Genomic DNA, 57,671 nt, shown 5'->3' on the forward strand with positions numbered 1-57,671 from the left:
CCTTGCGTGCATTGCGGTTACTGTCCCCCGGCTCTCAAAAATAACTAAAACAAAAAACCGGAAGCGAGCAACTTCCGGTTTAGATTTGATAGATAAACGAATGAATTAGTTTTGTAAATAACGTTCAGCAGGTTTTCCCGTTTGTGAACCTGTGAATAATTTAATGCGGGCCTCTTCGTACGCCTCAATTAATTCCTGATTATGCACCGATGGGAAAGTCGCTAATTCACCGGCCTCTAATCCGGCAAGTGCAGCATCCACACAATCTTCTGTGGTCATAATCGCAGCCTGATCCAATGCAGATAAAGGTACTCCGCCAACTTCCCAGATTTCAGTGGCTGTAATAGAAGGATTCACCAGTTGCACTTTGATATTGGTCCCTTTTACTTCTTCCTGTAGTCCTCTGGTGTATTGTACCACAAAACCTTTTGTTCCGCTATACACGCTGCTGATTGGTAAAGTAAAAGCACCCAATACCGAACCAATATTGATGATCGTTCCTTCGTTACGTTCGATAAAGGAGGGCAGGATGGCATTGGTTAATACCATAAGTGAAGTAATGTTGACGTCTACCATTTCTTTTTGTTTTTCAATAGAAGTCTGCGCTATCGGTGCAAGGGTAGAAGTTCCGGCATTATTGATCAGTAAAGTGACAGCTGTATCCTTTTGAATGTCGTTTGCTACTTTTTCCAGATCTGAAGAGGCACTTAAATCGGCCACTAAATTGGTAACGGTCACGCCGTAAGCAGCACGAAGTTTTTCGGCAAGTTCTATTAATTTTTCTTCACGTCTGGCTACCAGTTTCAGGTTGTAACCGCGTGCTGCCAGTTTTTCTGCAAATACTTTTCCCAATCCGGATGATGCTCCTGTTACTACTGCAGTACCTAATTCATTGTTTGTTTTCATGATTTTTTACTTTAAATGTTTTTTATTTTGATCTTTTTAAATTCAAATTAGATGTAAACTAATCTGTTTACATTTGCAAATGTATACAGAACTGTTTACATTTGCAAAAGAAAAAGAAGAAAAAAATGAAAAATAATTCAGAAAGCGCTGCGAAGTCCCTGAAACGGGAAGAAATGGTGAAGTTTGCTTTTGATACTTTTTACAAAAACGGCTTTCATGCGACTGGCGTGGACACTGTTATGGAAGGGACAGGTATTTCTAAACGGACTTTATACAAACATTTTGGCTCAAAAGAAGGCCTGATTCTCGCCACCATCGATTATTACCGAACCAACATGCGCGAAATCATTTTAGGATATATTCATAGTGATCCGAACGCTAAGCCTGTGGATAAGATGCTGCGTATTTTTGATTTTTTGATCGAAAGGGCAGAAGAGGGGCCTTTTAATGGTTGTTTTGTCATGAATGCCAAAACAGAATATACCAACAAGGGCAATGAGATCGAGGCCAGCTGTGATGCTTATACTTCTGGAATACAAACGCTTATTGATGTTGCGCTGAAAGAAGCGAATTTGCCCAACCACAATGAACTGGTTGTTCAGATCATGATGCTTTTTGAAGGGGCCATCATTCGCAGTAAAGTAACGCGAAGTGCCGATACCATGAAAATGGCTAAAAATGCAGCCAGAATGCTTTGTGCATACAAATAAAAAACTCCGACAGATTGCCGGAGTTTGATTCACCTTTATAATAAGAGCATTATTTTTTAGCCACTTCTTTTGAGGCTGTAATGATCACTTCTGCTACTGCTTTAGGCTGAGAAATAAACACTACGTGACTTCCTTTTATTTCTGTTATTTTTGTTTTAGAACGTTTGTACATCGCACGTTCTATTTCAGGGCTGATACTTTTATCTTCCGTTGCCACGATTCCGTAAGCTGGTTTAGTTCTCCAGGCTGCCTGTGTAATCGGAGTTCCAAAACCTTTTGCATAAAAGGCACCTTGTGAGGCAAACATAAAATCGGACTGGTCTTTTGGAAGATCTCCTGCAAATCCTGCGTGGAATTTTGCCTGATCGTAATACGCGATTCCTTTGTCATCCGGAGCCAAAACACCATTTTCAGGAGCCGGAGGGGCAGTTTGAAGCCATTGTACAGAGTTTTCTCCATTATCAGGCTGTAAGGCTGCCACATATACCAAAGCGACTACTTTTGGATGATTTCCGGCTTCTGTAATTACCGTTCCACCCCAGGAATGTCCGACTAAGATCGTTGGACCGTCTTGTTTGTCAAGGGCTAAATTGGTTGCTCTTACATCATCTTCAAGGGAAGAAAGCGGATTTTGAACGATCGTTACATGATAACCTTTTTTAGATAAGATATCATATAAACCTCTCCAGCCTGAACCATCTGCGAAAGCGCCATGCACTAAAACTACATTTTTGACAGCCGGTGTATTTTGTGCAGTTGCAATCGTAGCTGAAAAGAAGAAAGAGAAAAATAATACGGCGAACATGAAATAGTGATTCAATTGTTCTTTTATAGTTGTTGTTTTCATAGTGTTTGAATTTAATTTTTAATTAATAGTTGATAATTGATAGTTGATAATGATAATTAAGCTGTTAATACGACTGATAATGTGATTTCGGTGTTCAGTAATTTAGAAATCGGACAGATTGCTTTTGCTTTTTGAGCCAGTTCCTGAAATTGTCCTTCTGAGATTCCGGGAACTTTTCCTTCCAGTTCCAACTGGATTAAAGTGATGGTACCGTCTTCAAAACTTACTTTTGCTTTTGTATTTAAATCTTCCGGCACAAAACCTGCTTCCGATAATAAAAAGCTTAACTGCATCGTAAAACATCCTGAATGTGCCGCTGCGATTAATTCTTCCGGATTGGTTCCCACGCCTTCTGCAAAACGGGTTTTAAAAGATAATTGTGCATTGTTTAATGTGGTGCTTTGTGTACTGATGGTTCCGTTTCCTTCCATTCCTGTACCTTTCCAATTTGCGTTTGCTGTTCTTGTAAATTTCATGATCCTGATTTTTTATTTGTTATTTAAAAATTTTTTTAGTTTTCCAAATCGTTGTTCTGATTTGATGAGACAAATTTAGGACGAAGGTGTTTATAAATCAAATTAATAATTTTGTACCTTTATAAATTAAAATTATAATCATGACGATTCAACAACTAAAATACATCGTGGCTCTTGATGAAGAACGCCATTTTGCTAAGGCTGCCGAGGTTTGTATGGTTTCTCAGCCGGGACTGACCATTCAGCTAAAAAATCTTGAAGAAGAAATCGGAATTAAAATTTTTGACCGGACGAAGGTTCCTTTAACGCCAACGGTACTCGGAAAAGAGATTATCAACCGTGCCAGAAAGATTTTGCGCGAGACCAATGAAATCCGTGATTTTGTGGTCAATGAGAAAAATGCACTGGAAGGGGAATTGAAAATTGGCGTGATTTCGACTTTATCTCCGTATTTGATTCCGCTTTTTATTAAGGCGATGAAAGAGATTACACCCAAGGTTCATTTTATCATTAAGGAAGCCAACACCGGACAACTTATGCACGACGTAGAAACCGGGGCGCTCGATGTGGCGATTATGGCTACGCCAACGGGAAATAAAAACCTCATCGAACATCCGGTTTTTCAGGAACCTTTCGTAGCCTACCTGAATAAGGAACATCCGATGGCAAAGGAAAATTTTTATGAAATTCAGCCCGGAGATAAACCCATGTTATTGCTGCTTCAGAATGAATATTGTTATAATGCGCAGTTACTGGATATCTGCGGACTGAAAGCACCGGGACCTATAAAAGACCAGTTCAGTTACGATATCAGTTCTATTGAAACTTTGAAGAATCTTGTCCGCGCCGAATTGGGCTTTGCGATTATTCCGCAGCTTTCTACTTTGAATGAAAAAGAAAAGGAACTCTTTAAGCCTTTCAAAGATCCGAAGCCTGTGCGTGAAATCAGTTTTGTGGTTTCAGATACTTTTTCGAAAAAACTATTACTCGAAAAAATGAATGAAGCGATCTGGAGCTGTCTTCCGGAGGCTATTAAAACCAATGTCAGCTACCGAAAAATCAGATGGAATGATTCTCCCTATTTTGTGGATGCGATCAGTAAGGTGTAATAAAAAAGTGCTGAGGTATTATTTAAAACATAGCCCATAAAAAAAGGCATACCGTTACGTATGCCTTTGTCTGTAATTTAATAAAGTATTTAGTGAATTGCAAATCTTAACCGGATTCCGTAAGAGACTAATCTCACGTTATTTACGGATGGAGAATTCAGCACCGTGTTATGTCCTAACTGAACCGGTAAGGCAGCATTGTACTGCACCACGTTTTTAGTATCTTCTTTGTTGTAAATATTGTTCAGTCCATAATCCAGGTAAGCACCAATATAGAAGGAACTTTTGTCACCCAATTTTTGTTTTAAACCTGTTTCAAAAGTAGCAGAATAAGAAACTTCGGTGTCAAGATCCTCTTTGCCGACTTTGATATTATTTGTACTTGCAAATCCTGCAAAAGCCGGAGCAAACAATTCTACGTTGTACTGCGGATAATAGCCGCTGGTAGTCAGGTTGTCTATCGTTGATTCATAAGAACCGTTGATGGCAAAGCCCACTTTGGCACCTGCAGAAAGATACAATTGAGTGGTTCCCGGAGTTTCAAACTGAATATTAACAGGGATATTGATGTAGCCTAATTTTTGGTTTTCCCTTAAATTTGTAGCCCTGTATCTGAATTGAAAAGATTCATTTTCAGCATCAACCGTGTTGTATTGCCCTGACAGAGACTGAAATTTGGCATCCGTTTTATAAGATTGGTATTCAGCGCCAATTCCAATACTTAATCCTTCATTTAAATAATATGAATAACGAAGTCCTGCACTAAATCCGTTTCCTTCCACTAAGTCAAGGCCTGGCGAATCAAATTTAATAAAAGATGACGGACCGGCAACAGCAATGGAAATTTCATACTTTTTATCCTGACCGTAACTACTTAAGCAAGTGCCTAAAAGAGCAGTAACCATCGATAAAGAAGCTATATGGTTTGTGATATATTTTTTCATATTGAAATTATATTATGCCAGTGCAGTTAAAAAACCGCACTGGCAGATTTTATTTATTTTACAAGTACTTTTAGTGTTTTCTTGAAACTTGCCGCTTCAATTACCACAACAAACATATTACCATCTGTATTTCCAGGTAGTTGTACTTCAGTTTTTACTGTTGATGATTTCAATGTTTTGATCAGTTGTCCTGAAACAGAGTATAAGCTGATTTGCATATCTTTTATTTCGTCTTCAGGGAAATCTGCTTCAACAGTAACCACTTTTCCTTTTTCAGCAGGATTAGGATAAAGTTTTGCCTGAAATGAATTTTGTAATGCAATCTTGCTTGAACATGTTTGCAGTACTTTTCCATCTTTGGTAGTCACTTTTACTTTATAATCCGCAGTTGGGTCTAAGGTGTTATTCTGGCTGTTACCGGCTGAATAATATTGTCCGGTTCCTATCAGGACTCCATTTTTGTACCATTCGTAGGCAACGAACTCATAACCACCATTGGTTAAAGGATTGTTGTTTACTAAAAGCGTATTGTTGAATTTCATTTTAACAATATCAAAGAAACCAAAAGGTTTTTCGATCACCAGATTGTAATTTTTAACCACACTTCCGTCTTCTGAAGTTACCGTAATGAGCTGATTGTAAATTCCGGCCTTAGGTAACGGGATTGTAAAATTAGCCGCTGGCGAGATAGTTGCATTGGATTCATTTACAATAGCTACCGTAAGATTTTGTTCACCACACTCCAACAGGTAATTAATAAGTACCGGTGGATTATTATAAACGACATCTCCAAGAGTGATTTGTGTAATATCAGCATTACTGTTCAGGATGGTAAGCGTTTGTGCCACACCTGCTGCTGGCAGATAATTGGCATCACCAACCTGGTTTGCAGTAATAATTCCCTGACCTGTTCTAAGCATGGTTACCAAACCTGCAGGAGTAACAGTAGCCGGTGGTAAAGCAGAAGTATAGGTGAAAGAATACGTCACCGGTAAACCTGAACTGGCCGTAGCTCCCAGGTTGAAAGTGTTATTCGCTCCAAGCGTTTTCACCGGTATAGCAGCAAAAGTAATGGTTTGTGCCGCTTTATCGATCGTCAGTTCTGCTGTTAAAGTAACAGAAGAGCAATTTGGCATTCCGGATGCCGGAGATACCACCGCAGTGATAGTGTAAACACCTGCATCAATTGCGCCGTTTGCATTTCCTGTTGCCGGTGTTGTTGAATACGCAACAGTAGCTCCGGTCGGAAGACCTGCAACGGAAAGCGTTTGAAGGCTTCCATTATAAGTAACTTCCGCATCTGTAAAAGTAACCTGATCTAAAGGTGAAGCAGTTACAGTAACGGTTTGATTCTGTGTTGAAATATTCCCGTTTCCATCATCATAACTCCAGATAATTACATAAGTACCGGCTGAAGTATAATTTAATGGTGAGGATGTTGTAGCAGTAATCGTTCCTGCACAGCTATCAGTTGCTGTTGGCACCGCTATTTCAGCTGCTAAAACAGCACAAGAATTAGTAATCGCCGGAAGATTTGCTACGTTAGGTACCGGAGCAGTGGTGTCCGGAGTTGTTATGATAGTGATTGGTTGTGTTACTGTACATCCGTTTCCATCGGTAACGGTTACGGTATAAGTTCCCGCAGCCAACCCTGAAGCCGTAGCTGCAGTTCCGCCTGATGGTGACCATACATATGTATATGGAGTAGCTCCACCTGCAGGAATAACAGTTGCAGAAGCATCCGATCCTCCGGCACAACTTACATTAGTTTGTGTAAATGTAGCTGTAAGTGGCTGAGGTTCTGTAATGGTAAAACTTTGCGTTGCAGTACATCCATTGGCATCCGTTACTGTTATAGTATACGTTCCGGCAATCAGACCTGTTGCTGTTGCAGCAGTTCCTCCGTAAGGTGCCCATGAATAGGTATATGCACCAGTTCCTCTGGAAGCAACTATTGAAGCAGATCCATTTGTTCCTCCATTGCAGCTCACATTAGTTTGTATTAAAGGAGTAGCAAGAAGAGCCTGAGGCTGTGTAATTGTAAAGCTTTGTATTGCAGTACATCCGTTTGCATCTGTTACGGTTACAGTATACGTTCCCTCACTTAATCCTGTTGCAGTAGCAGCAGTTCCGCCTGAAGGTGACCATGCGTACGTATAAGTACCAGTTCCACCGGCTGCGATCACTGTCGCAGAACCATTCGATCCTGAATTACAAGTTACATTGGTTTGTCCACCGTCAGCAGCCGTTAGGGCAGTTGGTTCTGTAATGGTAAAAGTTTGAATTGCAGTACATCCGTTGGCATCCGTAACAGTCGCTGTATAAGTTCCTGCACTTAGTCCTGTTGCCGTGTCTGCAGTTCCACCTGAAGGAGACCATGAATAGGTATATCCCGGAGTTCCACCTGTTCCACTTACTGTAGCTGAACCGTTAGTACCTCCATTGCAGGATACATTGATTTGTGCTACTGGCGAAGCTGTAAGAGCAGTAGCCGGTTCTGTAATGGTAAAGCTTTGTGTTGCGGTACATCCGTTGGCATCCGTAACAGTCACTGTATAAGTTCCTGCACTTAGTCCTGTTGCCGTGTCGGCAGTTCCGCCTGAAGGTGACCATGAATAGGTATATCCACTAGTTCCACCCGCTGCGATTACCGTTGCAGATCCATTAGCTCCTGAATTACAGGATACATTGGTTTGAGCTCCCGCAGCAGCCGTAAGAACACCTGGTTCTGTAATGGTAAAGCTTTGTGTAGCAGTACATCCGTTGGCGTCTGTAACAGTCGCCGTATAAGTTCCTGCAGTTAATCCTGAAGCTGTTGCTGCAGTTCCGCCGACAGGTGCCCATAAATAAGTATATCCGCTAGTTCCGCCAGCTGCGATTACCGTTGCAGATCCATTAGATCCAGAATTACAGGATACATTGGTTTGAGCTCCCGCAGAAGCCGTAAGAACACCTGGTTCTGTAATGGTAAAACTTTGTGTTGCAGTACATCCGTTGGCATCTGTAACCGTTGCGGTGTATGTTCCGGCAGTTAATCCTGTTGCCGTAGCAGCAGTTCCTCCTGATGGTGCCCATGAATACGTATAGGAAGGAGTTCCACCAGTTGCACTTACCGTAGCAGAACCGTTAGTACCTCCATTGCAGGATACATTGGTTTGTGCTACTGGCGAAGCCGTAAGAGCAGTTGCTGGTTCTGTAATGGTAAAAGTTTGTGTTGCAGTACATCCGTTAGCATCTGTAACGGTTGCTGTGTACGTTCCTGCTGTTAAACCGGTTGCCGTGTCTGCAGTTCCCCCTGAAGGTGACCATGAATAGGTATATCCGGCAGTTCCACCAGTTGCACTTACTGTTGCAGATCCATTCGATCCTGAATTACAGGAAACATTGGTCTGTGCTACAGGTGAAGCAATTAGAATAGTTGGTTCTGTAATCGTAAAACTTTGCGTTGCAGTACATCCGTTGGCATCTGTAACCGTTGCGGTGTACGTTCCAGCAGTTAGTCCTGTTGCCGTGTCGGCAGTTCCGCCTGAAGGTGACCATAAATAGGTGTATCCACTAGTTCCGCCCCCTGCGATTACCGTAGCAGATCCGTTAGATCCTGAATTACAGGATACATTGGTTTGAGCTCCGGCAGAAGCTGTAAGAACACCTGGTTCTGTAATCGTAAAACTTTGCGTTGCAGTACATCCGTTGGCATCTGTAACAGTCGCCGTATACGTTCCTGCGGTTAGTCCTGAAGCTGTTGCAGCAGTTCCACCGGCAGGTGACCATGAATAGGTATATCCCGGAGTTCCACCTGTTCCACTTACTGTAGCTGAACCGTTAGTGCCTCCATTGCAGGATACATTGGTTTGTGCTACTGGCGAAGCTGTAAGAGCAGTAGCCGGTTCTGTAATGATAAAGCTTTGTGTTGCAGTACATCCGTTGGCATCCGTAATAGTTGCCGTGTACGTTCCTGCTGTTAAACCAGTTGCCGTGTCGGCAGTTCCTCCTGAAGGTGACCATGAATAGGTATATCCCGGAGTTCCGCCAGTTGCGCTTACTGTCGCAGATCCTGTCGATCCTGAATTACAAGCTATATTCGTTTGAGCTACCGGTAAAGCTGTAAGAGCAGTAGCCGGTTCTGTGATCGTAAAAGTTTGTGTTGCAATACATGAGTTTGCATCTGTAACCGTTACGGTATACGTTCCTGCAGTTAAACCAGTTGCCGTGCCGGCAGTTCCACCTGAAGGTGACCATGAATAGGTATAAGTTCCAGTTCCACCGGTTGCATTTACCGTAGCTGAACCATTAGACCCTGAATTACAGGAAACATTGGTTTGAGCTGCGGGTGAAGCTACTAAAATAGTTGGTTCTGTGATCGTAAAACTTTGAGTCGTAGTACATGCGTTGGCATCTGTAACCGTTACAGTATACGTTCCTGCAGTTAAACCTGTTGCCGTGTCGGCAGTTCCTCCTGAAGGTGACCATGAATAGGTATATCCCGGAGTTCCGCCAGTCACACTTACTGTCGCAGATCCGTTAGATCCTGAATTACAGGAAACATTGGTTTGAGCTGCGGCTGAAGCTGTTAGAATAGTTGGTTCTGTAATGGTAAAAGTTTGTGTTGCAGTACATCCGTTAGCATCTGTAACCGTTACGGTATACGTTCCTGCAATTAAACCAGTTGCCGTGTCGGCAGTTCCACCTGAAGGTGACCATGAATAGGAATAGGAAGGAGTTCCTCCTGTTGCACTTACTGTAGCTGAACCGTTAGATCCTGAGTTACAGGATACATTGGTTTGTGCTGCTGACGAAGCTGTAAGAGCTGTAGCCGGTTCTGTAATGGTAAAACTTTGAGTAGCAGTACATCCGTTGGCATCTGTAATAGTAACGGTGTACGTTCCGGCAGTCAGTCCTGAAGCTGTAGCAGCAGTTCCTCCTGATGGTGCCCATGAATAGGTATAGGAAGGAGTTCCACCGGTTGCACTTACCGTAGCAGACCCTGTTGATCCTGAATTACAAGCGATATTCGTTTGAGCTACAGGCACAGCTGTAAGGGCTGTTGCTGGTTCTGTGATCGTAAAAGTTTGTGTTGCAATACATGAGTTTGCATCGGTAACCGTTACGGTATACGTTCCGGCAGTTAATCCTGATGCTGTAGCAGCAGTTCCTCCTGAAGGTGACCAGGAATAGGTATAGGTACCAGTTCCACCTGTTGCACTTACCGTAGCAGATCCATTCGATCCTGAATTACAGGAAACATTAATTTGAGCTGCGGGTGAAGCTACCAAAATAGTTGGTTCTGTAAGGGTAAAACTTTGAGTTGCAGTACATCCGTTGCCATCTGTAACTGTTGCCGTATACGTTCCTGCTGTCAGTCCTGAAGCTGTTGCAGCCGTTCCTCCTGAAGGTGACCATGAATAGGTATATCCAGCAGTTCCACCAGTTGCACTTACCGTAGCAGATCCATTTGATCCTGAATTACAGGAAACATTGGTTTGAGCCGAGGCAGAAGCGACAAGAACAGTTGGTTCTGTAATAGTAAAACTTTGTGTTGCAGTACATCCGTTGCCATCTGTAACCGTTGCGGTGTAAGTACCTGCAGTTAGCCCCGAAGCTGTTGCAGCCGTTCCTCCTGAAGGTGACCATGAATAAGTATATCCGGCTGTTCCACCTGTTGCACTTACCGTTGCTGAACCATTAGTACCTCCATTGCAGGATATATTGGTTTGGGCAGCTGGTGAGGCTGTAAGAACACTCGGCTCAGTAATGGTAAAGCTTTGTGTTGCAGTACATCCGTTCGCATCCGTGATTGTTACGGTATACGTTCCCGCAGTCAGTCCCGTTGCCGTAGCAGCAGTTCCTCCGGCAGGTGCCCATGAATAGGTATACGTTCCGGTTCCACCAGTTCCACTTACTGTAGCTGAACCGTTAGTACCTCCATTGCAGGATACATTGGTTTGTGCTGCTGGCGAAGCTGTAAGAGCTGTAGCCGGTTCTGTAATGGTAAACGTTTGAGTTGCAGTACATCCTTTAGCATCTGTAACAGTTGCTGTATAGGTACCGGCAGTTAGGCCTGAAGCTGTCGCAGCAGTTCCTCCGGCAGGTGACCAGGAATAGGTATATCCGGCAGTTCCACCAGTTGCACTTACTGTAGCTGAACCGTTAGAACCTGAATTACAGGAAATATTGGTTTGAGCTGCGGCTGAAGCAACCAGATCAGCTGGTTCTGTTATGGTAAAAGATTGTGTAGCAGTACATCCTTTAGCATCTGTAACAGTTGCTGTGTAGGTTCCTGCACTTAAGCCTGAAGCCGTAGCAGCAGTTCCACCTGAAGGTGACCAGGAATAGGTATATCCGGCTGTTCCACCTGTTGCACTTACCGTTGCTGAACCATTAGTACCTCCATTGCAGGATACATTGGTTTGGGCTGCGGCTGAAGCAACCAGATCAGCTGGTTCTGTTATGGTAAAAGATTGTGTTGCAGTACATCCTTTACTATCTGTAACAGTCGCGGTATAAGTACCAGCGGATAATCCTGAAGCTGTTGCAGCCGTTCCGCCGGATGGGGACCAGGAATACGTATATCCGGCAGTTCCACCAGTGGCACTTACTGTTGCTGAACCGTTAGTACCTCCATTGCAGGATACATTGGTTTGGGCTGAAGCCGAAGCTACCAAAGCTGCTAAAGGTTGTGTAATGGTAAAAGATTGTGTTGCAGTACATCCTTTGCTATCTGTAACAGTCGCGGTATAAGTACCGGCGGCTAGTCCTGAAGCCGTTGCAGCCGTTCCGCCAGATGGGGACCAGGAATACGTATATCCGGCAGTTCCACCAGTGGCACTTACGGTTGCTGAACCGTTAGTTCCTGAATTACAAGATACATTGGTTTGGGCTGAAGCCGAAGCAACAAGAGCTGTTAAAGGTTGTGTAATGGTAAACGTTTTAGTGGCCTGACAGCTGTTCGCATCTGTAACAGTTACCGTATAGGTTCCTGCCGCTAATCCTGAAGCTGTTGCAGCCGTTCCACCCGATGGTGACCAGGAATAGGTATAGGTAGGAGTTCCTCCTGTTGGAGCGACAGTAGCTGTACCGTTGGTTCCATTAAAACAGGAAACATTGGTTTGACTCCCTGCAGTAGCATCAAGCGCTGCAGTAGGCTGTGTAATTGTAAAGGTTCTGGTTGCCTGACAGCTGTTCGCATCAGTTACTGTTACGGTATAAGTACCCATAGCCAATCCTGAAGCAGTTGCTCCTGTACCGCCAGATGGTGACCAGGAATAGGTATAGGTACCGGTTCCTGTTCCTCCCGAGGGGATAACAGTAGCCGTACCATTTGATCCTCCAAAACAGGAAACATTTGTACTTGCTCCTGTGGCCAGACTAATAGCCGGGGGTTGTGATATATTAAAAGATCTCGTTATCTGAGTTGCTTCAGCATCTGTGATGGTGACAGTATAATTACCCATAACCAGTCCTGTAGCGGTGGCTCCCGTTCCTCCTGATGGTGACCAGGAATACGTGTAAGCCGTTTTCCCCCCAGTTACATTTACTGTTGCGGTTCCATTAGCTCCTCCATTACACGAAACATTCGTTTGTGGTGTCGAAGAAGTACTTAGAGCGGCTCCCGTTGTAAAGGTTAGCTCAGCGCCATAACTCGTTCCTCCGGAATTTTTGGCATATGCTTTATAGTAAATAAGAGTAGAGGCAGGAAATAATCCCACGTTATTGGTAAAGACACCTGTACCTGTACCGATTTGTATTTTATTACTTGATGTAGTCGGGTTTGTTGTGGTTGCCCAAACAATTCCTCTTTCTATAGTAGGATCACCACCATCGGCAGTTACATTGCCACCCAGTGTTGCTTTTACGGCTCCTACATTTGTAGCTGCAGCGGTTGTTACCGTTGGAGCTACTGCACCATTTGCAAATCTGAAATCATCAACGGCAAAATAGTCATAATTACCGCTTAATTGAATTTCAAGCTGATCTATAATTACCGCTGTATTGTCTGAACCTCCCTCGGTAGCGAAGTTGATCTGTATAAAACCATTACCCGGAAGAGCAGTACCTACAGAAGCACCACTCGTACTTTTCACAACCGTAAATTGTGTCGTACCGGCCAGTTTACCTTTAAAAGTAATAGAACCAGGCAGGCCATTGTTGGTGACACCCGGAGTAAAAGCGGCATTACCGGTTACATAAATCCATAAACTACTCAGCTTAAAGCTGCCGGTAGCATCAGTAATAGTACCCGACTGACCTAAACCTTCGGGGCCTGCTGAGTCTTCTACCTGGATAAATTTGCCTGAGCCATTATAACCCCCACTTGCAAGAGGGTAGACCTTAAAGCTAAGATAACTGCTGGTTAAATTAAAGGTTTTCGCGCCATTTGTAAAACTGCTGGCATTATTAGTAGCAGTTTCAAATGTCTCTGTAGTTTGTGCCCCAATATGAGGGATCGCAAAAAACAGAAAGATGATTAATAAGTAAAGTTTTTTCATAATTCATTGAGATTAAATTGATCTGATAGTATTGCTGCATTATATTTTAACTTATATTTCTAACTTTAAAAAAAAGGATTCTTAAAGTCTTAAAGTATGTATAAACAGGAACTTATATTTATTGTTAAATCTATCATTGCCTCAGAGACTGTTAATGAGCATGCAAAATGGGCGGAACAGCTTTCTGTTTTTTATAAAAAAACGACGACACTCCTGAATCCGGAAACTAATGAAACCCTTATAAAAGGCGGTGTTGCTTTATCCAGTTCAGGCGCTGCCGACTGTGTGGATGATTATTTGCGTACCGTTTTCTTTATAAAAGGGATTTACAAGGCTTTAACGAAATTAAGTCTGGACTTCCCCGAAAGAAGCATTAATATCCTTTATGCAGGATGTGGCCCTTACGCAACATTAATTCTGCCTTTACTTCCATTATTCGATAAAGAGAGAATTAAAGCTGTTTTAATAGACATCAATGCTGAATCCATACAATCTGTACACAACCTCTTATCGGTTATCGGTCTTCAGGAATATGATTTGCAACTGATAGAAGCAAACGCCATTACGTATACCAAACCAACAGATTTTGTGATCGATCTTGCCATTACCGAAACCATGCATTATGCACTTACCCGTGAGCCTCAGGTAGCCATTACAAAAAATATTGTCAGTCAATTGACTTCTGATGCCATATTGATTCCTGAAGAAATAAGAATTGATCTTGCCTATACCTTTTTCGTTTATGAGCCATATCTCAAAAACACGAATGAAGTAAAGGGCCGCAACGATATGCAGCCCTATACTGACCATGTATTTGTTGATAGATTATTTACAATAAACAAAGAACATTTTGGCAGAGAAAATAGCACTTCAAAATTTGAAAGCTACTTTTATAAGCTGCCGGCCGATTTTAGCAATCACCCCGATGTATGCATTTTTACAGCACTTAAAATATTTGAGGATATTGAGTTGAAAACTGCTGAATCCTATATAACAAATCCTTTTTGTCTTGTATCCATGTATAATCTTAGTGCTTACGCTGAAATTCAGTTAGTATATGATTATAGTGAAATTCCACAATGGTCATATACTTTAAAAGAACTTAAGGTTTAGTTTCTGGAAGGGAAAATACCTTCAAGACAAATAATGTACGTTAAGGCCAAATAAGGCTGCATTATAGAGATTGGAATATTATTACCAGTTGCACCAGTAACAATGCTGGTTGTCAGGTTGACATTCGGAGTTGATGTAGCAAAACCTAATGTAGGGGCAAATGCTCTTGCTACTACTGATCCTGGTGTAGCTATAGAAGCTCCTGCTATCGGTACTGCATCAGTTGAATTCGCACTACTTACTGCTAAAGTTCCAGGACCCGCGTGAACGTGAGCTGGTAAGTTGCTTGTTAAAATACTCACATTTGGAGTACCTGCAACCTCACCTAATACATAATTTGAACCACCACCATTTCCGGCACCAATAGCTACTGATCCCTGTAAATTCGGTAAGGCAAACGTCGTTTGTCCATTTCCTCCGTACGTAGTACCTAAAATTGAAAATAAAGCAGTATTCTGCGCGATAGACATGATTTGTCCGTTGCAAAGCGCCCAGCCTCTTGGTGCGAAATTTCCTGCAAAAAGTTTTACAACTCCGATGAATTCTTCCATAATAAAATTGATTAAATTGATTAGTAATAGTTTTTGTTTAGTATATGTAACAAATCTACCTTATTGGCTACTTGTGGGAGCACGTAGAAATACCTGTTTTTGACGTGTAATTGGCCTTTTAATTAATTTAGTTTAAAGCTAAGTGATTCTAAATGAATTGAATCCGTTTCGCTTATTTTTTTTTATTAATTTTTTTCTTATATTTTTACGCGAGGCTTATTGTAAGAGTAAAACACTTTTCCGGGAGAAGAAAGACAGCGTTAGTGCATTAAAATATGTTTTCAACAGGCTAAAACAGCCGCACGAAGAAGATTTTTTTGAAATTGTTAGAGAGTGAAAACCAATAGTCCCCTTCTGCAGCTTATTTTACTATTAAATAGCAAAACAATGAAGTAATAAGTAAAATGGGGCACGAATATTGAGAAAGTAATTTTTAAAGAGATACTTTTTATAACTTTATAGAATAATTTTAATGTTAAAAAAAAAAATTTATTAATTTAAACATAAAATTTATGAGAAATTATATAATTGCATTCGTTTCCTTTTCCATCTTATTACTTAATTCGTGTATGGCATCAAAAGACGCTAAAAATACCTCCGGACTTTATGACACTACCTGGGAACTGGAATATATTTCAGGGCCAAGAATTGCCTTTGAAGGATTATATCCAAATAAAAAACCACAAATTACTTTTGATCAGAAAGAAACTAAAGTATTTGGAAATAGCGGATGCAACGGTTACAGCGCCCCTTATACCTTAAACGGAACAGCACTAACTTTTGGAGAACCTGGCCCGTCAACAATGATGTTTTGTGATGGAGGAGGAGAGCAGCAATTTTTACAGCAAATGAAAAAAAATACTAGCTACGCTATAGATAAGGACGGGAAGCTAAATTTAATTCAGGGAGATGTTCCCATGATGAGATTTAAAAAAGTGGCTAAATAATTTTAAAGATTAGTTTACATAGAAAAGGGGAAGTGATTTGTTTCACTTCCCCTTTTTACTTATCCCTAAATAATTTCATGTTTTATTCTTTAAGCAGCAGGATAGTTGCTTTATAGCCTGTACCCACATTCCACTGACTCGAATAAATAACCGCGCCTTTATCGTCATACACTTCAAATTGGGCCGTATTAGGCGAAGCAAATCCTTCGTTTAAAGCTTCAAAATCTATTTTATTCATTCCTTCGGCTAACGTTATTTTGAATCCTTTAAATTCTCCGTCCAGACCAACTTCCGGTTCAATTACCTTATCATTTAAATATACCTTGATCTTATCACCGTCTACAAAAGCAGCATCGCGGTAACGAATGGTTGAGGTAAATGATTTCGTTCTGAATCCTCCAAGATACTGATTACGTCGGTAAGCTGTCTCATTGGTATTGGAATCCGGTTTATAAAGATTTGTATCCTTAAAGAGTTCTTTAGGATCAATCTTTAAAGGATCCGGTTTTTCCACAACAGCCGGCGGATTAACCTTGGGAGAAATTTCTTTGGGAGGAATTACTTCTTTAACCGGTGATTCCTTAGCGGGGATCGATTTGAATTTATTATTCAGTTCATCCTGCGCATGGCCCTGAAGTGAAACCACAATTAGTATAATTAAAAACAATATTCTTTTCATAACGCTTTAAATAATTAGTAAATAAAAACAATCAGGCATTTGGCAAAACAGCACAATACCTAATTTATATAACATTTAATTATAGTATTTATTGCATCAGCGAACGGTGTATTTTAATTACAAACGGCATTAAAAAGGTTCGTTTTTGATTTTTTTGGGCTGTAGAATCCGCGTGATATTATTTAAAATTTACGTCTAAAAAGCGAAAATTGGAAGGTAAAATTAACGAATATCAATTAAAACCCTACAGTTATAAATCGGTTTTGGAATTTAACTTTATGTCATTGTATTTTCGCATCAACAGAAATGAAGAGCGAATGATCCTCAGAAAAGCAGCTGACGAATGAGCTGGAAAAAAAATAAAATTCTGATAAGCAAAACGATTTTGTTTAAAGCAAAAAAGTGACAGGATGAAATGTTGAAATTATGCCGGATAACTATAAAAATACTAATGAAAAGTTTATGTTTTTGGAGAAATTAAAATTGTTTAGTATAAATCTAATGATGTTTTTTGTTTTATTGGCGACGGCATAATTTTCTTTTTTATTGTCTCAGGTTTTCTGCTTGTTTTCTGATATTGGGGGGTATCAGTAACAGGCAGATTCCTGGTCAATATTTTGAAAGGATTAGTTTTAAAAATGCAGTGCGGTATCAGATTTTTTTTTTGCTCTTCTAAAAAATGATTTTTACAGGAATATAAAATGAAATTGCACGGATATTAATTAGCCCGCAGTTTTTGAAAATTCATTTTTTTACTAACTTAAAATAGTCCCGAAACTGTTTTTTTACAGTTTTATAAAATAGAAAATAATTTAAAAACTTTAATAATATGAAAAATAACAAAGTATTGATTTATGACAATCAGCATGGTTTTTCAAGATTTTTAACTAAAGTGTTTGGAGAAGTTTATGACTTTGAAATATTTAAGAAATTTGATACAACTTTCGATTTTGACAATTTAAAAAACGAATATTTGCTGGCTTTTTTCGTGATTTATTCTGAGAAAAACATATTTGATTTAATGAAAATTTACAGGAAAGAAGTACCTCTGGTTGTTTGTACTTTTAATGAACAACTGCTGCATCAATTTGAAAGTATTACAGATATCAGTGTAATAAACACTTCCAAATGTAAACAGGAACTTATAAACGATTTCCAAATTTTCCTTTACACCTATGTTGAGGTCTGAGAATTAGAAAATCTTTTAGGAATAGTAATAAAATATTCCGGAGAAAAAAATGTTTTAATTATGATGATTAACCGGCCCTGCTTTTGAAATAGCAGAAGGTCTCTTTAAGGAGGATTCTCTTTATGTAATGATGTAAGTAAGTTGTGGTATTCTTACGAAGACAGCATTGCATAAGAGACATCCTCTTTATTATTTTATAACAATTTTATGCCGTTTCCGTAACGATCATTCCCGGAATTTGAAATCTTCATAACGCTGCATTCTGGAATCCAATTCAATAAAGAATAGCGAGGGGCAGAAATGCGTTTAAAATAGCACATCCAAAATTTTCCAGTTATAAAAAAAAAATGTTCAGTTATAAACTGAAACCCTACAGTTATTACTTATTTGAGATTAGATATTTATTTGGTGGTTTCTTTGCAAAAAAATATACTAAGAAAAGATTTTTCTGTGCATTCCTGCTTTTTGTATCTCCGCAATGTTCTGATGGATAATTCTTTTTGCAGAGGACAAATAACAGAAAAACAGAATCTTAGTATGCTGACGCTGTAAATTGTGAGCAGTTTTTTTTTTATGCTGCTAAGATAAAATATTTAAGAGTTTTTAATAAAAACGAACACCTCCGAATGATAAGAAGCAACTATATTCTCTTTCTGTCTTTTATTTTACTCTTTTTACTCCCTCAACAGGGATATGGCAAGTCTGACTTAAATTTCGAATCAATTGACTGTGTAATTGAAGGACATCAGAAAGATCGGCATTTATGGTGTAAAGCGCGGCTTTTGATGCACAATACCAGTGATCTGAATACTTTTACGATCTTGTCAAGGCCGGATTTTGAAGGAACTAAAATTGAATTTAAATACACGGTAAAAAATGTATAATGTAGCCATAATAGAAGATGAAGTAGCAGCAGCGGCAGCTTTGGAAAAGATGATTTCTATTGTAGAGCCCGAGTTTAAAATCTGCGCCAAAATCCCAAGTATTTTCGAAAGTCTTACTTTTTTTAAGGATGCCAATGTAGATATTGTTTTTATGGATGTGCAGCTGGCGGATGGAAATTGTTTTGAATTACTATCAAAAATACGCTGTATTAATTTTGCTGTTATTTTCACTACTGCTTACGACAATCACGCCATAAAAGCCTTTAAATTTAATGCAGTTGATTATATTTTAAAACCGATTGATCCTAAAGAACTTGCGAAAGCAATAGACAAGGCAAAAGAAAAATTAAGCAACCGTGTGCTCATTGATTTTTTTTTAAGTAACAAAAATCTCGATAAACCGCGCCTGGCTCTCATGGTTTTGAATGAGAAGCTTTATGTCAATATTGAAGATATTATCAGGCTCGAGGCAGACAGTGCCTATACGAAGTTTGTTTTAAAAGACAGGTCTTTTACAGTGTCTAAAAACATGAAATATTATGAAGATTTATTACAAGGTTATAATTTTATAAGAGTTCATAATTCGCATCTGGTGTCTAAAAATGAAATAGCCTCAAGGAAATTAGGTGCTCTGAAAATGAGCAACGGAGATGTGATTCCCGTATCGGTAAGGAGAAGATTTTTGCTGAAGTAAAATAGCCGATTTTATGTCAAAACAAATACAGAGCGAGTGTATGTTGTTGTATAATTTCATTATATTTTTGTAAAAATTTATTATACAGTATGAAACGTTTTAATAGTTATCATTCTTTAAATGTGTTTCGACTGGAGCTTGACCAGTGGGAATTTCCGGTTCATAAGCATAATTGCTATGAATTTATTTTTGTTGAAAAGGGAAGCGGGAACCATTTTTTGAATGAGGGATCTTTTCCCTATAAAGAAGGGGATGCTTTTTTATTAAGACCTGAAGATTCCCATTATTTCAGTCTGGAAGAGAAAACCCACTTTATATTTATCAAGTTTACGGAACAACTTTTTATTGAAAAATTAGAAGGAGGAAAAACGGCAAAATGGATGGAGGTTATCAAAACCCTGCTACAAAACGCATCTTCGGTAAGCGGTAGTTTAATAGAGGATGTCGAGGATAAAAAACATCTTAATTATTTATTACAGATTTTAGTAATTGAATTTAAGAAAACCTGCACCTACAGCCGCGAGTTGGTGATTGAACTTTTTGGTGCAGTAATGATGATGCTCGCCAGAAGTCATTCAACTACGGCATATGGCGAAAAATGTCCGGGCAATACAGAACTGGATAAACTCAATCAGATACTGGGCTATCTGCGGCTGTATGCCCTGGATGCTGAAAAAATGCGCGTCGAAAACATTGCAAAACATTTTGTAATGTCGCCCAATTATATCAGTATTTATGTGAAAAAACACAGTGGGGTTTCGATTCAGCAGCACATTATCCAAACTAAGCTGCGATCGGCAGATCAATTACTAAAAAACAGCCGCCTGAACATTAATGAAATAGCAATGAAATTAGGTTTTACAGATGCAAGTCATTTCAATAAACTGTATAAAAAATACAGAGGTATAAGCCCCGGTATGGCCTATCCGTCCAGTTAGGAGTCTGGAAGAAAAGGGGGTTTCATGAATTTATTTTGAAGCTTTTTATTTTAAGACTTATTGCAATTCAGAAAATTGATTTTTACAAAATAACAATTGATTTATACCTTAATGGCTGACTGCGCAGTTTTAACTTTGTCTTACAAATAAAAAAATAGAAAAATGAAAAAATACGTATCTGTAAGAGGGATGTTAGCAATGGTTCTGTTGTTAGCTTCCGGTAAAGGAATCGCCCAGACAGCACAAAAGTCTAAAAGTTACTGGCCTAATGGCGCTCAGTTAGTAATTTCAGTATCGATGCAATTTGAAACAGGAGGACAGCCGGAAGGTGCCGAAAGTCCTTTTTCAGGAAATCCATTACCCAAAGGACAGCCTGATTTAGCTGCTGACAGCTGGTTCCGTTATGGAGGAAAAGAGGGCGTCTACCGTATGCTTGATCTATGGAAAAAATACGATATCAAAGTAACTTCTCATGTTGTTGGGCAGGCAGCGGTAAAATATCCGGAAGTAGCAAAAGCAATTGCCGATCAGGGGCATGAGATTGCAGCACACGGTATGACATGGGACAACCAATGGAATAAAAGTTATGCTGATGAACTGGCCTTTGTAAAAAAAGGTATTGATACTGTCGAAGCCATTACAGGAAAAAGAGGGCTGGGGTACAATAGTAATTGGTTGAGAAGAGGTCCAAATACCTTAAAAGTGCTTGAGGAACTTGGTTTTTTATACCATATAGATGATCTGAGCCATGATGAACCCTTTATCACGATGGTAAACGGAAAAAGATTTGTTGTTATTCCATACACACTTCGAAACAATGATATCGTAAATATTGAAGGCAAACACTGGAGCCCGGATCAATTTTTAAATCAGTTAAAATTAGAATTTGACCAGCTGTACAAAGAAGGTGCCACGAAAAGAAGAATGATGTCCGTTAGTTTTCATGACCGTATCGGAGGATCTCCGGCTGTGGTAAACGTAATGGAACAGTTTATAAAGTATACCAAAACGAAATCGGGTGTAGTTTACATGCGAAAAGATGATATTGCCAGGCTGGTACAGAATGACCCAAATACCCCAATCGATAATTCAGAGGCGCAATACAATAAATAATTGGATCACTTTTAAATTTTAAAAACAGAATCCATGTTTAAAATCTTTAAGTTAACAAGTATACTAGCTGTTACCAGCTCAGTAATTATCGGTATTGTTTTTATCGTTGATTTAGTAATGGCGGGTTACGAAACTAAATTTCTACTAATAAATTTATTTTTCATAGCAATAGCATCGCTTTTAGTCTGGTTTTGGATTACGCTTAACCAAAAGATTTCTACTGTTTATGGACTAAATCAGGAGCAGCACATTGGCTTAAAATACTGGCCTTCTATTTTCAGCTGCCTGATTTTACTGGCAATTGTTTACACCATAGTCAGTATCATTTGCTGTTATGCTTTGATAGACAGGCTGATAGGCGGAACAGCACTTTTAGGATAAAAAATAAAATAAATAATCATGACAAATACATTTAGGGCCATTGCCCATTTAAAAGCAAAAACCGATAAGAAACAGGCATTAAAAGAGGCCCTGCTGGCTTTAATAGCACCTACCAGAAATGAACCGGGATGTCTGGAGTACATACTTTATGAGGATCATGTCACCGCCGGAATTTTTTACATGATTGAAGAATTTGAAAATGAAGCAGCATTTGCTGCACATATCCAATCGGATCATTTTCAGAATTTCGCAAAAATGACAGATGAACTGTTAGTCGATCCGGTAAATGTGGTTCGTATGAATCGGGTTTCTAATTGATATATCACAGTTGGTAATTGAACTCAAGCGAATAGCTTAGCTAAAACCTATTTCTTTTTAGTTGATTAAGCCATAAAAATAAGACTTAATCAACTTTTTTTGATACATTTGCGGGTTATTACTCTCACGTAACTCTGCAAAATGCTTTTGGCTTTTTTTATTACTATTAAGTTTTAGTACTAAAAAAATAGCTTTTAATATTTTAAAGTAAGAATGAAAAGGTTCTTAATACAACCACAATAGTATATAAATTCTGAAATCACAGAAAAACGGCATGGGCAATTTTACATTTGCAGACTTCTGCAATAAAAAAACAACATTCGTTAGCAATGACAAAAAATAATTTAGCGGCCATTACTGCCGTAGGTGGCTATGTTCCGGGTACTGTACTTGATAATTACCAAATTGAAAAAATGGTCGATACATCCAATGAATGGATTGTATCGCGAACCGGAATAAAAGAAAGACGTATTTTGACGGATCCTGAAAAAGCAACTTCAGACATGGCCATAGAAGCTATAAATGACCTTTTGAAGAACTCCGGTACCGATCCTTCGGAAATTGACTGTTTAATACTGGCAACCGCAACACCTGATAAATTACTCGCCCCAACTGCTCCCGTAGTATGCCATAAAGCAGGACTTACAAATGCCTGGGGTTTCGATCTTAACGGAGCCTGTAGTGGTTTTTTATATTCTTTATCAACGGCTGCGTCTTTAATAGAATCAGGAAGACATAAAAAAATAATTGTGGTTGGTGTAGATACCATGAGCAGGATTATAGATTATACAGACCGAAATACCTGTATTTTGTTTGGAGATGGTGCCGGCGCCATATTGCTGGAACCGTCTGAAAATAACGGCTTAAAAGATTTTGTATTAAAAACAAACGGAATGGGAAGTGAGTTCCTGTCTGTTTCAGGAGGAGGTTCTCTTAAACCTTTTCATAAAGACACCATAGAAAACCGTGAGCAATTTGTAAAACAGGATGGAAAGACCGTTTTCAAACATGCTATAGAAAGCATGACGAGCACCTGCACTGAAATTCTGGACCGTAATGATTTGGCGGTAGAAGATATTGACTGGGTGATACCCCATCAGGCCAATATCCGAATCATAAATGCAGTAGCCAATAACTTAAACGTACCCATGGAAAAAGTAAAGGTAAATATAGAGCGCTATGGCAATACAACCGCTGCGACGATACCTTTATGCTTGTGGGATTTTCAAAATGATTTCAAATCAGGAGACCGATTATTGCTTACCGCATTCGGTGCCGGGTTTACATTTGGAAGCTGCTACCTGACCTGGGGCAAATAAAATAATAATAGTTACCAAAATGGGCATTCATAATTTTTTATGAGTGCCCATTTTTTTTATCGATACTTTTCACAGCGCAGATTTTAAGGAACTGGCCAAATTTTATTTTTTAGCGTAAGTTTATTCTTTCTCCGCCGCCACATTGGGATAACATCGGGTGCCAAATGTTAATAATATGTTTAGTAACAGTGCTGTTTTATTAATGTAAACGTAACCTTTTTGACCTACCCTCAGCGCTAATTTTGGAGACATATTATAAGAACCCAATACTTGTATATATGTCGTTTTTTAGAGTAAGAATACATCGCGGAAAAACAACTGAATTCCGTTTTTCAGAAAACACCGTCTATTTGGCAACTGCTGCAAAAGTGATGTATTATGTATAAAAAATACAGTGACGAAGAACTTGTTTCACTTTTGAAACAAGGGAAAGACAGAGCTTTTGATGAGTTGTATTTCCGATACAGGGATGTACTGGTCCGCTTTGTTTACCAGCGAATGAAATCGATTCCAATTTCAGAAGAGATTGTTCAGGAAGTTTTTACAACTATCTGGGAGCGACGTAAGACGCTAGTCATTCAGAAAAAGTTTTCGGCCTATATGTATACTTCCGTGCGTTATGTAACGCTGGATTACATCAGGTCCAATATGGTGAATGACCAATATATTAAAGAAGTTTCCGATCGTAATTCTTCTATAGAAGAAAGTAATAATACTACCGAAGAATCTATCTATCATGATGAACTTCAGGAAGCTTTAGACAAAGCGACTTCCTTACTGCCTAAAAAAGCCAAAGAGGTTTTTATCCTGAGCCGTTTCAAACAATATTCCAACAAAGAAATAGCAGAAGAACTCAATGTCTCGCATGAGACCGTGAAATATCATATCAGCTATGCTTTGAAATTCATGCGACTTTATTTGGGTGATTTTAACTAAAATAAGATTTCAACTCCCAGCCCTCTTTATTTTCTTAACAAAAGCGTAACCTGGAGCACCTACCTGAAACCGGAATTCCCGAGACTTATTATTAAAGCTATAAAAAATTATAATGCCTGAGCAATTACATCAAAATATAAAATCTTTTTTAGAAGGTAAGCCTTCCTTAAAAGGAAAAGAAATGTGGAACAAGTGGTATGACAATCCGGAAGAAATATCCGCAGACGAGATTGTTATTGCATCCGATATTTCAAAACTTAAAAAAGAAATCAGAGCGATCAAAAAATCAGATAAGGTATTTTTCCTGAACAACAGAAACTGGATGATGGCGGCTTCTCTTTTGTTTGCAGCCGGATTAACGGGATTCTTCTTTTTGAATTCAGAAACCATCACAACGAGACAATATGCCGCAAAACCGGGAGAACATACCAAAATAACGCTAAGTGACGGAACCCAGATCTGGCTTAATGCAGGAAGTCTGCTAAAATACCCGAGTAAATTTAACGGAGACACCCGCGAAGTGTATCTGACAGGCGAAGCTTTTTTTGATGTTGCCAAAGATAAAAAGCATCCCTTCATCATTCACACTGACAAGATGGATACCAAAGTACTGGGCACCAGTTTTAATGTGCAGGCCTATCCGGGCCAGGCCACTCAGGAGGTTTCGGTTCTGACGGGGAGAGTAAATGTGAAATCTACGGTAACGGACGAGAATGTTTATGTAACGCCGGGCCAGAAAGTTGTTTTTAAATCGAAAAACAGCAGTTTACACGCCTTTAGTAATATCCCGATGAACTCCATTTCACTATGGAGAAAAAACATTATTGTTTTTGAGGATACTCCTTTGCCTGAAGTGATAGCGACGATTAACCGAAATTATAATGTTGCCATTTCCATTGAAAACAAGAATCTGAATAATCTCAAAATAAGTGCCTATTTCAAGGAACTTCCGGCGGATCAGGTCATCGGACTGGTGTGTAATATCATCAATGCCAATTACAAAATCGAATCGGGAGTGTACAGAATTCAATAAACACAGAACGCATACCTGACAATAAACAAAAACAATCACAAAAAAAAATCAAAACAACACCATTATGAATGAAAAACAAATGCGGTACGTCGCAAAGTGTCAAAGTATTAAAAAAGGCGTTATGCCCCAATTAATCCTGTTCATTGCTTTATTTTTTATCGGATTAACGGCCAAAGCCGGAAATGTTGATATGGATAAAAGAATAACATTAAAAGTAGAAAATGAAAATATAAAAAACATTCTGCAAAAGATTGAAAAACAGGTTGATGTACATTTTATGTACGAAGCCAATCAGATCAATACCAATCAGAAAGCAAGTTTAAAACTGAGCGATGTAACGCTGGAATATGCTCTGGATAAGATCTGCAGCAGTTTTTTTCTGAAATATGAAATTATCAGCAACAACATCGTCATTAAGCGAAATCAGAAAATCAGCGATGCCGGACAAAATAAAATTACGGTATCCGGAACTGTTTTTGGCGGTGATGACGGGATGCCTTTACCGGGAGTAGGTATTAAAGACAAAGGATCAAGCGCAACGGCAACGACCGATTTTGACGGAACGTTTACCATGGAAATCAATTCCTCTGAAGCTTTGCTGATTTTTTCCTATGTGGGTTATGTTACTCAGGAAATCAAAGTTACAGAGACACAAAAGAATCTGAATGTCAAATTAGCCGCCGATGTAAAACAATTACAGGAAGTGGTGGTAATGGGATACGGAAGTGTCAAAAAGAATGAAGTTTTAGGGGCTGTAGGATCTGTTTCGATGAAAGAAACGTCCAGCAGAACCTATAATTCTGCTGCCGATTTGCTTCAGGGTACAGTAGCAGGTGTTACGGTTATCAATAATGGAGGTGATCCTACAGGAGAACCAACCATCAATATTCGTGGTATTGGTTCGCTAAATGCAGAAACGCCTTTAATTGTTCTGGACGGAATTATCTACAGTGGCTCACTAAATACCATTAACCCGAATGATATTGCTTCGATCAGTGTTTTGAAAGATGCGGCTTCGGCAGCCATTTACGGAGCAAGAGCTTCCGGGGGGGTAATTTTAATTACGTCTAAAAAAGGAACTTCGGAGCGTCTGAATGTAAATGTGAACTATCAGGGAGGATTTCAGAGTGTAGCCAAAAAACTGAAAGTACTTAACGCCGCAGAATATGCAGATGCTATGAACACGGCCAGGGATAACGCGGGATTACCAAGAATTCCTGCTTTTGATCCGGCATTTGAACCGACAGCCAGAATTACTAAAACCGACTGGATGGATGAAATTTTCCAGACGGGTGAGATTCAGGATTTGTCTATTTCGGTGAATGGAAAAACAGAAAAATCGAATTTCTTCCTGTCGGGGAGTTACCGTAAAAACGAAGGAATTCTGTTAAATACAGATGCAAGCCGCTATACCGCAAGAGCCAATTCTTCTTTCAAACTGGCACCCAACTTTACCATAGGAGAAAACCTGACGTATTCCTTAACGAATGGTCAGAGCGCCAATACGTCCAGTGCTTATACAGGAGCCATTTTAGGAGCGATTTTATATCCGCCAAATGCAACGGTGTACCGAGAAGACGGTTCCGGACTTTTTGGAGGGGTTCCGGAGAAATATATCGGTTCTTACGGAGACGTGATCAATCCGGTGGCGTATCTGAAAAGACTGGATAACAGCAATCCAATTTCAACGATACTGATCAATCCTTATGCGGAGTGGGAAATTATCAAAGGCCTGAAAATCAAATCCAACTGGGGATATACCAGGATCCAGAACGATTACAAGGATTTTACGGTGAAAATTACAGAGCCGGGTAAAGTATTTGACTTTAACAGGTTAACACAAACGACTTCTACGACGACTGATTTATTGGGGGAGCAGACACTTTCCTACGATAGATCATTTGGGAAACATAATTTTAAAGCTTTGGCGGGATATACCTACCAGGATACGAAAAGGGATTTTTACAGTGTATCGGGTACAGGCTTTGATAATGAAGATCCTTCACAGCGTTATTTGCTGAATGCAAAATTAATTCAGCAGTTGGGCGCAGGAATGTCAGAAGAGATTATTTCCTCTTATGTGGGAAGGTTAAATTATGATTTTAATCAAAAGTATTTGTTCTCCGGAATTGTGCGTCGTGACGGTACTTCAAAACTTACTTCAGCCAACCGTTGGAGAGTCTATCCTTCTGTTTCTGCAGGATGGCTGATCTCTGAGGAAGGATTTATGAAAAACATCAGTTCAACGGTAAACAATTTAAAATTGCGCGCGAGCTGGGGTGAAATCGGAAATTTAGGAAACCTTGGACCGTACCAGTTTAGTGTGCCGTTAAACCAGACTTCCGCTTTGATCGGATCGACTCCGGTGATTAATTATGGGTATTCCGAAAGTGAATTATCAAATCCGGCTTTAAAATGGGAAAGCTCCGAACAAACCAACTTAGGTTTGGATTTCAGCCTTTTCAACAATACGCTTACAGGATCTGTAGATGTTTATAAAAAGACCAACAAAGACATGCTGGTTCGCGATCAGCTGCCGGGAGTGGCAGGAACACCATTAGGCCGAATCGTAAATTCGGGTGATGTAGAGAATAAAGGTCTTGAAGCAAGTCTTACGTATCAGAAAACAAAAGGCGAATTTAAATTTGATGTGACAGCAAATGCCGCTTTTTTACATAACAAAATTGTTTCCATCAAAGATGATTTAACTTCCCTGGAGCCGCTTAATCTGAGCAGGGTTCGTAGTTTGCCTTTAGCGAATATTTATCAGGTGGGAAGCCCGGTAGGAGCTTTTTACGGCTATGCCACAGACGGATTGTTTCAAAGCACGGCAGAAGCAAAAGCGTATGTAAATAAGTCAGGTGTAGTCTATCAGCCGAATGCTGTTGCCGGAGATATGAAGTTTAAAGATGTAAACGGAGACGGTGTAATCAATAACAATGACAGGGTAGTATTAGGAAATCCTTTTCCAAAAACAACTTTCAGCTTAAATACCAATTTCAGGTATAAAGGCTTTGATATGAATATCTTTTTAAGCGGAGCAGCCGGTAACAGTGTTTTTAATGCTGTAAAATATACGGGTCTGAATGGTTCTTTCCCGGGGTACAATTTGCTGGCAGAATCTAAAGATGCCTGGTCACCGCAGAACACAGACACTAAAATACCGGTACTTTCGGCAACGGACAACAACAATAACTTCGGAAGAATCTCTGATTTTTATATTGAAAAGGCAGATTACCTGAGATTGAAAAATGTGGCCATTGGTTATACCGTTAAAGACAGCTGGTTAAACGGAAAAGCAAATCTGAGATTCTTTATCTCCGCCCAAAACCTTTTCACGATTACCAAATATTCCGGAATGGATCCTGAAGTAGGACTGAACAATTTCGGTCTGGATTTAGGGAAATATCCGCTTTCCAGAATTTACATGACAGGTATAAACGCAACTTTTTAAAAAATATTAAAACAGACAAAATGAAAAAATTAAGTATTTTATTATTGAGTTTTACAATGCTGCTAGGTACGACAGCCTGCGAAAGCGAACTTGATCTGGTACCTCAGGGAGCTCCTTCGAGTGGGAATTTCTGGAAAACACCCGCAGATGCAAAAGCAGGCGTAAATGCTATTTATGCCTTGTATTCGGATGATAATATGTATGGACGCGGTTTTTTCTGGCTGAACAATGCCAGTGATGATATCGGAACCAAACCCAGACAAAATGCAGAACGTATCAAAAATTTTATTGTAGACGGATCAGAATCGGATACGAAGGATATCTGGAGGCTGCATTACGAAATTATGAAGCGTTGTAATGATGTGATCCGTAATGTTCCCAATATTGCATTAGATGAAAAAACGAGAAACATGATGCTGGGTGAAGCGTATTTCAACCATGCTGTGATGCATTTGGAATTGGCCTATCGCTATGGTGATGATCGCGCCGGAATTCCGATTCAGGATCGAAATGACCCAACGAATGTATATGTGCCCCGTGCCAAAAATGTAGCTGAAAATTACGCCTATATTGCTGCCGATTTACAAAAAGCGGCCGATTTACTGCCTTATTTTAATGAACTGACCACAGATAATTACGGACGTGCACATAAAACTGCGGCCTGGGCCTATTTAGTTCGTACCTATCTGTATGCAAAAGACTGGGACAACGCGATCAAATATGCCAATATGATCGTTAACAGTGGCAAACATGCGTTGCTTCCTAATTTTGAAGATGTCTTTAAAATAAAGAATAACTGGTCTTCCGAATACATCTGGTCGGTTACTTCAAGCGCTGAGAATACTTCCCTTGGCTCTATCTTCCCGGGAGTTTGCCTGGAAGACAAAGGCTGGGGTGTTTACAACGGCTGGGGAAATTTCTACCCAACCAAAGAATTATTTGATACTTATGATCCTGCCGATAAAAGACGCAGTGCCACGATTTTACAAAAAGGCGATCAGTTTATGTATTTCGGCGAATTAGCCACTTTTAACGTAGGGAAATATGTAGTGAGTTCCAGTAACAGAACAGGCTATCAGTTTAAAAAATACATGGAGCCTTTCGGTTATGCCAAAACGAATTCGGGAGGAATCGACATTCGTTATGTAAATGCCAACGGGGATAAACCTTCCACAGCACTGAATGTACCGCTTTTGCGTTATGCCGATGTGATCCTGATGCTGGCGGAATCTAAATTAATGAAAGGACAGGATGCCGATAAAGAAATAAATATGATTCGCAACCGTGCGGGTCTTGCCAGTATTTCGGGCGCTACAATGACCGATCTGAAAAGAGAGAGACGTTGCGAATTAGCGGGAGAATGGACCGACCGTCATTACGATTTAGTGCGCTGGGGTGATGCGCAGGCCACTTACGCAAAACCATTGCACCATTATGACGGAACAGTGATTTATCCTGCCCGTAATTTTAATCCTGCCATTCACCATGTATGGCCGATACCACCAGATGAGATTGCAGTAAGCAAAGGTGCTTTATTTCAAAATAAGGGCTGGTAAAAAGTAGTTTCATTTAGTTTGTGTTTTTTTTTTTACGCTGCAGGCTTTACAGGAGTCTGCGGTCGTAAATAAAAAACAAATGATTTATAAATAACTTAGAAACCAGTCTTTTCGTTAAAGGACTGGTTTCTATTTTCGGATTACAAAATACGATACATTTTTTAGTGTAAGAATTAAAATGTATTTAAATCAATACCAATAACTTATGTTCTTTTTGTTGAAGTTTACCCAGAGCTTTCAGAAAGAACAAATACTAGTACAGATGAAAAAAATAATCGCGCTTTTGTGCCTCCATTTTTGCCTTTTCGCACAGGCACAGGAATACAGTTCTGTTAATATTCATTCCCATAATGATTACGCTAGTCCGCTTCCTTTTTATGAAGCTTACGCCAATGAAGCAGGCGTTATCGAAGCCGATGTTTTTCTGGTTAAAAACGATTTGGTTGTGGCGCATACCTCAAAGGAAATTAATCCCGCCAATTCCCTTCAAAACCTTTACCTGGAGCCGCTTTTATTGAAATTTAAAGCGTTAGGGGGGAAAGCTTATAAAAGTGACAAACCGTTAATTTTGATGATCGATATCAAGTCGGAAGCAGAACCAACTTTAAAAGTAATTGCGGAACAGTTAAATGCTTTTCCAGAACTCATTTCAAATAAAAACTTTAAAGTTATTATTTCCGGCAACAGACCGGCTCCCTCCAAATGGAACGAATATCCGGCCTTTATTTATTTTGACGGAAGACTTAACGAAACCTATACGGAGCAGGAACTTTCAAAAGTACACATGATCAGTGAAGATCTTAAAGAACTGACGGTTTGGAATGGTAAAGGTGTATTGACGCAGGCTGATTCCGAGAAAATACAGGCCATCATTAAAAAAGTACACGATCAAAATAAAAAAATCCGATTCTGGTCTACTCAGGATAATGTGAATACGTGGATGACTTTGATGAATCTGCATGTGGATTACATCGCAACGGATAATACGTCGGCATTGACGCAATTCATTAAAAATATTAAAGCTACTTTTTACCAGAACACGGAGTTTTACGAAACCTATGTTCCTAAAAACGGCTCGGTATTTCCCAAAAATAAACGTCCGAAGAATGTGATTCTTCTTATCGGTGACGGAATGGGACTGACCCAGATTTATGCAGGTTACACGGCAAATAAAGGAAGGTTAAACATGTTCAATATTCCGACAGAGGGATTTTCGATTACCAAAGCTTCGGACAGTTATATTACCGATTCGGCGGCAGGAGCAACCGCTATGGCTTCCGGTCATAAGACCAATAACCGTTTTATTGGTGTCGATGAAAAAGGAAAATCAGTGGAGTCCATAACACAATTGCTCGCTAAGAAAAAATACAAAACCGCTATTATTTCGTGCGGTGATATTACAGACGCTACACCGGCTGCTTTTTATGCCCATCAGTCCGACAGAAGCTACAACGAAGCCATTGCCGCAGATTTTTTATCCAATCCGTCTGATATTTTAATCGGAGGAGGAAATAACCAGTTCAGGTCCCGAAAAGACGGTAAAAATCTGGCGGAAGCCTTACAGCAAAAAGGCTACACTTTTTCGGATCACTTCAGCGCTTTGGATACGATCAGCAATTCCCGTTTTGTCGTATTGGAAAATGCTGCTGTAGTTTCGAGAAAAGACGGAAGAGGCGATTTTTTAGCGAAATCATTATTAAAAGCTACGAATACATTTTCCAAAACACCGAATCCGTTTTTTATCATGGCCGAAGGCGCTCAGATTGATTACGGCGGTCACAGCAACAATGTAGAATATGTAGTACGTGAATTGCTTGATTTTGACCGTTTGGTGGGTCAGGCCATGGAATTTGTAGATAAAAACCCGGAAACTTTATTGATTGTAACAGCCGACCACGAGACTGGCGGACTTTCCTTAATAGACGGCAGTACCGAAAAAGGCTATGTACACGGAAGCTTCAGCACCAACGACCACACCTCGGTAACGGTGCCTGTTTTTGCCTACGGTCCCGGAGCTCAGAATTTTATGGGCGTGTATCAGAACACCGAAATTTACAGCAAAATAATGCAGTTGTTAGGGACAAAATAACAGCTTTGCCAAAAAAGGAACCGCAGTTTTACAATGAAAATTATAAAACTGCGGTTTTTTATTAACTTCTAATTTCCGTTAAAAAATAGTTATGAATAAAATTATTTTAACAGTAGTATTATCCTGCAGCTGTATGTTTATTTTTGGACAGCAGCACGATAAAATATCCGGAGTTGTCTTTGCAGATACAAACAAAAATGAGGTTCCTGATAAAGATGAGGTAATGTTGTCTAATGTTTTGGTATCCAATGGTAAAGATATTGTTCGGACCAATTCGAAAGGAAAATATACGATTTCAAAAATAGAAGGAAATACCGTTTTTGTAATTAAACCGGAAAATTATATTTCGAAGAAAAACAAACAAAATAGTGTTGTCTTTTATGTCCCTTTCGATGAAATAAAAGCGGTTAAAAAGTATAATTTCCCGTTGATTTCCCATGCAGAAAAGAAAGATTTAAAAGTGGTTCTGCTGGGAGATACGCAGGTAGATGTTATGGACGATATTCACCATGTCGGAAAATTGGTCACGGAAGAATTAATGGATCAGGAAATTGATTTTATAGTGCCGCTCGGGGATCTTTCTTTCGATAATCTGAATATTTTTAAGCCTTTGTCCGAGACTTTGGGACTTATTGGAGCTCCTGTTTTTTATACGATTGGAAATCACGATCTCAATTTTAAGGAAACCGCTTTTCAGGACAGGGATAAAAGTTTTGAAAGCGTTTTTGGTCCTTCCTATTATGCTTTTGAGTACGGAACACAATTGTTTTTGGTATTGAATAATATTTATCCCGTTAATGAAAAAGGATATGTAGGCCGCGTTGATGAAATGCAAAAGGAGTTCATCACTAATCTGATTGCAGCAAAAAAAGACAATTATAATTCGATACATTTATTGATGCATATTCCGCTCGAGGAAATGGAAGATAAAGAATGGATTATCAAATCGTTGGAACCTTTTAAAAAGGTGTCAGTCAGCGCCGGACATACCCATACTCAATACCATAAATATTTTGCGAGGGAAACGGGACAGCCTATTCATGAATTAGTGGCCGGGGCCGTTTGCGGGTCGTGGTGGGAAGGGCCGCATGATCTCGATCAGATTCCGTTTGCCTTAATGTATGATGGCACCCCGAAAGGATATTGGACTGTAGGAATAACTCCTGACGACTACACATACCACTACAAAGTTTCCGGAGCTCCTGACGGAAAACAAATAGACATTACCGTTCCGAAAGTAAATGAATGGGACACGACACTCAATATTCTGAACGATACTTTTATTTATGCCAATGTATTTGCAGCTGATGAATTTACAAAAGTGTACATCAGTTTTGATAAGGGAAAATGGACCGAAATGACGAAGTATGAAGGGATTTCCCCTAATGTGCTAAAACAGTATCGCCTGCAAAGCGAGGGAAGATATGACAGTATGAAAATATCCAAATTTCCAAAGCCGGAAACAATCAGCACCCATTTGTGGCGGATAGAAACCCCCGTAGATGCAGCACCGGGTGCACATAGCGTAAGAATAAAAGCTTTAAGCGAAGGAACTAATCTGGAGGTTTTTGGCAATGCTGTTTGGTGGACAAAATAAAAACAGGCCCATGCAATGGTAAAGGCCTTGTCTCAAACGGTTTACCAAAAGGCTTGCGGATTTTTTCCTGAATCTTCTTTTTCGGCTGTAACATATTTGGAGAAATTACTACTAATCAAAAGCGCTTCAATAGCTGCAAATGCTCAAATTTTATCGCGGCGGACATAAATTTATAATTAAATTACTGTTCTTTGCATTTTACGGCAGTATTGAAGAAAGCAAAGTGATTCAATAGATTCCTTATTTTAAATTTAAAGTTTAAAACACAATATTATTGAAGTCATTAAGTTTAAGAGTAGTGATCCTATTTAATTTATGGACAATAGAAAGTTTATCTTACGTTTAAAAAAAGGTAATGAAGCAGCCTTCAAAGAGGTCTATCTGAATTACTATGATAAACTCATCCATATTGCCAGACGATTTGATTTTTCCGTCCTTACCCCGCAGGATTTTGTTCAGGAAACCTTTTTAAGGCTTTATGATAAAAGGGAATTACTTCATGAAGACGTTTTATTGGACAAACAATTGTTTACCATCTGCCGGAATATTATCATCAATCACGTTAACAGGGAAAATAAAATAATTCAGCTTGATCCTTTAAAAGTGGAGATGGCAGACGAAGTGACTGATAGCGGAAATTTTGAGGAGAGAAAAGAAAAGTTGTATACCTTCATCAATCAGCTTCCCGAACAGCAGCAAAAAATATTTACATTACACAAACTGGAAAACCTTAGCTATAGGGAGATTGCAGCGATTACGGATCTTTCCGAGAAGACGATCGCCAATCATATTTATCTTGCCAGTAAATTTATTCGAAAAAAAATCGAAAACCATTAGGAACTTTTCCATTCTCGTTTGTTATCTATAAAAACAAACCATAAAGATGGATATAGAGGTTTACAAAACAGATGTTAAAACAAAAGAGGAAGCAGGTTATCTTGTGAAGCTGCTTCAGTTTGTTATTTCTGACTGTATCATGAATTTTGATACAGAAGGGTATCATATTCTTAAAATTGAGACCAACAGGGAGATCAAGGAAATGGTCTATGGTGTTTTTAATAAGCAGGGATTTCATTGTCAAAAACTATAACGCCCCAAAGATATGGACGAGCATAAAATGGATGAGGAATTAAGAAAGATCTGGGAAGAGAAACCCATGGCACATTCTGATCGTACAAAAGAAGATTCCTGGGAAGCATTCCGCTCCGGGACCTTTCCTTCACAGAAAAAAAATGTAGCATGGCGCAGGTATGCGGCCGCCGCTGCAGTGATTGTAATGCTGGCGGGTACCGGAATTTATTTATGGAAAGATCCACTGCAGACAGGTAATTCAATTGCCGGAAATGTTGTTGAAAATACCACCTCTGCAGTAAAAACCATATTCTTACCCGATAGTTCAAGGGTTGAATTAAGTCCGGCTTCTAAAATTGAATATACCGCTGATTTTTCAATCAACAGAAAAGTTGAAGTGGAAGGGGAAGCGTACTTTAAAGTAAAAAAAGACAAAAAACATCCTTTTCAGGTTTTTTGCGACGAAACGACAACTACCGTTTTAGGTACTTCTTTTACCGTAAAAGGCGATACGAAAAACGGGGTAGTAGTAGCACTTTATGAAGGAAGTGTTCAGATGAGTGTAAAAGATCAGGATAAAAAATGGATCCTGGTGCCCGGTGAGACCTTTACGTACGGAAAAGACAATAGAGCTTCAGTAACCGAATTTAACAGGTTTACTGATTTTGAAAACGAAAAGCTTACCGCTGTTAGTGCTTACATCACGCAGCATTACGGATATAAAGTGATTTTTCCGGAGGAATATAACAACCAGCGAATTACAGTCCGTATCAACAAAAAAGAAGACCTGAAAACAATTGTTCAATTAATATCAGAAATGTATAACCTAAACTTTGAAGTAAATGAAGCATTAAAACAGATTGCTTTTCAGTAGAAAAGAAAAGGATGCACTAGCCGCGAAACTAAACATCCTCCTCATAGTCAGGATAGTATAAAAACTATTCCATTTAATAATATTCAAAAATACAAAATTTCATGAAGCATATAATTTCAGCATGCTTTTTTTTATTCAGTTGGAGTATGTTTTCTCAAAACGTAACCGTAACTGTCGATAAAACAGTAACATTAAAAGAATTTTTTAAGCAAATTGAGCAGCAGACCGATTTTAAATTTGCCTTTACCGATCAGATTAATGTGAGCCAGAAGTACTTTACCCAGGAACACACTTATAAAAATATCGAAATAAAGGAACTGATCAATGAACTTAACAAGAGTGCGTTACTACAGTTTTCGGTAGTGGGTAATAATATTTTCGTCAAACAAAAAGTAACGAAGGCACCGAAAAAAAAAAATAAGCTGACCGGTCAGGTTTTTGACGAAAGCAAACAGCCTGTTATCGGGGCTAATATTTTTATCAAAGAACTTTCAACAGGAACCACAACCGATGCAGACGGAAAGTTTTCCCTGGAAGTGGATAAAGGCAGTTATACCGTCCTGATCAGCTATCTGGGATTAAAAAACAAAGAAAAACAGCTTACCGTTGCTGATGATACAAGGATGAATTTTTTCATGGATGCTGCAGACAGCCAGGAACTGGAACAGGTAATTATCACCAACAGTAAAGCTGTCGACGTCAGAAATACCCAAATGAGTGTCAATAAACTTTCTATGGAAGAAATCAAAAGGATTCCGGCAGCGATGGGCGAGCCGGATCCTTTAAAATCAATACTGACATTGCCCGGAGTTACAAATGCTGGAGAAGCCTCATCGGGCTTTAATGTTCGTGGGGGAGCAGCCGACCAGAATCTGATTCTTCTGGACGGTGCCCCGGTTTACGGAGACTCGCATATGTTTGGATTCTTCTCCATTTTTAATGCCGATGTTGTAAATGGTCTGGATTTATACAAAGGGGGTATTCCGTCAAAATTTGGAGGACGCGTTTCCTCTGTCCTTGATGTCAGCCAGCAAACCGGGGATTTTGAAAACTACAAAGTAAACGGTGGTATTGGTTTAATCTCAAGCCGTTTATTGGTGCAGGGTCCGATCGAGAAAGAAAAAGGGTCTTTTATTATTGCAGGACGTGCTTCTTACGCGCACCTGTTTTTAAAGCTGGCAGACAATAAGAATTCTGCTATGTTTTACGATTTGAATGCAAAGCTGAATTACCGTTTGGGAGCCAACAACACCATTGCATTTTCCGGATACTTTGGGAATGATGTTTTCGATATTAATGATCGTTTTTCCAGCACGTACGGGAATACAATGGGAATCCTAAGCTGGAAACATAAGTTTTCGGATAATATAAATACCAATCTGTCTGTTTTCTACAGTGATTATAAATTCAATCTGGGCTTGCAGTCCGAGAATTTCGAATGGGACAACAAAATATCCAGTTATGGTCTTAAATATGCGTGGAATCATACCGTTTCAGAAAAGTTAAAACTAAACTACGGAATTGATGGTCAGTATTATGATTTTAACCCCGGTACCGTACAGCCTACCAGTGCTGATTCGCAGTTCAATTACAAGCAACTGGACAAAAAATACGCCCTGGAATCTTCGGCCTATCTGGATTTCGAACATCAGATTACGAAGAAACTGAACCTTCGTTACGGACTTCGTTACAGTATGTTTTATCGTTTAGGGGATGAAAATATCAATACGTACGAAAATGGTAATGCCGTAGTGTATAATCCGCTATACCATATTTACCAGGAAGGAACCCCAACCGGAAGCATATCGTACGGAAAGGGAAAAACGATTAGCAAATTTAATAATCTGGAACCGCGGGTTGCCTTATCCTACGCTTTTAATGATGATAATTCCGTAAAGGCAAGTTATAACAGAATGGCGCAATACATTCATATGTTGTCCAATACCCAGTCTCCGTTACCCATGACCATCTGGACACCAAGCGGACCTTTTACAAAACCACAACTGCTCGATCAATATGCAGCGGGTTATTTTAGAAATTTTAAGGACGGCGATTATTCTTTTGAAGGAGAATTATTTTATAAGAAAATCCAGAACCGTATCGATTATATTGACGGGGCAGATATTCTGGCAAACAATGATATAGAACAGGTGATTTTAAATGGTAAAGCCAGATCGTACGGTATGGAATTATTGTTTAGAAAAAATACCGGGGATTTTACCGGATGGGTTTCCTATACCTTATCGAGGGCAGAACAAAAAACTCCCGGAAGAACAGCAGAAGAACCGGGAATCGCCAATGGTGACTGGTATTTGTCCGGATATGACAAGCTGCACAATCTGAGCATTGTAGGGAGTTATGAATACAATCCAAAGTGGTCTTTTAATGCTAACTTTTCCCTGCAGTCCGGTCAGCCGGTAACGTATGCGAATGAATATTATGAATTTGGAGGGATCAATATTCCGAATTATTCGCTTCGAAATGAAAACAGGCTGCCGGTCTTTCACCACTTAGACCTTGCAGCGACCTATACGCCTAAACCCGATAAAAAGAAAGGATGGCAAAGCTATTGGGTGTTTAGTATTTATAATGTTTACAACAGAAAAAATGCAGCTTCCATGACTTTTACCACCAATGAGGATACGGGAGCCAATGAAACCAGAAGACTGTCTATTTTCGGAATAGTACCGGGTATTTCCTATAATTTTAAATTTTAATGAATATGCAAAGGATTGAAAACTATAATTTTAAAAGTAAAGCACTTACTTTATTCAGCCTTCTCTTTATACTAATTTTTTCATCTTGTGAAGATGTCGTAAACCTTGATCTCGAAAGCGGTGCACCTAAAATAGTCATAGATGGCGAGATCATCTGGAAAAAAGGAACTACGGGTAATGAACAGGTTATAAAAATCAGCAAAACGGCTCCCTATTATAACAATACAACACCAAAAGTTTCCGGAGCGCAGGTGCGAGTGGAGAACAGCGCAGGTACTGTTTTTACGTTTAATGAAACAGAACCCGGTTCTTATGTATGTACCAATTTTGTTCCGGTTCTCAATACGGAATACACGCTGTACGTAACCGCAGAAGGGCAAAGTTTTACAGCGGTCGAAAAACTGACATCGGTCACGCCAATCGATAAAATCGAACAAAAAATAGTTCCCGATTTTGGCGGGGAAGATGTAATCGAACTGACTTTTTATTATAAGGATCCTGCCGATCAGGTTAATTTTTATCTTACCGATTATCAAAGCCAGTTCCTGCTGTATCCTGAATATGAACTGACCGATGATGAATTGTTTAACGGGAATGAAATAAGCACCCGATTTTCAGACGAAGATATGAAGCCGGGCAATACTGTTGAAATTACACACCGCGGCATTTCTAAAAACTTTTATGATTATATGAATTTAATTTTGGAAGGGTATGGCGGAAATCCGTTTTCTATTCCTCCCGGTAATATCAGAGGTAATATTGTGAATACCACGGATGCCAGTAATTTTGCTTTCGGCTATTTCCGGCTTTGTGAAGCAGATACGGTTTCGTATATCGTAAAATAAGATTTTAATTGAAGGTTGATTTGTGATTACATCTGGCATATAGTTATATGTCAGATGTTTTTTTTAGGGCTATTTCAATGCCTCTTTTAAATCATGATAGCCTTTTTCCAGATAATGTTCACAGTCCGGCCACAAAGTTTGTCCTTTCGTAATCCAGGATAATCCGAAAGCTTCAATGGCTACCGTTTCAAGAATAAATACAACCGGAACATTTTGTAAAAACGGCGGTTTCAAAATAAAATACACTCCAAGAAGTACGATGCAGCCAAGAATAACCCAGCCACAAATAATGTAGATGATGTTTCGTTTCTTCTTTTGAGGGCTGACTACGATTTCGTTGTCCTTTAGTTTTGGAAAATAGACTAATGATATAATTGCCAAAGCAATAAAAAATAAACCGGCGAAAATAAAATGCCGCTCAATGCCCAATACCATCGGAACAGTTTCATGGGCAATATGAATGCTGGAAGAACGCGCAGTACTTGTAGCTGTCGGGCTAAAGGCGACACCAATACCACAAAAGGCAGCCAGTGTCGTTAATCCTTTCTCGATAATATTGTATCCATTATACGTAAATAAAAATACGCCCAGCACACTCAAAAGCACCACCAGTACATCTCCATTGCTGGTGTAATAATAATCACTGATGGAGGGTTCGATGAGTTTTTCGCCGATTTCTCCTCTGGTGGTCAGAACTAAAATGAGGGGAAGTAATATTCCCGAAAACCCAATTAAATTTCTCATCGTCAGATAAGAAAGCACCAGTTCATTTTCTTCTTCTTTTTGTTTGTCTGATTTTTTATTTGGCATGGTTTTAAAAATTATATTTTTTGAGTTTATCTTGCTATAAACATTGTATTTAGTGTAAGGCAGCTTACAATAAGTACAGACGAATAATAGTCATTTAATCTTAACTCGTTGGGTGTATTCAAAACTGGTGTCAGGCAGAGCGGAGTCGAAGCCCTTTCCTGTAAAAAAAGGCCTTCGACTTCGCTTAGGATGTCCTTCGACTTCGCTCAGGATGACCATGATTTTTAAAAGAATAAAGATGTTTTATTCAATTTTATACTTTTATCTTTTTGTTTTTAGATCAAATCAGCGTTTCTGTAAATTATACCCAACAGGTTAATCTTACCTAAAATAAAAACTTTTATGCTTACTGTGCAAGAGGTATGGTCATTTAAATTACAAAATAGTTAAGTACCGAAATTTTCAAAAAATAATACTGATCCCGGACGCTGAAGCATAAAAAAACGAGCTAAACGTCCTGATCAGGATATTTAACTCGTTTTTTTACTATTCAGTTTCTGATTTTTAAGTCCGAAAAAGTTTGTTACGCTTTCTCCGCAGCCTTTTTATCTACTAAAAATAAAAGTTCTCCTGAAACAGGTTTAATTAACTGCATCGGATAAAGGGAAGGATTGTAAGCTCCGTGCAGTACTTCTTTCAGGGCATGTGCTTTCTTTTCACCAAAAGCGACTACGACAATTTTTTCTGCTTTATTAATCAGTGGAGCAGTCAGCGTAATACGATGCATGTTCTGGGATTCAAGACGGTAGGCGCTTACCCATTTTTCCTGTTCGTTTAATACCGCTTCCCCCGGAAACAGCGAAGCCGTATGACCATCATCTCCCATTCCCAGTAAAATCAGGTCAAATTTTCCCTCAGACCCTAAAATACTTCTGATGGATTGTTCGTATTTCACGGCATAATCTTCAGCTGAAATGCCGTCTTCATACATGGTAAATATATTTTCCTGCGGAATTGGCACATGGCTTAAAAGTGCCTCAAAAGACATTTTGGCGTTGCTAAGGTTATCCTCAAGCGGAACCCATCGTTCATCGCCCCAAAAAATATAAACCTTGTTCCAGTCAATTTTCGTTTTATAATCGGCTGAAGCCAGTAAGCGGTAAATACCTGCAGGGGATGAACCTCCCGTAAGTACAGCCGAAAACTTACCTTTATCGCTTATTGCTTTTTGGGCAGACGCCACAAAAATGTCTGCTGCTGTACTATTAATTTCTTCTATAGTATCAAATATCTGTATCATTTTACTTTTTCGTTTTCAGTTGCTGTATTGGAAACCCACGCATGTCCTTGTCTGGCCAGTAATTCATCTGCGGCTTCCGGTCCCCAGCTTCCGGCTTTGTAATTCGGAAAATCAACAGGGGCATTATTTTTCCACACTTCCTGAATCGTATCGATGGCATCCCAGGCCTGTTCTACCTGATCCCAACGCATGAATAGGGTAGGATCCCCCGCCAAAGCATCGGAAAGCAGCGTTTCGTAAGCTTCGGGCGACATTGTAGAACATTGGAAATAATCGAATACCATTTCTGCAGGCCGCAACGAAAGTGACAGCCCTGGCTTTTTGGTCATAAATTGCAGCTTGATATCCATTGATGGCTGAATATTGATAATAAGTCGGTTAGGCGTCATTCCTTCATTTCCATATGAAAAAGAGGAATGGGGCACAGGTTTAAACTGAATGACAATCGAAGACTGTTTTTCCTGCATTCTTTTTCCGGAACGCAGATAAAACGGAACGCCCTGCCATCTCCAGTTGTCCAGGTATATTTTCATGGCCACATAGGTTTCCGTATTCGAGTCCGGTGCGATTCCTTTATCCTGGCGATATCCCACTACAGGATTGCCTTTTATAACGCCCGCATCGTACTGGCCTCTCACTGTATAATGATCCACTTCTTCGGGTTTGATGCGTCGAATAGAGCGTAAAACATCTGCTTTACGGTTTCGGATATCATCGGCGCCCAGTGAAGCCGGAGCTTCCATAGCCGTCATGCATAAAATCTGAAGCAGGTGGTTTTGTATCATATCCTTCAGAGCTCCGACTCCTTCATAAAATCCGCCGCGTTCTTCAACGCCCACTTCTTCGGCCACAGTAATCTGGACAAAGTCAATGAAATTACGGTTCCACAAAGGCTCAAACATAGAATTTCCAAAACGGAACGCAAGGATATTCTGAACGGTTTCCTTACCTAAATAATGGTCTATGCGGTAAATCTGCTCTTCTTTAAACGTTTGTGAAAGCATTTCGTTGAGTGCAATCGCTGACGTTTTATCGTAGCCAAAAGGCTTTTCAATAATAATACGGTCCTGACTGACATTTGGCGTAAGCCCTATTTTTTTGATATAAACCGAAATGGTACTAATAAAGGAAGGTGCAATGGACAGGTAAAAAAGTCGATTGGCACGGATCCCGAAGAGCTCATCAATACTGGTTAATTTTGAATTTAATTCATGATAAGATTCCTCCTTGTCGATATCATGTCTTAAATAGGTAATATGTGAAACGAAGTTTTTAGTTTCATCCGGTGAGAGTGTCGCTTTTCTTGAAAACGTGTTTAAATTTTCTAAAACGTAATTGCGAAACTCCTCATCGCTTTTTTCCGCCCTTCCCAGTGCTATAATCTGAAACTTTTCCGGCATACGGCCGTCAAGGAACAAATTTTGAAAGGCGGGAAAGAGCTTTCTTTTGGCAAGGTCACCTGATGCCCCAAAAATAACGATGATTGTTGGGGTGCTATTCTTTACTTTACTCATTTTTTGCGTCGCTTAAGTTCTTAATCATTCCATTCCGTATGAAAGACACCCGGGGCATCGATACGTTCGTAAGTATGCGCTCCAAAATAGTCACGCTGTGCCTGAATGAGGTTGGTTGGAAGATTTTCAGATCGGTAAGCATCAAAATAAGCCAGTGAGTTCATTAGTCCTGCTACAGGCAATCCTTTTTGTACGGCATACTGAATGACTGCTCTGGTTCCGGCCTGACTCTGATTCAGTTTTTCTGCAATAGTATCATCTAAAAGGATGTTGGCTAAGTGGGGTTCTGCTGCAAATGCTTTTCGGAAATCTTCCAGCACATTGGCACGAATGATACAGCCTCCACGCCATATTTTGGTAACAGTCTCCAGATTTAATTCGTAATTGTATTCTTTAGAAGCCGTTCTAAGCTGTGCCAGTCCCTGCGCATAGGTAATCAGGATAGCAAAAAACAATGTTTCTTTAAGGGAATCAATGGCTTCTGCCGTATTTACAGCTGGCGCATCAGTATTCCAGATCAGTTTTTTGGCTGCCTCAATTCTTTCAGGTTTGCTTTTCGACATGTCGCGCATCACTACTGCAGCATCGATGGTCGGAACCGGAACCTGAAGGTCCATGGCATTCTGGGAAGTCCATTTTCCTGTTCCTTTAGATTTGGCCCAGTCTGATATCTGGTTGATAAGTCGTTGACCGTTAGTGTCTTTTTGTTTCAGGATATGGCCTGTTATTTCGATCAGGTAAGATTTAAGATCATTCTCGTTCCACTCTTCAAAAGTTTTCTGAATCGTATCTTCATCGAGATTATAACCTCGTTTCATCAGGTCATAAATTTCCGAGATAAGCTGCATAATTCCGTATTCGATTCCGTTGTGAACCATTTTAACGTAGTTCCCTGCAGATCCGTTTCCTAAATATTCTACACAAGGTTCTCCGTCCACTTTTGCTGCTATAGCTTCAAAAATAGGGCGCAGTCTTTCGTAGGCTTTTTTATCTCCTCCGGGCATCATACTTGGACCGAATCTGGCACCTTTTTCACCTCCGGAAATTCCCATACCGAAAAAGTGGATTCCTTTAGCCGATAATTCGAGGAACCTGCGATCTGTATCGGTAAAATAAGTATTACCGCCATCAATGATAATATCGCCTTCCTCAAGGTGCGGAAGCAGGCTCTGAATGGCGCTGTCGACAGGTTTTCCGGCAGGAACCAATAGCATTATAGCTCTTGGACGCTGTAAAAGCCCGACAAAATGTGTAACGTCTGTTGTTGCTTCGAGTGTATGTTCGGCATCAGCTTCCTGCTGAAGAGAGTTGACCTTTTCGGCATCTAAATCCAAACCTGCTGCGGCAAATTTTTGGCTGGCAATGTTTAAAAGTAAGTTACGGCCCATTACGCCGAGACCGACAATGCCAAAATCAAATGTGTTCATAGTTTTCAAATTAACTAAATTATTAGTGTGCTGTTGTTCACAATACCGCAGGAAAATACGCTGTATTGCTTATGTGGTGCTAAATTAGACAAAAAGGTTGGAATATTAAACAATTAAGCCCGGCCTTTAAATCTTTGACACATAAACAGCTCATACAGCTAAATATAAGGAAAAGTCGCATAAGACGGAGAGGTTTCCGAAGCTGCTTTTTCAAACGCGGCGTAAATTATTTTTTTGTTATAAAATGACTGTTGGTTCGCGATCAAATATTAATAAATCATTAAATGACCGGGCTGATAAAATAACCGATGTTAGTTTAAGATAATTTTGTAAGGATTGTTTACCTATTTTAAAACTGCATTATGAATACTATTTTGATCACCGGATTGCGCGATGGAGACGATTCTTGTTTTAAGGAAATCTATGAGCTATATCATTTCAAGGTATTTTGTTTTGTAAAGAAATATACAGCCCAGCTTGCAGATGCGGAAGATATCACGCAAAATGTCTTTATTCATCTCTGGAAGTACCGCACTAAAATTGAGCCGGGAATAGCCCTGGATGCTATTTTGTTTAAGAGCAGTAAACAGGAAATTTCAAAATGGTATAAAAAACAAAATAAAATTATTTCGGTTGAGTACCTGCAATTGGTAAAAGAACTGGACAGTTCTGAAGAAATTGACGAGAATATTTCCGTGAAAATGGAAAAATTAGAAATGCTCTTGCAGCAGATTCCCGAGAAAAGAAGAAAAATTTTTACACTGCATAAATTTGAAGAAATGAGTTATAAGGAAATTGCGATAGAAATGGGCATGTCTCAAAGTGCCGTGGCCAATCAGATTTCCAAAACACTGCAATACCTGAAAAAGAATTCCGTAAAAAGCTACGAACTGTACTGGTTTGCTTTACTATTCCTCAACCAGTATTAAGAACTTCCTTTTTATTTTACTTCCCTGCCTTATTCCCCCTGAAAGTATCAGGCAATGATTTGAATCCGGGCTCTTATGTAAATTAAATGTAACCTCTTTTTAAGTGTTTTTTGATAAAAGGCTGTATACTAGGGCTTTGTTTATATTTATTTTTTTACATCATTAACAAAACGTTAAGTGTCCTGTACCCCCGTGATTTTTTGAACCCGAATAATCTAATGTAGTTAAGCAGGAGATATTCAGGTTTCCCTGTACAATTAATTTTACGGATACATAATGAAATCGAACAGACTACGTGAAGAATGGGATGCGTTGCCGCAGAAAGGAATATTCTCTGATGAAATAAAATTCAGGATGTGGAACAGGATCCAGAATGCCACAATTAAAAAGCGCAGACGTAATTATCAAAAAGCAATTGCGGCCTGTATAATTCTTTTTATCTCTGTTGCAGGCTATCAGTCTTTTTCTGCATTAGATTTTGCTGCAAGTCCAAAAGTGCTCACTCAGACGTTTCCTCAGGACATCCGATTGCTGCGCTTGTCGGATGGAACAAAAGTCTGGGTGAATGAAAATACCCAAATCGAATATCCGGAACATTTTGCTGCCAACGAACGAATCGTCACATTAAAAGGGGAAGCTTTTTTTGAAGTGGCACGAGATACCACAAGGCCTTTTATTATTAGCTCCGGGGATATCAAAACAACAGTGCTGGGTACTTCTTTTGATGTGAAAGCCTACGGAAAAATAGCAGAAGTAAATGTAAGGACGGGTAAGGTAAAAGTAGAAAGCTCCCAAAATACTGTTTTTTTAGAAAGAGGGGATGCAGCCCTGCTTAGTCCCGAAAATAAGACCCTCAAAAAACACAGAATAACGGTTTTGGAACCGGAATGGAAAAAAGCACTGCTGGATGTTGATGGTTTAAGTCTGGTGACTGTTATTCAAAAATTGCAGGCAGATCACACTTTTACGCTCGAATACGCCAGTGAAAATTTAAAATTACTGCAGCTAAAAGGAACCCTCGATACCAGACAAGGTGTTCCGGAAATATTGCAGACCATTGCTTTTGCTTTAGAGGTAAAGATCAAACCCGTTGCTAACAACACCTATATCGTTAGCCAATAGCAAACAGCCTTGTTGCAGTTTTCCAAAAATACCACAAAATAGAAACTAAAATAAACCATACACACCTAAAACAAATTATTTACTTATGAGCGATTTTTTCAGGCAATTTTCAATTGCCGTACAAATTCTGTTTTTTAGCCTGTTTCTCGGTACAGCAGAGATATATGCACAATCTGGCACTGTGTCAGTAGATTTCAGGAATGCTTCTCCAAAAGATATTTTTGAAAATTTAGAATCCCGGACTCCCTATCGCTTTATTTATCAAAAAGACATCGATTTTAGTAAACCGCTTGTCACGCTAAAAAAAGACAATGTCAGCATTGATGTGATATTGCAGGAACTTCAGGTGCTGACCAACTTAAATTTCAGAAGAAACAACACCAATATTGCGGTCAATAAAAAAATAGCTTCCACCAAAAAGGTGGGTAATATTTCGGGAAAAGTGGTCGATAAAAACGGTCTTGCTTTACCGGGAGCTTCAGTAAAAGTAGTGGAGACCGGAAATACAACGGTCTCAGATTTCGACGGAAATTATTCTTTTAGTCTGGAAGAGGGAACTTATGCGCTGGAAATCAGTTACGTATCCTTTCAGACGCAGAAAATTACCGATATAAAAGTTTCCGCTGAATCGGATGCTGTATTGAATGTAGTGCTGAAAGATGATGCCGAATCACTAAATGAGGTGGTCATTACCCAAACCTATCAGAAAGCGACTGCCTCAACAGAAGGAATGCTGTTGCAGCAAAAAAAAGCGGCTCAGTTTTCGGATGGTATTTCTGCCGAACAAATTGCCAGAACACCGGACAAAGATGTCGGAAGTACCTTAAAAAGAATTACAGGCGTAACGACAATTGACGACAAATATGTAGTCGTGCGTTCTATGGGCGAACGTTGGAACCAGGCAGTAATGGATGGTGTGAATCTCCCGAGTACCGATCCCAACCAGCAGCAGTTTAATTTTGATATCATTCCGACCGCTATGGTAGAAAGTGTTATTGTCAGTAAAAATGCTACTCCGGATATGAATGCCAATTTTGCGGGTGGATATGTAGAAGTGAAAACCAAAGATATTCCAAAGAAAAATTTTATGACATTCACTATCGGAACTTCCTACAACAGCCGAAGCACTTTTAAGGATCGCCTGACCAAACAGGAAGGGGAAAACGATTATATCGGATTTGATGATGGCAGCAGAAGTTATCCTTCCGGTTTGGTCAATATCGCTGTACCTACTACCGAAGCGGCATCAGGGCCATTTTTAGAACAATCCAAAAGGTTTACCCAGGATAATTTTACAACCTATAAAACCTATGCAGCACCGGGAACTTCGATGCAATTTGCAGTAGGCCGGGTGTATGAATTGAAGGACAATAACAAATTTGGTTTTGTGGGTTCCCTTATTTTCAAAAACACACAGGATCAGTTAAAAATTGACCATACCGAAAGAGGAACGTTTATGACCAACTCTGAGTTTACGCCGGAAAAAGAAAATGGGTATTCAACTTTCAAAAGATACGGATATAAAAATTCAGGTGCTTCCTATAACTTCAATTCTACATTGGGGGGGATGTTTAATGCGGGAATTCAGTTGGGAAAGCATAAAATTACAACCCGCAATACCTACATGCATATGTATGACAATCAGCTTACGCAAATTACGGGCTGGAATTTTTATGCCGGAAATATAGAAGGAATTGTAAACGGAAGTTACCTGCCTTTAACAAAAGAAACAGATTATCCGATTTACCAGACTTTTATCCAGAATAAAATAGAAGGAAATCATCGTTTTGAAAATTTCGAAATCAATTGGTTTGGTGCGTATGCGAATACTTCCAAAGACACTAAAGACGCCACTTTTTTAACCAGTAACAGAAGAAAAGTGGGAGACGATGTGCAGCTGTATCAGCAAATTTATAATTCTGATCCGGATGTATTTAAAAGATCCAATTTCACTAATAATGAAAAAGATTATAACGTCGGAATCAATTTTAATTATGCTTTTGATATTGGGGAATCCATTAAAAATAATGTGAAGGCAGGTTATTTCGGTACTTACAAAAAAGCGACTAATCAACAGGAATCTTCCGCGCTGAATGTAGTAGGGCAGGGAACCGATAAAGCTATTGTTGATTTTCCAATCTCCCAATTGCTCGACGGTTCGTATTATCGCTGGGGTGGCTTCGGCTGGAACAGAATTGCCAGTTACGGTAACGAATATATAGGAGATGTTAAAATTCATTCTCCTTTTTTAATGCTCGATAACAAAATTACCCAATACATACGATTGGTATGGGGTATGCGTGCCGAAAGTTATGTGTACACCCAGATTGCCAGCCAGTCTGATAATTCGGGCAGTTTTGAAACCGTACAGAAAGACGATGATATCTGGCAATATCTTCCTTCGGCCAATCTAACAGTAAGCCCGACCAATAAAATGAATGTGAGGCTGGGGTATAACAAATCGGTGCTGCGTCCGCAATTTTCAGAACGACTAAATATGCCTTATTACGATCCGTTACGCGATGCAAAAGTGCTGAATTATACGGGCGGTATCGTTTCTACTATAGTCGATAATTATGATTTCAAGACCGAGTGGTTTCCTTCGCAGGGAGAAATCCTTTCTTTTGGAGTTTATTACAAAAACATCAAAAATCCAATCGAAGGCGTTACACAGATCGGAAACGACGGAGGTTCTCGTACCATCTTCAATATGAATTCCGACAGCGCTAAACTTTTCGGAGTGGAGTTTGAAATTTATAAAAACCTGTCTTTTCTGGGTGAAGGAGATCTCTTAAAGAAAATATTCCTGTGCGGTAATGCGGCATTCAATGATACGAAGGTTACCGGATATGTAAACATTGATGGTACGGGAGGACTTTATGAAGCAAACAGGCCTTTATACGGTCAGGCGCCTTACAATTACAATTTAGGTTTGGACTATATAGGAGAACGTTTCGGATTTAGTGTCAGACACAATGCCATTGGTGATCAGTATATTTTAGTAGGGTTTGATTATCAGGCAGAAGAAATCAGAATGCCGTATGCGGTTACGGATGCCCAGATCAGCTATAAGTTTTTTAAGGAAAAAAATTTAGAACTCAAATTAGGGATTAAGAATCTTTTTGATACGGCTATCGAGACTTATAACAATGCCAACAGCTATTCGAAAATTCAGGATTTTGAATATGGATCCAATCCAAGGGATCAGACCGCGTTAGGTGCCGGAGCAACAGATAAATATGATCCTTATATCGACCGAAAATTGTTTAAAGCCTGGAGCGGAAGAACCATCAGTTTTTCTATGAATTATTATTTTTAGTAACATTAGATTGTCGATTTCAACAATAAAAGACTACTAAAATTAAGAAAACGTTAAGGATAAATTTTAACGTGATTTTTTCGGCTGTTGAAATCTAATATATATAAAGGACCATAGATTTTTTAATAACCATAAAATCGGTCTTCAAATTAATTTCTTTGAAAAAGGGTTGCAAGTAATACTAAACATTTCAGACGTACATAATCTGCAAAAAAAACCAGACCGGAAAGCGGATCAAAATGGTACAATAGATTTTCACGTTCTCCAATATTTTCGGTAGTGTTTGTTTCCGTTTAGAAGAGAAATAACCCTTTCGCTGTGCCCTGAGAGTGAAAGAAGAATAAACAGGGATAAGTTTCCGGCGGTAAAGCGGAAGCTTATGATAAAAGACTTTACCAAAAGGAAAGGTCAGAGGGAAGAAAATTTGCTGCTCTCCCCAAAGACCTCATATGTAAAATACAAGCAGCAAAGTTAATCAAAATTCAGTTATCATGAAAAAAGTTTTTTTGTTCGCGATTGCCATTATTTTCTTCAATTCTTGTCAAAATGATGAAGCAAGTTCTGATTCTTCATTTGCAATGAAATCTGCCAGCGCAGATTATTCAGGTTATCCTTCCACAGTACAAACTGTAAGTGGTAACATTACTACTAATACTACCTGGACAAACGACAGAGTTTGGGAAGTGAGTGGAGTTGTTCGTGTAATAGGGGCAAAATTAACTATACAACCTGGAACTTTCATCAAAGCTAAAGTATTAGCTAGTGGTGCTACAGGTGTAGTAGTAATTACTAAAACAGGTCAGATTGATGCTCAGGGTACTGCAACAGCGCCTGTAATCTTTACAAGTTATAATTTGTTAGACGGAAATGCTGCTACAAAAGCAACTCCCGGAGATTTTGGCGGAGTTGTTCTTTTAGGAGATGCTCAGGTAAATACAGGTGTGACTACTAATATTATTGAAGGTTTAGGAGATCAGCCAACACCTTCTGATTTTTATTACGGAGGAACTAACAATACACATAGTGCAGGAGCTTTAAACTATGTTCGTATCGAGTATGCAGGCCGTATTTTAGATGCAGCTACAGGTGTTGAAATCAATGGTTTAACTTGTGGTGGTGTTGGTAGCGGTACTGTTATTAATCACGTTCAGGTATCTTACGGAAGAGATGATTCATTCGAATTCTTCGGAGGAACAGTAAATGCAAGCCATTTAGTTTCTTTTGCACCGGATGATGACAACTTCGATTTCGATTTTGGTTACACAGGTACTATTAACAAAGCGATAGCGATTGCAGATAAAAATTCAACACACAGTTTAAGCGGTGGAAACCCGGATTCAAACGGTATCGAATTAGATAACAACGCAACTGGTACATCTACTACACTTATTACAAGACCGGTAATTTCTGAATTATCTATCATTGGTGCAAGTGCAATTGCAGGTGGAGCGCTTTATGAAAATGCAATCCACGTACGCAGATTAGGACAAATCAGCCTTACAAATGCTACGGTAACAGGATATGTTACAGGAATCAGATTTGAGTCTCCTTCATTACCAGCAAGTTCTGCAAGAAGCTTTTTATCAGTACATGCTTTCACTGATCCTATATTGCCGGTTGGAACATCTTTAGGTGCAGGAAGTTCTCCAGCATCTACTGCTACTCTTGCTGATTCATGGGGTTTAACACAACCATTTTTTAATGATGGTACATTAAACTTAGCAGGAGCTACAGGTGCATTTAAGACAGAACAAAACTGGACAAACACCTGGACAAAATTTATTAATTTCTAATAAATACCATAATTATTAAATAACTTAACGGGGCTGTCTAAAAAGTGTGTTTATTGTTTTTTTACTAAAGAGGAGGATATATCGTATGCAGTGTTGGTATGCATCTGTCCTCACTTTTTAGGCAGCCTTTGTTTTAAAAATCAAAAAAATGAAAAAAAAATTACTTGTATTTGTTTTTATGCTTATTTCCGGAATCGCATCTGCTCAATTCACCATATGGGAGGATGATTTTGAAGATTCAGATGTGTCTGACTGGACTTTAATAGATACGGACGGAGATGCCGTTAACTGGATTACGCGTACCAATATTCAGGTAGATGAAAATTATGCTGTGATAGAAGGTACTTACAAAATATTAGGTACTTATAATATCAATACGGAAACGCTGGAGTCTCTTGGACATACACAAAAAAACTGGGCAATTGCTCCGGCAGTCGATTTGTCTTTTTACAGCGGCGGAATGCAATTAATCATAAATGCACAAAAAGCAATATTTGATGTCACTAATAATCTATACGTTTACGCCTCTGTCACAGATACGGCTCCGGGTTCGTTTACCCAAATCGCTACTGTAGAAATAAAAAGACAAGATATGATGGCTACTGAATTTAAGGATTTTACAGTAGATATTTCTCAGTTTGCAGGTCAGTCTCAGGTATATTTCGCTCTTGTAAGCGCACCCGACCTTGCTATTGGTTACGAAATAGACAAAATTTCAATTACGGCGGCTTCCTTAGGACTAGGTGACGTACAGGGAAAAAAAGCAACAGTACTAAAACAAAATCCTGTAAAAGAGTATTTGCAGCTGCAGTTAAGCGATGCTTTGAATGCATCCGATATTGCCCTAAAAATATACAATACAAGCGGTGCATTAGTTAAAAATACCAAATATAGCGACTCAGGTATTTTATTGGATAATCTGTCCACCGGTGTTTATTATCTGGTTTTGGAGGATGGGGAAAGAGTCGAAAAAATCAAATTTATAAAAGAGTAAATATTGCTTTTTACGGCTGTATTTAGTAAGTCGTTTTTTGGAAGCAAATCCATTAAATCAGAAATCACACATCATTTTTAAATAATTTACAATTATAACGTATGGATAATTTAGTTAAAATAGTAATTGCTTTTTTAATCACAACTATTTTTCTTTCCTCTTGTACCAATGACAATTTAACTCCCTTAAATCAGGAGCAAAAGGCGGGTAAAGTGGTCATAAAAGGATATAATGCAATGCCCGATTCCATTCAGGTTTCGTTAGACGGCAAATTGCTGATTATAGACAAACATGACGCTTTTTTGAAAAAAATAGAAAAAACATACGAATTTGTATTTTATGATAACAGTACTAAAACAATCGAAATTATCAATAAAAAAACAAAGCAGGTTTTACATTCCTATAATTTCACTACTGCTAAACCGGTCGATACACTTTCATTTTATGCCAAAGAAAATATTTGGATTGAAAATGTACTGTCTCAGAAACCCGGAACTCTGAGTACAACAAAAAGCACTGGATACCGATTTATTTTTCCAAACTTCAATTTGTATGCAAAGAGCAGCTATACGGGTACTCTCGATGCGATTATCACAAAAGCAAACGGACAGGAAATCGGGGTAGTTCAGAATATAACCAAAAACAGTTTTAGTGCTTTTCTGGAATTCCCTTTCAGTTCACCGCCGATCATCAATATTGAGTTGGTAAAACATGGAACCAATGAATCGTACATACCCGGAAAAAAAGTTACTTTTCAGACCATTATGCAGACCAATAAATCCAAGTTAATTGTTCTGGAAGAAAAAGCCGATGCCAACGGTGTTTTTTCGGGAGTAGACGGCACGATCAATTTAACCGACTATTTTTCTTTTTAAGTTTTAAAGTACCAATTTGAATGCTGCCCAATCCATGAAAAAATATCAATTTCTTTTTAAAGGTCTTCTTTTGATTCTTTTTTCCCTGGCGGTTTCCTGCCAAAGTGAAGACGAGCCTGTTATTTACCAGGAGGGCAGTACCGAATATGTAAACAGCTGGATGTACGAACAGATGAAAAAGTATTACCTGTGGAGTGAAAACATGCCGGATCGCACCAGTTTGTCTTTGGATTCAAAAGAATATTTTAAAAAATTATTGCAGGCAGACGATCGGTTTTCTTATGCTACCCATGTTTCGTCACCGGATACATTTCCTAAAAGTATCCGAAGCAGCTACGGATTTGACATGGCTGTTATAGAACATGAGGGGCAAGTTTACGGAATGGTTTTATTCGTACTCTCAGATTCCCCTGCTGAACGAAACGGAATGAAAAGAGGCCAACTTATAAAGTCCGTTAACGGAACGGTATTCAACAGGCAGAATTTTGAGCGCCTTTATCTTGATTTAGGCCATTCAGATCAGGCAAAATTAGTGGTAGCGGAATATTCTTCATCATCCGGTTTTTCGGCAGCGAAGGAAATAGAAATAATACGCGGTTTTACCTTTTCCCAACCGATGCTGCACAAGGTTATTCTAAACAATACAGAAAAAACCGGATACCTCTCAATTCCTCATTTTGATATTGGACTGGCATCACCCTTATTGCAGGTTTTTCAGGATTTTAAAAATCAGGCTGTTACTAAAATCATTGTTGATTTGCGATATAACGGAGGCGGAGATGTTTCTTCTGCTGCGGCATTAAGCATCATTTTGGCGCCTGATATTAAACCGGATAATTTGTTTATAAAGTTTAAAGGAAATAAAAACGGAGGTCTCGTAAACAAATCGTTTAAGGAAGCTCTGGAAATGAATGAACCTTCTGTCAGTTATGACGCATTGCGCGCCGCACATCCAGCCATTCAGGAAGTGTATGTTTTATGTGGAAGCCATACCGCTTCGGCTTCTGAAATTATCATAAACAATTTGAAACCTTTTATGAAGGTCATTACCATAGGCGAAAAAACGGTCGGAAAAGATGTGGCCGGTTTTGCAATAGAAGACAACAGGATTTCCGGTCAGCAGGGATGGGTTTTATATCCGGTTATTTATAAACTGTTTAATGCTGCCGATGAAGGCAATTACAACATGGGTATAACACCTTCCGTAATTCTAAATGAGATTCAGGACCTCGAAATATTTCCTCTTGGAGATACCAGGGAAATTTTAATTCATCAGGCTTTAAATGGCGCTCCAGCTGCAAAAAAGAGTGCTAATTCTTCTGTACACCTCATTCCCGTCAAAGCAAACTATAATGATGCAGACTCTCTTCTTCAGGTTAATTTTAATTAGTTATGGGTTAGGAGTTATGGGTTATGGGTTATGAGTTGAGAATAAAGAATAAAGATGGAGGACTAAAATCTATATTCTACGATCTATTTTCTATATTCTAAAATCCAAAATCCAAAATCTAAAATCTAAAATCCAAAACCCCTACAATAACCCTAATTTTTTAGCTTTCTCTATCAAATCCTTATCACTTCCTTTTCCTTGTAAAAGCTGATCTTTGATGCTCGCTTTTCTTTTTTCGATGGCACTCATGGATAGCGGAATATAATCTGGAAGATTCACTGTCTTAACTCCCTCGGAGATTAGAATTAAAATATGATTGTCGTGGTTGTCCCAGTTTATATTCTTCTTAAACAATTCCCTTTGTGATTCTATAATCGTCTGACTCCGGAATATTTCTCCATCCATGATTTTTTTGCAGATTACAGGAAATAATTCAAAATTGATATCACTTTTTGCTATAAATCCTTCGGGTTTCAGGCTTTTAATGATCTTATCTACTGTCAAAGGTTCACTGTGCATCGTCAGAAGTACTATTTTACAATTTGGAAATCTTTGCCGCAGTAATAAAGCCAGATCCGTACCATTATTGATATTGGCCTTTTTGTAGGAAGGCAGGTTAATATCAAGTAAAGCAAAATCGATAGTTTCGTTTTGTTTCAGGTAAAAATTTATTTTATTGTAGGCATCTTCACAATTGTAGCTCTTTATAAAATCTGGAGTTTTATTTTGATAATTTGTTTCAGTTAGTAGGTTAATATAACTGTCAACTGTCATGGGGTGATCGTCGACTATCAAAATGTTAAAAATCATATTTATTTAATTATTTGTAGCAAATCTAACTAAATATTACGGATAATCCGTACAATTAAAATAAATCTTCTTTATTTTTTTTCCGTAAATAATTATGAATTTAAAGTGATAATTGGAAATATAAATGATAAAATAGATTATTATATGTTATAATTTTTAAAATATGACCTGCAATTTTAAATTTATTAGTTCATACCATATCCTTAAGATGCCTAGATGCTTGCCGTTTTTATAATTTCGCAAACAAGTAGAATTCAAATAAATTTCTATAACTCATTTTGCAGATAGCGCTCTGATTTTTCGATCATCGATAAGATACACTTTAATGGGATTCCCTGCCAATTTCAATAATTTTAAATGACACAAAATAATTTTACTAAAATTTTAAATTTTTGTAGTCTTAAATTAAAAGGTAAAACAGTTTTTCGGTTTGAAAAAATGCTTTTCCTATTAGTGCACATTTCGTCAATGTAGCACCCGTATCTCAAAAAAATCTCATTTATGTTTTGATCAAAACCTGAGATTTTAAGTAATTTTTTTAATACAATCTGAAATCAATTGCGCTGTCAATTTCACAGATATCCTTCGGTAAGATAATCTGCACAGCATTTTGATTTTTAGACCGGCTTCAGAAATCAATTAATTATCTGAATTTACTGTCAATTTTGTTCATTTTTTTAATAATTATCAAGCGATTTTGTTAAAATTAAGAATTTTCCTCTAAAATACATAATGTGTTTTAAATCAGGTATTTATACGCTATTTCAACATCACTTCTTTTACGAATTTTAGCATAACTAAAATTAATCTTACAATTAAAAACACTTTTTGTAAATAAAGTTCAGCAAACCTGATTTTATAAAACGACAGTTTTTACCATAATTTTTATTAACCCTTAAAACCACAATTATGAAAATGCAAAAAAATGTAATCATTCCGTTTTTTGGAATGTTTACGACCAGAAGCCCTCCTTATTTTTTATGAGATTTTAAAATTTTAAAATACAAACCATTAAATCTAATCACATGAAAAAATTATACAAAATTATTTTCCTTTGTGTATGTGGAATAACCTATTCACAGACTCAAAATGATATTGAAACAATCAGGTCTAACAGTAATGTACCGGAACTGGAAACGCTGAGCGAACAATACAAATCTGAAGCAGCCGCGAAAAAAGAAAGAGCCTTCGCTTTAGCTAAAACAAACGGTTGGAGCATTACATTCACTAATAAAGACGGGACAGTAAGCGAACTGATGGATGTAACGCCAGACGGAAAAAAACCAGTTTATTTTACCCCTGATAATGTAAATGCCGCCAAATCTACCAGAGCAAATTTTTTGAATTCAGGCGGTGGATTAGGTCTGAACCTTAACGGGCAATCGATGACTGCTTATGTCTGGGATGGAGGAGCTACACTGCCGACGCATAATGAATTTGGCGGAAGAGTTTCCATTCTTGATGGTGTAACTCTCCTGACAACCAATAATAACAGCCAGCATGCGAATCACGTTACCGGAACTATTGTTGCAGCAGGTGCTGTAGCAGCAGCAAAAGGAATGGCCACTCAGGCAAATGCAAGAACCAATGAATGGAATAGCGATTTAGGTGAAGCTACTGCAGCCGCTAATACTGGCGGAATGCTATTGTCCAATCATTCTTATGGATGGCT

At 38.9% G+C, this 57,671-nt stretch carries 43 protein-coding genes (1 of these 43 running past the window's edge); 31 read left to right on the forward strand and 12 right to left on the reverse strand.

What is annotated here, in order from left to right; all coding sequences use genetic code 11:
• Positions 1-105: 105 nt before the first annotated feature.
• Positions 106-906 carry an SDR family oxidoreductase gene (locus LPB89_RS19875; RefSeq protein WP_230703386.1) on the reverse strand — a complete coding sequence of 267 codons (801 nt, stop codon included), beginning with the start codon at positions 904-906 and terminating at the stop codon, positions 106-108.
• A 125-nt stretch (positions 907-1,031) separates the two neighbouring features.
• Here LPB89_RS19875 and LPB89_RS19880 point away from each other — a divergent pair, with 125 nt between their 5' ends.
• Positions 1,032-1,616, forward strand: a complete 585-nt coding sequence (locus LPB89_RS19880) for a TetR/AcrR family transcriptional regulator (RefSeq protein ID WP_230703387.1) — start codon at positions 1,032-1,034, stop codon at positions 1,614-1,616.
• A 49-nt stretch (positions 1,617-1,665) separates the two neighbouring features.
• On the opposite strand, the gene LPB89_RS19885 is transcribed toward LPB89_RS19880, so the two are convergent.
• Positions 1,666-2,463, reverse strand: a complete 798-nt coding sequence (locus tag LPB89_RS19885; protein ID WP_230703388.1) for an alpha/beta hydrolase — start codon at positions 2,461-2,463, stop codon at positions 1,666-1,668.
• Between the two features lie 56 nt (positions 2,464-2,519).
• Positions 2,520-2,939: an OsmC family protein gene (locus LPB89_RS19890; protein ID WP_127336567.1), complete on the reverse strand. Its 420-nt coding sequence runs from the start codon at positions 2,937-2,939 to the stop codon at positions 2,520-2,522.
• 140 nt (positions 2,940-3,079) lie between these two features.
• Between LPB89_RS19890 and LPB89_RS19895 the strand changes: the two genes are divergently transcribed.
• A complete protein-coding gene (locus LPB89_RS19895; RefSeq protein WP_230703389.1) occupies positions 3,080-4,048 on the forward strand; it encodes a hydrogen peroxide-inducible genes activator in 969 nt (322 codons plus the stop codon).
• 89 nt (positions 4,049-4,137) lie between these two features.
• Here the strand turns inward: LPB89_RS19895 and LPB89_RS19900 are convergent, their stop codons facing one another.
• The gene (locus LPB89_RS19900; protein ID WP_230703390.1) at positions 4,138-4,992 is read right to left on the reverse strand and encodes an outer membrane beta-barrel protein; all 855 of its coding nucleotides are present in this window, start codon (positions 4,990-4,992) and stop codon (positions 4,138-4,140) included.
• Between the two features lie 53 nt (positions 4,993-5,045).
• Positions 5,046-13,478 (reverse strand): hypothetical protein, encoded by an 8,433-nt coding sequence (locus tag LPB89_RS19905; protein WP_230703391.1) that lies wholly within the window; start codon positions 13,476-13,478, stop codon positions 5,046-5,048.
• Positions 13,479-13,574: 96 nt separating this feature from the next.
• On the opposite strand from LPB89_RS19905, the gene LPB89_RS19910 reads away from it, so the two are divergent.
• Positions 13,575-14,591, forward strand: coding sequence for a hypothetical protein (locus LPB89_RS19910; RefSeq protein WP_230703392.1), 1,017 nt, complete (start codon positions 13,575-13,577; stop codon positions 14,589-14,591).
• Here LPB89_RS19910 and LPB89_RS19915 read toward each other — a convergent pair.
• Positions 14,588-15,142 (reverse strand): phage tail protein, encoded by a 555-nt coding sequence (locus tag LPB89_RS19915; protein WP_230703393.1) that lies wholly within the window; start codon positions 15,140-15,142, stop codon positions 14,588-14,590. The two genes, LPB89_RS19910 and LPB89_RS19915, sit on opposite strands and share 4 nt — an antisense overlap.
• A gap of 512 nt (positions 15,143-15,654) precedes the next feature.
• Between LPB89_RS19915 and LPB89_RS19920 the strand changes: the two genes are divergently transcribed.
• Positions 15,655-16,089, forward strand: coding sequence for an META domain-containing protein (locus LPB89_RS19920; protein ID WP_230703394.1), 435 nt, complete (start codon positions 15,655-15,657; stop codon positions 16,087-16,089).
• An 82-nt stretch (positions 16,090-16,171) separates the two neighbouring features.
• Here LPB89_RS19920 and LPB89_RS19925 read toward each other — a convergent pair whose 3' ends face one another.
• Positions 16,172-16,768 (reverse strand): hypothetical protein, encoded by a 597-nt coding sequence (locus LPB89_RS19925; protein WP_230703395.1) that lies wholly within the window; start codon positions 16,766-16,768, stop codon positions 16,172-16,174.
• Positions 16,769-17,597: 829 nt separating this feature from the next.
• Between LPB89_RS19925 and LPB89_RS19930 the strand changes: the two genes are divergently transcribed.
• From LPB89_RS19930 to LPB89_RS20020, 19 genes are all read left to right on the forward strand, one after another.
• Complete coding sequence (locus LPB89_RS19930) at positions 17,598-17,957, forward strand: hypothetical protein (protein WP_230703396.1); 360 nt, start codon at positions 17,598-17,600, stop codon at positions 17,955-17,957.
• Positions 17,958-18,583: 626 nt separating this feature from the next.
• On the forward strand, positions 18,584-18,841 hold the full coding sequence (locus tag LPB89_RS19935) for a hypothetical protein (RefSeq protein WP_230703397.1): 258 nt from the start codon (positions 18,584-18,586) through the stop codon (positions 18,839-18,841).
• Positions 18,834-19,535: a LytTR family DNA-binding domain-containing protein gene (locus LPB89_RS19940; protein ID WP_230703398.1), complete on the forward strand. Its 702-nt coding sequence runs from the start codon at positions 18,834-18,836 to the stop codon at positions 19,533-19,535. The genes LPB89_RS19935 and LPB89_RS19940 overlap by 8 nt, the downstream gene beginning before the upstream one ends.
• 89 nt (positions 19,536-19,624) lie before the next feature.
• Entirely contained in the window at positions 19,625-20,473 is an 849-nt protein-coding gene (locus LPB89_RS19945; RefSeq protein WP_230703399.1) for an AraC family transcriptional regulator, read from the forward strand.
• 162 nt (positions 20,474-20,635) lie between these two features.
• The gene (locus LPB89_RS19950) at positions 20,636-21,586 is read left to right on the forward strand and encodes a polysaccharide deacetylase family protein (RefSeq protein ID WP_230703400.1); all 951 of its coding nucleotides are present in this window, start codon (positions 20,636-20,638) and stop codon (positions 21,584-21,586) included.
• Between the two features lie 33 nt (positions 21,587-21,619).
• Positions 21,620-21,967, forward strand: coding sequence for a hypothetical protein (locus LPB89_RS19955; protein ID WP_230703401.1), 348 nt, complete (start codon positions 21,620-21,622; stop codon positions 21,965-21,967).
• An 18-nt stretch (positions 21,968-21,985) separates the two neighbouring features.
• Positions 21,986-22,285, forward strand: coding sequence for a putative quinol monooxygenase (locus LPB89_RS19960; RefSeq protein WP_230703402.1), 300 nt, complete (start codon positions 21,986-21,988; stop codon positions 22,283-22,285).
• A gap of 329 nt (positions 22,286-22,614) precedes the next feature.
• On the forward strand, positions 22,615-23,604 hold the full coding sequence (locus LPB89_RS19965) for a beta-ketoacyl-ACP synthase III (RefSeq protein WP_230703403.1): 990 nt from the start codon (positions 22,615-22,617) through the stop codon (positions 23,602-23,604).
• A gap of 378 nt (positions 23,605-23,982) precedes the next feature.
• Complete coding sequence (locus tag LPB89_RS19970) at positions 23,983-24,540, forward strand: RNA polymerase sigma-70 factor (protein ID WP_230703404.1); 558 nt, start codon at positions 23,983-23,985, stop codon at positions 24,538-24,540.
• Between the two features lie 112 nt (positions 24,541-24,652).
• A complete protein-coding gene (locus tag LPB89_RS19975; protein WP_230703405.1) occupies positions 24,653-25,573 on the forward strand; it encodes a FecR family protein in 921 nt (306 codons plus the stop codon).
• A 121-nt stretch (positions 25,574-25,694) separates the two neighbouring features.
• On the forward strand, positions 25,695-29,027 hold the full coding sequence (locus LPB89_RS19980; protein ID WP_230703406.1) for a SusC/RagA family TonB-linked outer membrane protein: 3,333 nt from the start codon (positions 25,695-25,697) through the stop codon (positions 29,025-29,027).
• Positions 29,028-29,047: 20 nt separating this feature from the next.
• The gene (locus LPB89_RS19985) at positions 29,048-30,583 is read left to right on the forward strand and encodes a RagB/SusD family nutrient uptake outer membrane protein (RefSeq protein ID WP_230703407.1); all 1,536 of its coding nucleotides are present in this window, start codon (positions 29,048-29,050) and stop codon (positions 30,581-30,583) included.
• Between the two features lie 262 nt (positions 30,584-30,845).
• Positions 30,846-32,672 carry an alkaline phosphatase gene (locus LPB89_RS19990; protein ID WP_230703408.1) on the forward strand — a complete coding sequence of 609 codons (1,827 nt, stop codon included), beginning with the start codon at positions 30,846-30,848 and terminating at the stop codon, positions 32,670-32,672.
• A gap of 91 nt (positions 32,673-32,763) precedes the next feature.
• Positions 32,764-34,269 carry a calcineurin-like phosphoesterase family protein gene (locus tag LPB89_RS19995; protein ID WP_230703409.1) on the forward strand — a complete coding sequence of 502 codons (1,506 nt, stop codon included), beginning with the start codon at positions 32,764-32,766 and terminating at the stop codon, positions 34,267-34,269.
• 315 nt (positions 34,270-34,584) lie between these two features.
• A complete protein-coding gene (locus LPB89_RS20000; protein ID WP_230703410.1) occupies positions 34,585-35,106 on the forward strand; it encodes an RNA polymerase sigma factor in 522 nt (173 codons plus the stop codon).
• A 46-nt stretch (positions 35,107-35,152) separates the two neighbouring features.
• Positions 35,153-35,359: a hypothetical protein gene (locus LPB89_RS20005; RefSeq protein ID WP_230703411.1), complete on the forward strand. Its 207-nt coding sequence runs from the start codon at positions 35,153-35,155 to the stop codon at positions 35,357-35,359.
• A gap of 12 nt (positions 35,360-35,371) precedes the next feature.
• The gene (locus LPB89_RS20010) at positions 35,372-36,214 is read left to right on the forward strand and encodes a FecR family protein (protein WP_230703412.1); all 843 of its coding nucleotides are present in this window, start codon (positions 35,372-35,374) and stop codon (positions 36,212-36,214) included.
• A 101-nt stretch (positions 36,215-36,315) separates the two neighbouring features.
• Positions 36,316-38,931 (forward strand): TonB-dependent receptor domain-containing protein, encoded by a 2,616-nt coding sequence (locus LPB89_RS20015; protein ID WP_230703413.1) that lies wholly within the window; start codon positions 36,316-36,318, stop codon positions 38,929-38,931.
• Between the two features lie 5 nt (positions 38,932-38,936).
• Positions 38,937-39,776, forward strand: a complete 840-nt coding sequence (locus LPB89_RS20020) for a DUF4249 domain-containing protein (RefSeq protein WP_230703414.1) — start codon at positions 38,937-38,939, stop codon at positions 39,774-39,776.
• A 69-nt stretch (positions 39,777-39,845) separates the two neighbouring features.
• On the opposite strand, the gene LPB89_RS20025 is transcribed toward LPB89_RS20020, so the two are convergent.
• From LPB89_RS20025 to gndA, 4 genes are all read right to left on the reverse strand, one after another.
• Positions 39,846-40,586, reverse strand: a complete 741-nt coding sequence (locus LPB89_RS20025) for a PrgI family protein (RefSeq protein ID WP_230703415.1) — start codon at positions 40,584-40,586, stop codon at positions 39,846-39,848.
• A 523-nt stretch (positions 40,587-41,109) separates the two neighbouring features.
• A complete protein-coding gene (pgl, locus tag LPB89_RS20030; RefSeq protein WP_230703416.1) occupies positions 41,110-41,826 on the reverse strand; it encodes a 6-phosphogluconolactonase in 717 nt (238 codons plus the stop codon).
• Positions 41,823-43,340 carry a glucose-6-phosphate dehydrogenase gene (gene zwf / locus LPB89_RS20035; RefSeq protein ID WP_230703417.1) on the reverse strand — a complete coding sequence of 506 codons (1,518 nt, stop codon included), beginning with the start codon at positions 43,338-43,340 and terminating at the stop codon, positions 41,823-41,825. Before zwf ends, pgl begins: the two co-directional genes overlap by 4 nt.
• A 20-nt stretch (positions 43,341-43,360) precedes the next feature.
• Complete coding sequence (gndA, locus tag LPB89_RS20040; RefSeq protein WP_230703418.1) at positions 43,361-44,767, reverse strand: NADP-dependent phosphogluconate dehydrogenase; 1,407 nt, start codon at positions 44,765-44,767, stop codon at positions 43,361-43,363.
• A 362-nt stretch (positions 44,768-45,129) separates the two neighbouring features.
• Between gndA and LPB89_RS20045 the strand changes: the two genes are divergently transcribed.
• The 7 genes from LPB89_RS20045 to LPB89_RS20075 all read left to right on the forward strand — a co-directional run bounded on the left by LPB89_RS20045 (position 45,130) and on the right by LPB89_RS20075 (position 55,189).
• Positions 45,130-45,696, forward strand: coding sequence for an RNA polymerase sigma factor (locus tag LPB89_RS20045; RefSeq protein WP_127336535.1), 567 nt, complete (start codon positions 45,130-45,132; stop codon positions 45,694-45,696).
• 276 nt (positions 45,697-45,972) lie between these two features.
• Positions 45,973-46,818, forward strand: coding sequence for a FecR family protein (locus LPB89_RS20050; RefSeq protein WP_230703419.1), 846 nt, complete (start codon positions 45,973-45,975; stop codon positions 46,816-46,818).
• 85 nt (positions 46,819-46,903) lie between these two features.
• Complete coding sequence (locus LPB89_RS20055; protein ID WP_230703420.1) at positions 46,904-50,137, forward strand: TonB-dependent receptor; 3,234 nt, start codon at positions 46,904-46,906, stop codon at positions 50,135-50,137.
• A 491-nt stretch (positions 50,138-50,628) separates the two neighbouring features.
• The gene (locus LPB89_RS20060; RefSeq protein ID WP_230703421.1) at positions 50,629-51,930 is read left to right on the forward strand and encodes a hypothetical protein; all 1,302 of its coding nucleotides are present in this window, start codon (positions 50,629-50,631) and stop codon (positions 51,928-51,930) included.
• Positions 51,931-52,078: 148 nt separating this feature from the next.
• Positions 52,079-52,924, forward strand: coding sequence for a T9SS type A sorting domain-containing protein (locus LPB89_RS20065; protein WP_230703422.1), 846 nt, complete (start codon positions 52,079-52,081; stop codon positions 52,922-52,924).
• A gap of 101 nt (positions 52,925-53,025) precedes the next feature.
• Positions 53,026-53,799 (forward strand): hypothetical protein, encoded by a 774-nt coding sequence (locus LPB89_RS20070; protein ID WP_230703423.1) that lies wholly within the window; start codon positions 53,026-53,028, stop codon positions 53,797-53,799.
• 34 nt (positions 53,800-53,833) lie between these two features.
• A complete protein-coding gene (locus tag LPB89_RS20075) occupies positions 53,834-55,189 on the forward strand; it encodes a S41 family peptidase (RefSeq protein ID WP_230703424.1) in 1,356 nt (451 codons plus the stop codon).
• 141 nt (positions 55,190-55,330) lie between these two features.
• On the opposite strand, the gene LPB89_RS20080 is transcribed toward LPB89_RS20075, so the two are convergent.
• Positions 55,331-55,999 carry a response regulator gene (locus LPB89_RS20080; RefSeq protein WP_230703425.1) on the reverse strand — a complete coding sequence of 223 codons (669 nt, stop codon included), beginning with the start codon at positions 55,997-55,999 and terminating at the stop codon, positions 55,331-55,333.
• Positions 56,000-57,024: 1,025 nt separating this feature from the next.
• On the opposite strand from LPB89_RS20080, the gene LPB89_RS20085 reads away from it, so the two are divergent.
• Positions 57,025-57,671 carry the 5' end (the start) of a S8 family serine peptidase gene (locus LPB89_RS20085; RefSeq protein ID WP_230703426.1) on the forward strand. Its footprint extends 2,272 nt past the window's final position, so the window shows 647 of its 2,919 coding nt (coding positions 1-647); the start codon lies at positions 57,025-57,027; its stop codon lies beyond the right edge, outside the window.

The organism is Flavobacterium sp. ENC, assembly GCF_020991415.1.
Classification (GTDB): domain Bacteria; phylum Bacteroidota; class Bacteroidia; order Flavobacteriales; family Flavobacteriaceae; genus Flavobacterium.

Bases quoted from the DNA above. Each gene is read 5' to 3' on its own strand.
- LPB89_RS20000 (WP_230703410.1), top strand. From the start codon at position 34,585: ATGGACAATAGAAAGTTTATCTTACGTTTAAAAAAAGGTAATGAAGCA.
- LPB89_RS19960 (WP_230703402.1), top strand. From the start codon at position 21,986: ATGACAAATACATTTAGGGCCATTGCCCATTTAAAAGCAAAAACCGAT.
- LPB89_RS20080 (WP_230703425.1), bottom strand. From the start codon at position 55,999: ATGATTTTTAACATTTTGATAGTCGACGATCACCCCATGACAGTTGAC.
- LPB89_RS19990 (WP_230703408.1), top strand. From the start codon at position 30,846: ATGAAAAAAATAATCGCGCTTTTGTGCCTCCATTTTTGCCTTTTCGCA.
- LPB89_RS19900 (WP_230703390.1), bottom strand. From the start codon at position 4,992: ATGAAAAAATATATCACAAACCATATAGCTTCTTTATCGATGGTTACT.
- LPB89_RS20050 (WP_230703419.1), top strand. From the start codon at position 45,973: ATGAAATCGAACAGACTACGTGAAGAATGGGATGCGTTGCCGCAGAAA.
- LPB89_RS19915 (WP_230703393.1), bottom strand. From the start codon at position 15,142: ATGGAAGAATTCATCGGAGTTGTAAAACTTTTTGCAGGAAATTTCGCA.
- LPB89_RS20025 (WP_230703415.1), bottom strand. From the start codon at position 40,586: ATGCCAAATAAAAAATCAGACAAACAAAAAGAAGAAGAAAATGAACTG.
- LPB89_RS19940 (WP_230703398.1), top strand. From the start codon at position 18,834: ATGTATAATGTAGCCATAATAGAAGATGAAGTAGCAGCAGCGGCAGCT.
- LPB89_RS19895 (WP_230703389.1), top strand. From the start codon at position 3,080: ATGACGATTCAACAACTAAAATACATCGTGGCTCTTGATGAAGAACGC.
- LPB89_RS20060 (WP_230703421.1), top strand. From the start codon at position 50,629: ATGAAAAAAGTTTTTTTGTTCGCGATTGCCATTATTTTCTTCAATTCT.
- LPB89_RS19945 (WP_230703399.1), top strand. From the start codon at position 19,625: ATGAAACGTTTTAATAGTTATCATTCTTTAAATGTGTTTCGACTGGAG.
- LPB89_RS19920 (WP_230703394.1), top strand. From the start codon at position 15,655: ATGAGAAATTATATAATTGCATTCGTTTCCTTTTCCATCTTATTACTT.
- LPB89_RS20075 (WP_230703424.1), top strand. From the start codon at position 53,834: ATGAAAAAATATCAATTTCTTTTTAAAGGTCTTCTTTTGATTCTTTTT.
- LPB89_RS19965 (WP_230703403.1), top strand. From the start codon at position 22,615: ATGACAAAAAATAATTTAGCGGCCATTACTGCCGTAGGTGGCTATGTT.
- LPB89_RS19885 (WP_230703388.1), bottom strand. From the start codon at position 2,463: ATGAAAACAACAACTATAAAAGAACAATTGAATCACTATTTCATGTTC.
- LPB89_RS19970 (WP_230703404.1), top strand. From the start codon at position 23,983: ATGTATAAAAAATACAGTGACGAAGAACTTGTTTCACTTTTGAAACAA.
- zwf (WP_230703417.1), bottom strand. From the start codon at position 43,340: ATGAGTAAAGTAAAGAATAGCACCCCAACAATCATCGTTATTTTTGGG.
- LPB89_RS19955 (WP_230703401.1), top strand. From the start codon at position 21,620: ATGTTTAAAATCTTTAAGTTAACAAGTATACTAGCTGTTACCAGCTCA.
- LPB89_RS20065 (WP_230703422.1), top strand. From the start codon at position 52,079: ATGAAAAAAAAATTACTTGTATTTGTTTTTATGCTTATTTCCGGAATC.
- LPB89_RS20010 (WP_230703412.1), top strand. From the start codon at position 35,372: ATGGACGAGCATAAAATGGATGAGGAATTAAGAAAGATCTGGGAAGAG.
- LPB89_RS19980 (WP_230703406.1), top strand. From the start codon at position 25,695: ATGCCCCAATTAATCCTGTTCATTGCTTTATTTTTTATCGGATTAACG.
- gndA (WP_230703418.1), bottom strand. From the start codon at position 44,767: ATGAACACATTTGATTTTGGCATTGTCGGTCTCGGCGTAATGGGCCGT.
- LPB89_RS20070 (WP_230703423.1), top strand. From the start codon at position 53,026: ATGGATAATTTAGTTAAAATAGTAATTGCTTTTTTAATCACAACTATT.
- LPB89_RS19925 (WP_230703395.1), bottom strand. From the start codon at position 16,768: ATGAAAAGAATATTGTTTTTAATTATACTAATTGTGGTTTCACTTCAG.
- LPB89_RS19935 (WP_230703397.1), top strand. From the start codon at position 18,584: ATGATAAGAAGCAACTATATTCTCTTTCTGTCTTTTATTTTACTCTTT.
- LPB89_RS19910 (WP_230703392.1), top strand. From the start codon at position 13,575: ATGTATAAACAGGAACTTATATTTATTGTTAAATCTATCATTGCCTCA.
- LPB89_RS19875 (WP_230703386.1), bottom strand. From the start codon at position 906: ATGAAAACAAACAATGAATTAGGTACTGCAGTAGTAACAGGAGCATCA.
- LPB89_RS19950 (WP_230703400.1), top strand. From the start codon at position 20,636: ATGAAAAAATACGTATCTGTAAGAGGGATGTTAGCAATGGTTCTGTTG.
- LPB89_RS20020 (WP_230703414.1), top strand. From the start codon at position 38,937: ATGCAAAGGATTGAAAACTATAATTTTAAAAGTAAAGCACTTACTTTA.
- LPB89_RS20005 (WP_230703411.1), top strand. From the start codon at position 35,153: ATGGATATAGAGGTTTACAAAACAGATGTTAAAACAAAAGAGGAAGCA.
- pgl (WP_230703416.1), bottom strand. From the start codon at position 41,826: ATGATACAGATATTTGATACTATAGAAGAAATTAATAGTACAGCAGCA.
- LPB89_RS20055 (WP_230703420.1), top strand. From the start codon at position 46,904: ATGAGCGATTTTTTCAGGCAATTTTCAATTGCCGTACAAATTCTGTTT.
- LPB89_RS19985 (WP_230703407.1), top strand. From the start codon at position 29,048: ATGAAAAAATTAAGTATTTTATTATTGAGTTTTACAATGCTGCTAGGT.
- LPB89_RS19930 (WP_230703396.1), top strand. From the start codon at position 17,598: ATGAAAAATAACAAAGTATTGATTTATGACAATCAGCATGGTTTTTCA.
- LPB89_RS19975 (WP_230703405.1), top strand. From the start codon at position 24,653: ATGCCTGAGCAATTACATCAAAATATAAAATCTTTTTTAGAAGGTAAG.
- LPB89_RS20015 (WP_230703413.1), top strand. From the start codon at position 36,316: ATGAAGCATATAATTTCAGCATGCTTTTTTTTATTCAGTTGGAGTATG.
- LPB89_RS19905 (WP_230703391.1), bottom strand. From the start codon at position 13,478: ATGAAAAAACTTTACTTATTAATCATCTTTCTGTTTTTTGCGATCCCT.
- LPB89_RS19995 (WP_230703409.1), top strand. From the start codon at position 32,764: ATGAATAAAATTATTTTAACAGTAGTATTATCCTGCAGCTGTATGTTT.
- LPB89_RS19880 (WP_230703387.1), top strand. From the start codon at position 1,032: ATGAAAAATAATTCAGAAAGCGCTGCGAAGTCCCTGAAACGGGAAGAA.
- LPB89_RS19890 (WP_127336567.1), bottom strand. From the start codon at position 2,939: ATGAAATTTACAAGAACAGCAAACGCAAATTGGAAAGGTACAGGAATG.
- LPB89_RS20045 (WP_127336535.1), top strand. From the start codon at position 45,130: ATGAATACTATTTTGATCACCGGATTGCGCGATGGAGACGATTCTTGT.